Raw genomic sequence first — 52,952 nt, forward strand, 5'->3', positions numbered from 1 at the left:
CGCATCGTGCTGCCCGGTGACGGGGCGTTCCCGGCCTGCGCCGCTGCCCTAGCCGCCTCTGGCGTTCAGGACGCGCTGATCGAGGCAGTCGAGGTCAGGGGCCGCCCCTTCCTCGGCATCTGCGTCGGCATGCAATTGATGGCGTCCCGGGGCCGCGAATATGCCGACACGCCCGGCCTCGGCTGGGTGGATGGCGAGGTGGTGCAGATCACGCCGTCCGATGCGACGCTGAAAGTCCCGCATATGGGCTGGAACGACCTGGTGCTGAATGCGGCGCATCCCGTCTTTGACGGCGTGGCGTCCGGCGATCACACCTATTTCGTGCATTCCTACCACTTCCAGGTGGCCGATCCGGCCCTGCGTCTGGCCCATGTGGACTACGGTGGCGATGTCACCGCCGTCGTGGGCCGCGACACCATGCTGGGGATGCAGTTCCACCCGGAAAAAAGCCAGGATGTGGGTCTGCGCATGATCCGCAATTTCCTGACCTGGGCGCCCTGACGGACAGGGCAAGGGGGCCCCGTCGCCGCGTGGCGGCAAGGCGCATTTCAAAGCGCCGCCTGCCGTTGTCGGGCAGTGTGCCATTCGCGTGGTTAAAATTGCCGAAACGCAGCGTGCGCCGCGCAAGCCCCTGACGACGCTTGCAAATCACAGATGCACTAAGAAACGGTTGGCCCATCGAACAGGCTGTCCCCGCGGGGACAAACCCCTGTCCCCACGGGGACAGCTACGTCCGCGCCGCCTTTTCAGCGATGCCGGAGGTGCCCTGACGGCGCGCCAGTTCCGCCATCACGTCCGACAGATCCACGTCCCGAGCAGCCAGCATCACCAGCAGGTGATACAGCACATCCGCCGCCTCTGATGTCAGCGCATCCTTGTCGTTCTTCACTGCCTCGATGATGGCCTCCACGGCCTCTTCCCCGAACTTCTCGGCGCATTTCTCCGGCCCCTTGGCCAGCAACTTGGCCGTCCATGAACTGTCGGGGTCCGCACCCTTGCGCGCCTCGATCGTGGCAAAAAGATCATCCAGGGTCATGTCAGCCTCATCGGGATACCTGCCGCAGCCATATGGGCCTTGGCCTGGGCAATGGTGAAATCCCCAAAGTGGAAGATCGACGCCGCAAGCACGGCGGATGCCCCCCCTTCGGTCACGCCGTCGACCAGGTGATCCAGCGTGCCGACGCCCCCGCTTGCGATGACGGGAACCGAGACAGCATCCGAAATGGCGCGCGTCAGCGGCAGGTTGAACCCGGCCCGCGTGCCGTCGCGGTCCATGGAGGTCAGCAGGATCTCTCCCGCCCCTTTCGCCGCCGCCGTCCGGGCAAACTCCACCGCGTCGATGCCCGTGGGCTTGCGCCCGCCATGGGTGAAGATGTCCCAGCGCCCCGGCGCGACCGTCTTGGCGTCGATGGCGCAGACGATGCACTGGCTGCCGAACTGATCCGCCGCGCGGGCCAGCACATCCGGGTCCGCGACCGCCGCCGAGTTGAACGACACCTTGTCGGCGCCTGCCAGCAGCAACGCGCGCACATCCGCAACCGTTCGCACACCCCCACCCACTGTCAGCGGGATAAAGCACTGCTCGGCCGTGCGCCGCACCAGATCGAACATGGTGCCCCGGTTTTCGTGGGTCGCGTGGATGTCCAGAAAACACAGCTCGTCCGCGCCGGCCGCATCATAGGCGCGCGCCGCCTCGACCGGGTCGCCGGCGTCAATCAGGTCGACGAAATTCACGCCCTTGACCACACGGCCATCAGCGACATCGAGACAGGGGATGATGCGCGTTTTCAACATGCGGCTCTGGTAGCGTGGATTGAGGGACGGGGAAAGGGGCTCCGCCCTTGGACCGGAGGTCGAGTTCATTATTATCAGGGGGCTCTGCCCTTCGACCAGAGGTCGAGTTCATTATCAGGGGGCTCCGCCCTTCGACCAGAGGTCGAGTTCATTATCAGGGGGCTCCGCCCTTCGACCAGAGGTCGGGTTCATTATTGGGGGGCTCTGCCCTTCGACCAGAGGTCGAGTTCATTATTATTGGGGGGCTCTGCCCCCAGGGCCTGCGGCCCCTCCCCCGGCATATTGTCTTGAACAATGAAGGGGAAGTTTGCCTATCACGGAAAGGTGCATGGCGTATGGTCGCCTGTGTGTCAGGTTTGGACTATTGCAAAACGGGAGACGCAAGATGCGGATTTTGATGGCTCTGATGACGAGCGTATTTTTGGCGGGAACAGCAATGGCAGGTGACAACGGGATCATCCGCAAGGAGGCCGCGGGCAGCGTGGTTGAGACGATGGACAAGTTGCAGGCCGCCCTTGAGGGCGCGGGCCTGACCATCTTTGCGCGCGTCGATCATGGCGCGGGCGCTCAGGGCGTGGGCGAAGATATCGGGGCGTCGCAGCTCTTGATCTTCGGCAACCCGAAACTGGGTACCCAGGCCATGCTGGACGACCGGACGGCGGCCCTGTTCCTGCCGATGAAGGTGGCCGTCTACGAGAACGAGAGCGGCGCGACCGTGATCGCCTACGAGGCGCCTGCCGAGATGCTGGGCCAGCTGGGCGGGATCGCGACGGATGCGGCCTATGTCCAGACCATGACCGGCGCGCTTGGCAAGTTTACGGACGGGGCCGCGCAATAGCGCCTAGCCGCGCCGCCATGCGATCAGGTCGCGCAGCGCGCACAGTGCCAGCGCCAAAAGGATCACGGCCCCAGCGGGGACCGTGATCAGCAAGAGCCAACCCATGACCCCCATGGCGTAGAGCGTGCCGCCCCAATCGACGCCGCCGATCACGCAAGGGGTCACGAACCCTTCGTGCAGGGTGCAATCGTAGGCATGTGCCACGGTTCCGGCGATGGCTGCGCTGACAAGGGGGGCGGCGCAGATCAGCAGGGCTGCGACCAGGCCTGCGTATTGCGCCCGGCGCGTCATGCCAGCGCGCGCAACGCCGCCTGAAGGTCGATGGCCCCGTCATAAAGCGCGCGGCCCGAGATGGCGCCCGAAATGACCTGGGTGTCCTTCAGCGCCTTGAGGTCTTCGAGAGACGATACGCCGCCGCTTGCGATGACGGGGATGCGGACCGCTTGCGCCAGCGCCCGGGTGGCGGGAATATTTGGCCCGCCCATGGCCCCGTCGCGGTTGATGTCGGTGTAGATGATCGCGGCCACGCCTGCGTCCTCGAACGACTTGGCAAGGTCGGTCGCGTCCACATCCGTTTCCGTGGCCCATCCCTTGGTCGCCACCTTGCCGCCGCGCGCATCGATGCCCACGGCCACGCAGCCGGGAAAGGCGCGCGCCGCGTCGCGCACGAGGTCGGGATTTTCCACCGCGACGGTGCCCAGGATGACCCGCGCGAGGCCCTTGGACAGCCACATCTCGATCGTGGCCATGTCGCGGATGCCGCCGCCCAACTGGGCCGGGACGTCGCATTGGGACAGGATCGCCTCGACCGGGGCGGCGTTGACCGGCGTGCCCGCAAAGGCGCCGTTGAGGTCCACCAGGTGCAACCAGGTGCAGCCGGCATCCACGAAGGCGCGGGCCTGTGCCGCTGGGTCTTCATTAAAGACCGTGACCTTCTCCATATCCCCGTGGACCAGCCGCACGGCTTGCCCGTCTTTGAGGTCGATGGCGGGATAAAGGATCATGGTACCGGACCTTTCACTGTCAGATCGCGTCGTCGCACGGTCCCGTGAGATTCGCAACGCGACCCAAGGTCATTCTTGCCAGAAGGCGCCCCGATGGCTCACAGTCCGGCCCATTACGGAGGAGACCACTCATGAAACATCTTATCGCGGCCGCATGCCTGACTGTCGTTGGCGCAGGAATGGCGCTGGCCGAACCCGTGGCCGGCACGTGGAAAACCGAAACCGGCGATGGCGGCGGGTACCTGCATGTCACCATCGCGCCCTGCGGATCGAATATCTGCGGCACAATCGCCAAGGTTTTCAACAGCGACGACACATCGTCCGAAGGCAAGCCGATCATCTGGGACATGAAGGCCAAGGGCAACGGCACCTATTCCGGCGGCAAGATCTGGGCCCCCGATGTCGACAAGACCTACCGGTCCAAGATGTCGCTGAACGGCAATGCGCTAAAAGTGTCGGGCTGTGTCGGCCCGATCTGCCGCGGGCAGACCTGGACGCGCGTGAACTGACCTGCCGATCAGGGCGGGATGAACACAGGCCCTGCGGCACTGCAGGGCCTGTTTTCGTTTTGGCGCGCGTACCGATCACGCAAACGCGATGCAACTGTCGGCCGCGTCCGTGCGTTTGTCCTGCATGACCTACTGCATCAAAACACCGCTTTCCGTCCTGACCGTCGCCATTTCCCTGATCGGGGCAAGTACGGCCATGGCCAACCCAACGGGTCTGTGGATGACAGAACCGGACCGCAAGGGCCAGACCGCCCATGTGCGTGCCCAACCCTGTGACAACGGGTTTTGCGGCACGATTGTCGACGTTTTCGGCCCGAACGGCCAGGCCGTCGATGCACCGACCATCGGCACCCGCGTGTTCTGGAACATGACGCCCGAGGGGGGCGGCACCTATGAAGGCCAGGCCTATGTCCCGGCGCATGATCGCAGCTATCGCGCGGAGATGGAATTGACGGGCAACCGCATGGAAGTGTCCGGGTGCCTGGGCCCGATCTGCCAATCGCAGACCTGGACGCGTGTTCAATAGCGCCCGCTACAGTTTGGACGAGATGATGCCGGTGTTGAACCCGCCCATCCGCAGCTCTCCGAACAGGCGCTGATATTCGATCTTGGGGCAGCGGTTCTGGATCACGGTCAGCCCGGCGGCGCGCGCCATTTGCGCGGCACCGTCATGTTCGACGCCGATTTGCATCCAGATGGTCCTGAGCGTGGGGATCTGCGCCATGGCCGTCTCCACGATCTCGGGTACGGCATCGGAGCGGCGGAAAATGTCGACCATGTCGACCGGGGCATCGATATCGTCGAACCCCGCGACGATCCGGCGCCCGAACAACATGTCCCCCGCATAGACCGGGTTGACCGGGATCACCGTATACCCCTTGAGCGACAGGTACCGCGCCACATAGTAGCTGGGCCGCACCGGATTGGTGGACACGCCCACAACCGCGATGGTCTTGGCGTTGGTCAGCACCTGTTTGAGGTGCGCATCTGTGTAGGATTCCGTCATACGCACCAGCTAGACAAAAAATCGCCCCGATCGCAAAGCGAAAGGGGCGAAAAGGTGCGGAACGAGGGACAGTGAATTAACCTGCAGGAGTTCCAAGCCTGCGGTTCACTTCTACAGATATGGTGGTCTGCTCACTGAAAAAGACCCTCTCGCAAACCTGTGAACGAACCCTTAATCGCGGCATTTGATCGGGTTGGGCGCACGCCTGTGTCAGTCAAAGATATCCTCAATGATATCAAAGGCGTCCTCGAACATGTCCTTCCAGCGCGACGTGCGTTTCTGGAATTTTTTCCGGGCGGATTTTGGCTGGCGCGGGCTTTGGATGGCCGATGGGCGCACCAGGTCGCGGTCGCCGGCCTGTTTTTTCTTCGGCAGCATCTTGAGGTCGTGCAGGGGCGCGCCGCACGTGGAACAGGCCAGTTCATGCCGGTCGCGCCCGCGCAGCACAAGCGCGGCGCGCGTGCCGCAATAGCAGCATGTGGCGATTTTCGTGGGGTGGGCGATGATCGCCTCCTATCCGTGGTCCTTGGAGGCATATAAGGCGATTGCCGCTGCATTTGAGACGTTGAGCGAGCCAAACCCGCCCGCCGCGTCGATTTTGACCAACGCATCGCAGGTTTCACGGGTTTTCTGGCGCAGACCGGGTCCTTCGGCCCCCAGCACCAGCGCGACGGCGCGGTCCTTTTGACCGTGCAGCGTGCTTTCGATCGTGTGCTCTGCCGCGCCGTCCAGCCCCAGCACGATGTACCCCATGCCCTGCAAGTCCACGATCGCATCCGCGAGGTTGCGGACGCGGATGTAGGGTTGCCGTTCCAGCGCGCCCGAGGCGGTCTTTGCAAGCGCGCCCGTTTCGGGGGCGGCATGGTGGCGCGTGCCAATGACGGCGGACGCGCCCAGCACTTCGGCAGAGCGCAGGATCGCGCCCACATTGTGCGGGTCGGTGACGCGGTCCAGAAGGATCAGCCGGGGCGCATCCGCCCCGATCGCGACATCCGCAAGGCTGCCCCAATCGAGCGGCTTGACCTCGAGCGCGGCGCCCTGGTGGACCGAACCGGGATCAATGGGCGGGTTGAACCTGCGCGGGTCGATCACATCAGCGGCGATGCCCGCGGTTTCGATCGCGTCCGCCAGTTTGTTCCGGGCGTTCAGCGTCACCATCAGCTGCAATTTCTCGCGGGCCGGGTTCAACAGCGCATCGCGCACCGCGTGCAGGCCAAAGAGCCAGACGGTTGTGGCGGCATCGGCCTTTTTCGCCTGCTCTTTCGCGACGACCCATTTGGGCTTTTTCATCTTGCGTCCCTTTGGTGGTGCGGGGGGATTTTGTGCCTTGACCCCTGATATGCGTCCCGGTAATCACGCGCTCACGCCACCCGGGCCTGAAGGTCCTAATGGCGTAGTGGGCGACAGGCCGCAAGGTGTGGCAGGGGACTGTAACTCCCTCGCGGAGACGCACGCCTGGTTCGATTCCAGGGTCGCCCACCATTTCTCTTTTCCGCGCATCCGCAAGATCGAACGGATTGGTCCGTCGCGTCGCACGGGGCTGAAAGACGCGCGCAGGGCGGCCCCTCTCGCGCATCGGCGGTGCCGATACGCTGCCGGAACTACGCGCGCCGCCGAAGGCGGCACGCTGGTACGGATGGGCTTGATTGACGTTACAACTTGCATCCGCACTCGCGCATCGGCATTTGCCGATACGCTGCCGGGGCGACGCGCGCCGCCCAAGGCGGCACGCTAGAAGGGGTTGTACAGCATCCGTTTGCCGCCCGAGATCACCGATGTGCCCGACTTGCGCGACTTCAGCAGCGGGAAAGGCAATATTTTTTGCGACATGAATGTCGTGCCGGACCAGGCCGAATTGCGCGGCTTCGGGTCCGACAGCAGCTTCCAGTGCAGCGCGCGCGATACCAGGTCGCGGTTGGCATTGGCGCGTGGGTTCATGTCGCTGGACAGGAACCGCGGGTGATGCGTCATCACGCTGAGGCCGATGAACAGGTCGCGGTCCATCTGTTCCGAGATGTGGCGGTTTTCCTCTGTCCCCGGCACGCGGGTCGAGGTGACGCTGTCTGCGGCCGTCATGGCGGCGCGGGCGGCACCGAACGGAGTGACCGGGGCGCGGACAACCATGAGGGCCATGTCACCTGACAATGCCCCGGCAAAGGCGTTGGCCGATGCCTCGTCCACGCGCGCCTCCATCAAGGTCTCGGCGCTGGTGCCTGCGGGAAACACATCCATCGTGTCCTCTGGAAATCCCTTCGATTGAAGGGTTGAGGTGATGCGCTTGGCGGTTGCGTCATCGGCGTAGAGCCGGGTGATTACGGTGGTCATTGTGCTGGTCGTCCTTCCGGTCGCTTGGGTTCGCGCCGGAGATGTCCGGCCGTTGGGTGCGCACTGTGGAACAACAGGCCCTCCGATGTCCCTTGGGACACAGGATAGCGTGAAGCGTCTGAATTTCGAGCCCGCGCGACGATGACCGGCAAGATGACGGCCAGCGCGGCGCAGAGGATAAGAATTTCCGATGAGAAAACAGCGAGATAGGGCGTAGCGCTGTCTGCGTCCTGCAGGGAGCGGACCAGGTCACGCACCACACCGCCAAAGGCGACCCCTGCCCCGGCCGCGGTGGCCTGTACCGCCCCCCACGCGCCAAGGGCCAGCCCCGTGCGGGACCGGGGCGCGGTCGACAATGTCGCCGTCAGCGTGCCGTGACCGAAAAGCCCCGCGCCCAGCCCCGTCAGGAAGACGCCGGTCACGAACAGGACCTGCGCATCGGACCATGCGGCCAGAATGATGGCGCCAAAGCCCGGAATGCCGGCGGCGAGCCCCAGACCCGCCACCGGCCACGGCCCTGTGCCGCGCGACATGGTGCGCGCGGCATAGCCGAAGCCAAGCAATGTGCCCAAGGCAAGCGTGGCTGTCAGCCGCGTCGTGTCGGCCACGGACAGGTGCAGGATCTGCCCGCCATAGGGTTCAAGCACGACATCGGCCATGCCGAATGCAAAAGTGCCCAAGGCGATGAGAACCAGCAGCCGCATGACCTGTGCCTGGGCGATGAAGTCGCGCCACGCGTCCGAGAAGCTGGGGCTTGGGGCAGGCACGTGCCCTTCGGGCGTGCGCACCCGCGCCTCTTGCTTCCACAGCGCGATGCCGTTCAGCAGGACCGTCAGGACGGCAACGCCCTGGATGCACTGGATCAGGCGGCCCGGCGTGTAGTTTTCCAGGATCAGGCCAAAGACCAGCGCCGACAGGACCATGCCAAACAGCAACATGACATACATCAGGCCCACGACCTTGGGGTGGTCCTGTTCCGGGACCAGATCGGTGGCCAGCGCCAGCCCCACGGTCTGCACGATATGCAGGCCCGCCCCCACCAGCAAAAAGGCCAGCCCGGCAGATGCAAGGCCAACCCAGCGCGGCGCATCCGCCGCCTCCTGGTAGCCGGAGAGGACCAGCAGCGCGAAGGGCATGATGGCAAAGCCGCCAAATTGCAGCAGCGTGCCACGATAGATGTAGGGAAAGCGTTTGAGGCCCAGCGCCGAGTGATGGGTATCGGACTTGTACCCCACCAGCGCGCGCAGCGGTGCAAAGAGCACCGGCAGCGAAATCATCAGGGCCACCAGGCTGGCCGGGACATTCAATTCGACGATCATGACGCGGTTGAGGGTGCCCACCAGCAGCACCAATGCCATGCCCACCGTGACCTGAAACAGGGACAGGCGCAGCAGCCGTGACAGCGGCACCGTTTCGGTCGCAACATCTGCAAAGGGCAGATATCGCGGCGCGAGGCGCGACAGCTTGTTCAAGGCAAAGGCGTGGTATTTGAACATCGCGTCAGGGGGCCGTCGCATGGACGGCATCCAAAAAGGAAGGGATCAGCCGATGCGGGAAACCGCACCGGCCCAAGAGCGCACTGTATATAGCCCCGTTACTTTTCGGGGAGGAGGTGCGTTGCCCGCGCCTCTTGATCGGGTTTGAGCGTGGCCAGGGCCGTGCTGCCATCCGGCATTTCGACCATGATGACTTGGGCGCCATCATCGGTCGTTCCGGTCAGGTACGACGCCTTCTGGATCGCCTTGTCGGTCGATGCGTCAAGCGCCGCAGTCGCGCCCGAGCCCAGCTCTTGTCCCGACAGGAAGTCGGACACCCAGGTCGTGTTGCTTAGAACCGCAACATGTACCGCGAAAGAACCGACCGCGACGGCGCTGAGAAACAGCGGAACGCCAACGGTTGGCTTCACGACAAGCCACATTTTCGAGTTGTTCATGACGTGTCCCCCTTACCCGAGCCAGGGCGTTGTGATCGCCACCAGGATGTGAGCAAGAAGGGCAATCACGCCGAAAACGCGCGTGCCGTCAATGAGATAGCTGTGGACTTCCTCAGCTTCTCTCAGGGTCAGGCCGGTTGGCCATACCTTATCAGGATCATCAGACATCAAGTGCCTCCATGTCGATGGCCGTTACTTCCAATTCAACGCCAAAGATCATGAATTCATGTGTTCGAGCGCTCTTGCTGGCGGGGTCCCAACGGCCAAGGAGGAACCCAGCCAGTGTCAATGTGTCACACTAAACTGACACAATCAATGTACTGATTGCGTTACACCTCGCGCAATCGACCCCGGATTTGCCCCCAAGACCATGGGCAACACCACCAGTGCTATCCGTATGTTTGCAGAAAATTGCGCCTTTTTCGGCGGTTAGCCTTCGGCAGCATGTGCCCGGGCCGATGCGGGCGACAGGTGACATTTGTGTGGAAGATCGGCAGGTTCACGCGAAATTTGATCGCCCAGCCGCGACATCCGCTGCCGCATGGCACGCCCGCCGGGCCGGACGCAGCCCCGATCACGACTTGTCCTGCGTCAAGATTCGGCAGTTTTGTGCATATGGCGCGCGGTGCCGCTAGGACCTGCGCCCGGACGCGACCCGGGGCACAAGCGCCCGCACCAGATCGGCCATGTGCAACTGCCCGACCACGGTATCACCTTCGCACACGCGGTAGGTGTGGTTGGTGTCCCCGTCCGACAGCGCGATCACGTCTTCCAGCGTCGCGGTGGCGGCCACGTCGCCCTGGCAGGTCTGACCGTCATGGGCGGTCATCACCGACCGGACCCGCAGCACGCGGGCGCGGTTGATGTCGCTGACAAAGTCTTCGATATAGGGGTCGGCGGGGCGCAGCAGGATGCCCTGCGGCTCGCCCTGTTGCACCACGGCGCCATCCTTGAGGATCACGAGGTGGTCGGCCAGTTTCAGCGCCTCGTCCAGATCATGGGTGATAAAGACGATGGTCTTGTGCAGTTCCTTTTGCAGTTCCAGCAGCAGGTTCTGCATGTCGGTCCGGATCAGCGGGTCGAGGGCCGAGAACGCCTCGTCCATCAGCATGATGTCGGTGTTGGCGGTCAGCGCGCGGGCGATGCCGACGCGCTGCTGCATCCCGCCCGACAGTTGCGAGGGATAGCGATCCTCGAACCCTTCAAGCCCCACGCGCGCCAGCCATTTGCGCCCCTCGCTGTCGCAGGTGGCCTTGTCCGCGCCCTGCACGCTCAGCGGCAGCTGCGCGTTTTCCAGCACCGTCTTGTGCGGCAACAGGGCGAATTTCTGGAACACCATCGACATCTGTTTCTGGCGCAAGCTGCGCAGCGCGCCCTGCCCCAGCGTCATCACGTCCTGCCCATCGACAAGGATTTCGCCCGCCGACGGGTCGATCAGGCGGTTCAGGTGCCGGATCAGCGTCGACTTGCCCGATCCCGACAGGCCCATGATCACCGTGATCTCGCCCGGCTGCATGTCGACGTTGATGTCGCGCAGGCCCAGCACGTGTTTGTGGCGTTCCAGCAGCGTGCCCTTGTCCATGCCTGCCTTCACATGGCGGACCATGGCCGCATCGTCGGGACCAAATATCTTGTAGAGCCCGCGCAGGGACACCTTGGCGGTCATCGTCAATGCTCCTTCCGGCCGGTGTCGACACGGGCCAGGGCCGCCTTGGACACCCGGTCAAGGATCACGGCCAGCAGCACGATCCCCAGACCCGCGACAATCCCCACGCCCAGTTCCAGGTTGCGGATGCCGCGCAGGACCAGCACGCCAAGGCCGGGGGCGGACACGAGGGACGCGATCACCACCATCGCAAGGCTCATCATGATGGTCTGGTTCACGCCCGCCATGATGTTGGGCAGGGCCAGCGGCAACTCCACGCGGCTGAGTTTTTGCCATGCGGTCAGGCCAAAGGCGTTGGCCGCCTCGATCACGTCGCGGTCCACGAGGCGGATGCCCAGATCGGTCAACCGGATCACCGGCACGATGGCGTAAAGGATGATGGCAATGCCATAAAGCTTTGATTCCGTGACGGAAAACAGAAAGATCAGCGGGATGAGATAGACGAAGGTCGGCAGGGTCTGCAACAGGTCGAGGATGGGCACTATGGTGCGTTGGGCGGTGTCGGATTTCGACATGCCGATGCCGATGGGCACGCCCAGCAGGACCGACAGCCCGGTGCAGACAAAGACGATGGCCAGCGTCTGCATCGCGACCTCGTAATGGTCGATGAACCCGAAGAACAGCAGCACGGCGGCCACGAACCCGGTCACGGATTTCGACCGGCTCACCCAGTAACTCAGCAGCAACAACGCGGGGATCATGACCCACCACGGCGCGCTCTCGAACACCCAGAGCGTGCCGTCCAGCATCCACGACAGCGGTTGCGTGATGGGATCTAGGGCGAATTTCAGCTCGGACCGGATCGACAGGAACCCCTGTTCAATCCCGGCGGTCAGATCGCGGGTCTGGCCGATGCGCCCGCAGGCCTCGTGCAGCACGTCCAGCGATGGGAAGGGCAAGCCGCCCGTCTCTGCCGCCGCGTCGTCGCCGCCCGCCTGGGCCAGAAGTTGCGCCATGGACAGGGGCGCGTCTTCCTTGCCCACATCGCACCAGTCGCGCAGGCCAAGGCCGTCAATCACCCCGTCATAGGCTGCCATGTCGTCCCCTCACGTTTCTTGATCTTGCGCCCGGCGGGGCGAGGTGCGCCGGGGTCAGCCCCCGGCGCGCGCCTTATTGCAGCAGGGCCGACAGGTTGCCGCGCGCGTCGTCGTTCAGCCAGCTGCCCCAGACATCCTTGTAGGTCGTCAGGAAATAGACAGCCGCCTCTTCGTTGGACGCCTCGTTGGCCTCCTGCCAGGCCAGAACCTCGCCCATCTGGGCGTTGGTGAAGGTCAGGTTCTGCATCAGGGCGGCCGCTTCGGGTTCGCGGTCGACAAAGGTCTGGGTCGCCGCCGTCACCACGTTCGACACCGGATAGGACGACAGGCCGGGTGTGGCGCAGTCTTCCAGACCGTTGCAGGTGTGGGTGTCGGCGTCATAGGCGGGCATGTCGACCTGCACCATCGGGTACTTGCCCAGAACGGATGTGGGCGCCCAGTAGTAGCCGAACCACGGCTCCTTCGCCTCGTAGGCGGCGGCAATCGCGGTGGCGAGGGTTTCGCCCGACCCGTGCTGGAAGCGTTCGACGCCCGCATCGGCCAGCCCTGCGGCCTTGAAGTTGTTGTGGTTGGTGATGTCACAGCCCCAGCCCGACGGGCAATCGTGGAACCGGCCCCCGACCAGCTGCGGGTTGGCCTTGATCCCTTCAAGCGTTTTCAGCTCGGGGTGTGCTTCGGCCAGGTAATCGGGGATCCACCAGGCCTCGACCCCGCCATCGGACAGGACCTTGGACATCTCGACCAGCTTGCCCTCGTCGCGCAACTCTTCGTAGACCTCGGTATAGCTGGTCCACAGTTCGGTCAGGATGTCAGGTTCGCCCGTTTCGGCCACGGACGCCATGGCGGGCACGGTGGTGGTGGGCACGACGGTGACGGAACAGCCATAGCCCTGCTCCAGCAGGAACTTGGCGACGTTGGTCACGACGGCGGCGGACGCCCAGTCCATTTCGGTGATCGACACCTCGCCACAGTCGGCGGCGGCGATGGACGCAACGGACGTGCCCATCATCAAAGTGGCGGCAAATGCGAGTTTTTTCATGTGTTTGCTCCCTGTTCTGGCGGCATTTTCGCAGAATATGGCCCAAGTGATAGACCCAAACGGGCCGGAACTTACAGTCCAATTTCGATCCGGGCCGCAGGATATCGGCGGGACGACGCGCGGGGCCGATCACAATTTCGCACTGTCACGCACAATGGACAGTTTTGACTTGGGTCTGACGCGGTCGGCTTGTTAGGATCATCCCGGAACGACCGAAGCCGCAAGGAAGACACGACATGGACGTGGCACAGGCCCTCGTGATGGCACTGCAAACATGGGGGATGATCGGCGCGCTTGTGGCCGCCGTTTTCCTGACGATCGGAATTGACCGCATCGACGAAGACGCGCGCGGCGCTTATATCTTTCGCCCGCTGCTGATCCCCGGCGTGTTGCTGATCTGGCCCCTTGTGCTGTGGCGCTGGTGGCAGATCGAAACAGAACGCGCCGCCTGGGCCGCCCGCTATCGTCCGGTCCGCGCCTCTTATGGTCTGGCCGTCGCGCTGATGAGCATCGGCATCGTCGTCATCGTGATCACCGGCCTGAGCGTGCGCCAGACCTGGCCCGCCGACGCAGCCCCTGTGCAATTGTCCGAAGGGGCCAGCCAATGAGCGTCAAGTACATCCCCGTTCAGTGGAACCCGAACAAATGGATCTATGATGCCGTGATGCTGGCGGGTGTGGCCGCGTTCCTGTGGGTGTTCCTGTACCTGACCCCCGGTGTGCTCAGCCACGAGCGCCCGATCAACCCGCAAATCCACAATGCCCGCGCCTTTGGCGCCTGTGCCTTTGTCATGCTGACCGTGATCCTGTGCATCGGCCCCGCCGCGCGGCTGGACCCGCGGTTCCTGCCCCTGCTCTACAATCGGCGCCATTTCGGTGTGATGACGGCCTTTGTCGCGCTGACCCATGCGGGCTACATCCTGAACTGGTACTTCAATTTCTCCAGTTCCGACAAATATGTTGGCCTGCTCTATGCCAATTCCAGCTTTGGGCAGATCGCCGGATTTCCTTTTGAACTGTTTGGCATCTTTGCGTTGGTTTGCCTGCTGATCCTGGCGGCGACATCCCATGACTTCTGGCTGAAATTCCTGACACCGCCGGTGTGGAAGCGGCTGCATTACCTGATCTATGCCGCCTATTTCTCGGTCGCGGCGCATGTGTCGCTGGGCATCCTGCAGGACCAGCAGAACCACGTGTTCACCGCGCTGTTCATCGCGGGTGCGGGTGTCGTGATCGTTCTGCACCTGGCCGCATGGTGGCAAGAACGGGCCGAGGCCGCCGCCAAGGATGGCGCCTGGGCCGAGGTGGCCCGTGTGGGCGATTTCCGCGAAGGCTTTGCCAAGATCGCCAAGCTGGCCAGCGGCGACCGCGTGGCCGTCTACCTGATGGAGGGCAAGCTGAGCGCCATTTCCAATGCCTGCGCCCACCAGAACGGGCCGTTGGGCGAGGGCAGGATCATCGACTGTCTTGTGACCTGTCCGTGGCACGGGTTCCAGTATGATGTGCGCACGGGCCGCTCGCCTGCGCCCTTCACCGAAAAGGTGCCCACCTACCGCGTCCGCATCGTGGACGGCATGGTCGAAGTGCATCCCGACGCCAACCCGCCCGGCACCTATGTCGAGCCTGTGCCCCTGCCAGCCCCGGCCCCCGAGCCGCCCGAGGAAGGAGCCCCGGCATGAGCGAGAAACCGTTTTTCGTCGGCTACGCCCCCGCGCCCGGTCCGCTGCGGACTTTTCTGATCACCGCCTGTGCGCTGCTGATCGCGGGCCTTGGGGCTGCGGGCTTTCTGATGGGTGCCACCCAGGACGACCCCGGCCCGGGCGCCTTCCGCTTTGACTATGGCCGCCAGACGGTGACGGGCGTAGTCGAGATGACCCCGTATCCCGTCATCCACGTGGTCGAGGGCAATGACCGGATCAAACCGGGCGACAGTTTCATGATGACGGCGGGTGGCAAATCCGGCGTCGATGGCCGTGCCATGCCGCTTGACGGGCAACTGGCGCAGGTGTCGGGTATCGTGCTGGAGCGCGGCGACCTTTACATGATGCAGCTGCGCGGGGGCCGGAACGGCATTCAGGCCGCCGAGGGAGACGCGCCCGAGATCGTGCCGGAACCGAAAGGGCGCTGGCAACTGACGGGCGAGATTTGCGACGGCAAATGCCTGGCCGGGGCCATGCGCCCGGGCCGTGGCCTTGCCCACAAGGCCTGCGCCAACCTGTGCCTGCTGGGCGACGTGCCGCCCATCTTCGTGTCGACCCAGCCTGTCATGGGCGAGGAATTCCTGCTGGTCATCGGCCCGGACGGCACGCGCCTGCCGCGCGAGGCCTATGATTACGTGGCCCAGTTCATCACCGCCGAGGGCGAGATCACCAAACATGGCGACCTGCTGATCTGGGAGATTGACGTGGACAGCATCGAGGTGACGGAATGAAACGCATCCTCTGGCTGGTCATTGCCGCCCTTGCCGCCGCGATCCTCTTCTATGTCTCGCGGTTCTGGTATCTGCGGCTCTGGCCGCGCGACGGCCTTTTCGGCATCGACGCGCTGCGGCCCCAGGGCGGTCTTGTGGGCCAATGGCTGCGCGGCACGGATTTCGCCCCGTTCGAACTGCTGATCTGGGCCATCGGCGCGTTCTTGATCCTGACGGTCCTGCAAAAACTGTACGATCTGCTGAACCCACCGCCAGAATGACCGATCTTCGGTCTTTTGCGATACACGCCTGCCGCGTATAGTGCCGCAAAACCGCGAAAACGCAGACCTACAGGCACCCATGGCACGCAAGACCAAGAAAACGGCCCCCAAGACGTTCAACATCGCCCTTGTCGGGCAAGCGGGGCGATTGGGGTACGAGGCCCTGTTGTTCATGGCGTCGCTGCGCGCCAAAAGCCCCGGGTTCAAGGGTCGCATCCTGATTGCCGAACCGCAGCCCGGCCCGCTCTGGCCCAAGGACCCGCGCATGTCGGGTGATGTACGGGACGCGCTGACTGCCCTTGGCGCTGAAATCGTGCCGTTCCACAACCGGCATTTCGGCGACGCCTATCCCTATGGCAACAAGATCGAGATGCTGACGGCCCTGCCCAAGGGCGCACCGTTTGTGTTCTTCGACAGTGACACGCTGGTGCTGGGCGATCTGGCCAAGGTGCCGTTTGACTTTGACTATCCCTCTGCGTCGCTGCGGCGCGAAGGCACCTGGCCGCAGATCGAGCTGTATGGCCCGGGCTATACCGAAATCTGGAAGTCGCTGTATGACCGTTTCGATCTGGATTTCGAAAGCAGCCTGGACCTGTCCGAACCCGACGAATACTGGCAGCGCTACCTGTACTTCAACGCGGGTTTCTTCTTTGGCGCCTGCCCGCATGCCTTTGGTGAACGGTTTCTCCACTACGCCCTGTCCATCCGCGACGACGCCCCGGGCCCGTTGGTGTGCCAATCGCTGGACCCCTGGCTGGACCAGGTGGCGCTGCCCCTGGTGATCCATGGACTGGGCGGCGGGCGCGACAGTGCCGTCCATGGCCATCTGGATGGGGATGTGACCTGCCACTACCGCTTCTTCCCGCTGCTTTACGCCCGCGAAAGCGAGGCGGTCATCGCCACGCTGGAAGAGGTTACCGCCCCCAACAAGATCAAGAAGGTGCTCAAGGGCTATGACCCGATCAAGCGCATGGTGTTCCAGGGGCGCGGGGCCAAGGTGCGGGCGCTGTTTGACCAGGACGACATGCCGCGCCGCGAACAGGCCATCCGCAACCGGATCAAGTCCAACGGGTTCTGGATGCGCTGACGCCCCCCGTGACGCTGCGTCATCGGGACGCGATGACCATTTTGAGACGTTTGAGGTCGTTTTTCCCCTTACGCTAGGGCACGCCGGTTATTATTTGACCAGTCAATAAAACTTCAACCCCAACATTCGAAAGACTGAGATGCCACAGTCCATGGAACGTTTTTTGACGCAACTTTCGCACGCCTTCTGCAACGACGCGCTTTTGCAGTTGGCGCAGAATTTCACCTATCCCCTGCCGCTTTACACGGAAGGCGAATTGTTGGTCTTTGGCGCGCCCAGCGCGCTGGTCGAGGCGCTGTCGCATTATCGCGACGCCGCCCGCAAGGCCGACATCACCCGCATCACGCCGCGGGTCATCGCATCGGGGCTACCGCACAAGGGGTACTCGAACCTGTGGGTGGAATGGGACCATTTCGACAGCGCCGACCGCCTGATCTGCAGCAGTCAGGTCCGCTATGCGGTGTTTCAGGACAAGATGGCGCTGTCGCCCAGGATCGAAATGATCGACTACAAGGCACTTGGGTTCCCGGAAGTGTCCGACGCCCTGCCCCTGATGAAGTCCGCGTGAGGGCGCACCCTGCCCTTGCCCCCCTCGGCGCCATTGCCTAACCATGCAGGCAATGACAGTGACCCGGCGCATCCCGCGCGCCGCAGGTGGGAGAGACAGACATGACCGACGGCCCCAAATACGGCTTTGACACCCTTCAAATTCACGCGGGCGCCCGGCCCGACCCGGCCACGGGCGCGCGCCAGACGCCGATCTACCAGTCGACCGCCTTTGTCTTTCGCGATGCCGAACACGCCGCCGCGCTCTTCAACCTGCAAGAGGTTGGCTACATCTACTCGCGCCTGACCAACCCGACGGTGGCAGTGTTGCAGGAACGTGTCGCCACGCTCGAAGGGGGCGTCGGTGCCGTCTGTTGTTCGTCGGGCCATGCGGCCCAGATCATGGCGCTGTTTCCCCTGATGGCGCCGGGCCTGAACGTGGTGGTGTCCACCCGTCTTTATGGCGGCACGGTCACGCAGTTCAGCCAGACCATCAAACGCTTCGGCTGGGAGGCGACCTTTGTCGATTTCGACGATCTGGACGCGGTGAAAGCGGCGATTGATGACAACACCCGCGCCGTGTTCTGCGAGGCCATCGCGAATCCCGGCGGCTACATCACCGATCTCGACGCGATTTCGGCGATCGCGGATGCTGCCGAAATCCCGCTGATCGTCGACAACACGTCCGCCACGCCGTACCTGTGCCGCCCCATTGAACACGGGGCCACGCTGGTGGTGCATTCGACCACCAAGTACCTGACCGGCAACGGCACTGTCACCGGCGGCGTGGTCGTGGACAGCGGCACCTTCGACTGGTCCGCCAATGACAAGTTCCCGTCGCTCAGCGCACCCGAGCCCGCCTATCACGGCCTCAAGTTTCACGAGGCATTCGGTCCGCTGGCCTTCACCTTCCACGGCATCGCCATCGGTCTGCGCGATCTGGGCATGACGATGAACCCGCAAGCGGCGCATTACACGCTGATGGGCACCGAAACCCTGTCGCTGCGCATGGACCGGCATGTGGAAAACGCGGTCAGGATCGCCGAATGGCTGGAGAAGGATGACCGCGTTGACTACGTCACCTATGCGGGCCTCAAATCCTCGCCCTACTATGACCGGGTGGCCAAGATCTGCCCCCGTGGCGCGGGTGGGCTGTTCACCTTCGCGGTCAAGGGCGGCTATGACGCCTGCGTCAAGCTGGTGAACGCGCTCGAGATCTTCAGCCACGTGGCGAACCTGGGCGACGCACGGTCCCTGATCATCCACTCGGCGTCCACAACGCACCGGCAATTGACGGTGGACCAGCAACGCGCCGCAGGGGCCGCGCCAGAGGTGGTCCGGGTGTCCATCGGGATCGAGGACGCCGACGACCTGATCGCCGACCTTGACCAGGCGCTGTCCAAAGCGGTGAGCTGAGCCGTTTCAGACCGGGCGCAGGGTCAGACACCTGCGCCCGCAATGGGGCAAAGCCCCTCCAATCTGTCGTCGCGCAGCGGCCTTTGCATCACGGCTCCAGCGCGAACTCCATCGACACCGTGGCGCGGATCGTCACCTCACCCGCTGCAATCGGCACATCCGCCGCACGCGCGGCAAACAGCTCGGGACGCGGGCCACCCGCGCCCCCTTCGCTCAACCTCAGCACCGGACCCAGGGTCAGGCCCGCCGCCGCACTCAACTGTTGCGCCTTCTCCAGCGCCTCCCGCACTGCCGCCGCACGCGCCTCCGCCTCGGCCGCGCTCGGGTCCTGCACCTGAAAGGACAGACCGTTGAACGTGTTGGCGCCCGCGTCCAGCACCTTGTCCAGCACCGCGCCCAACCCGTCCAGATCGCGCACCCGCACCGTCACCATGGTGCGCGCCTCAAACCCCGTGATCGTGCGCGGCCCGCTCGCGCGCGTGTCCCAGACCGGCCCGACACTCAGTTGCGACGTCTGGATATCCCGCGCCGCAACGCCTTCGCCCCCCAGCACGTCAATCAACGCCCTAGCATCCGCACCGACCTTGGCCATCGCCGCCCCGGCGGTCTTGTCCACATGCACAACACCCAAAGAGATCACGGCCATGTCCGGCACAACCGCCACCTGCCCTGCGCCCGACACCGACAGGACAGGCGGGGCGGTCTCGGCCCAGGCCCACCCAACCAGCAAAGTCCACGCAATTGCACTGAATACGATCCGCCTCATGGCACGCTCCCTGTCCAAGATGCCCCCACAGTGCCTTTGGCTGCGACGACGGTACACCCCCATCACACGGCTTTTTCTTTGCATGGGCAAAGACCTGCTTTATTCTTTGCCTAACCACTCTTTGTGTTCCGTTTGGGGCATCCACTTGCTATGGGCCGATCATGAAGCCTGAATTCGCGCTTTCCTTGTCATTCGACGGGATCCGTCTGCTGCACCGCGCGGCAGGGGGCTGGCACGCGGTTGGATCGGTGGATGTCGGGACGGCCAACCTGAACAAGGACCTCGGTGCCCTGCGCAAAAAGGCGCACGCGGTGAAGACCAAGCGGGTGCGGACCAAGCTGATCATTCCCGATGACCAGATCAAGTACCTGACCATCGACACCGGCGACGTGGACGACGACGCCCGCCGCGACGCGGCGCGGATCGCCCTGGATGGCGCAACGCCCTATCCCGTGGACGCGCTGGCCTTCGACATCTCGACCGAAGGGGCCAGGACGCATATCGCCGCCGTCGCCCGCGAAACCCTGACCGAGGCCGAAGCCTTTGCCGTGGAACATAAATTCCATCCGGTCAGTTTCGTGGCGGCGCCGGAGGGTGACGGGTTCCTGGGCGAGCCGTTCTTTGGCCAGACGGCATATGCCGTCAATGTTCTGCCTGACGGCGCCAAGGTCGAACCCGATGGCATCCGCGTCGTGGTCGTCGCGCCACCAGACCCGGATCCCGAACCGGCCGAGACAGCGGAGACATCCGAAAGCGAACCGCAAAAGGACGCGGCCCCGGCACCGGACCCCGCCCAGGACGCGACACCGGCGGCACAGCCGGACGCCGCACCACGTCCGAAGCCGCAACTCCTTGAGAACCCGGTTGAGCCCGATCTCGCGGCCAAACCGGACGCAACGCCGGACGCGGCCCCCAAGGACGACGAACAGCCCGACAGTGGCCCCGCCGCCCCGGACCAGGACCCGGACACCGACCCGGACCCGGCAGAGGATGTGGACGGTTCGGCCCTGATGGGCTTTGCCACGCGGCGGCGCGCCAATGGGGGCACGGCCGCGCCCTTGGGCGGCGTCACACGCGATCCACCCGCCAGGAAACCTGCCGCGCGTCTGACAGTCGGCGATGCGCCGGCGGATGCCGACACGCCCACGCCCGTCCTCAATCCGCAACAGGCCGCCGCCGAAAGCCTGCGCGCGGCCCCGCCGATTGCCGCACTTCCCGACGATCCGGTCCCGCCCCCGGTGGACAAGCCGGCGGACAAGGGGGGCTTCCTGTCGCGGCGCAAACCCAAACGGGTGCCGCCAGCGCCGCCCGCAGCCTCGGGCGCCCGCGCCGCGCGCACCGCGCAACCGGCCCCTGCCACCGGCGCCACGGCTGCCGAAGCGCAGCGGATGACCGTGTTCGGTGCACGCGCCGATGTGCAGGTCGGTGGCAAACCGCGCTTTCTGGGCCTGATCCTGACGGCCATCCTGCTGGTCTTTCTGGCCGGTGTGGCCGCCTGGGCGTCCGTCTTCCTGGATGACGGGCTGGCCAAGCTGTTTCCAAAGCGCGAACGCACGCTGGCCTCGACCCTGCCTGCGGATGCCGTGGACGCGCTGGCCGAAGACGTGGGCGCGACAATCGACCTTGAACCGACCGGCGACAGCGGAGACGAATTGATCGTCGCCTCGCTGAATGAAGGGCTGAGCGACGGGCTGACGGCCGAAGACGCCGCCGTTCTGGACGCGCTGCGCGACCCGCAACCGGACCCCGCCGCCCAACAGGAACTGGACAAGGCCGCGCTCGAAGCACGCTATGCCGTCACCGGCATCTGGCCCCGCGCGCCACAGACACCGCCGCCGCCCACGGACCTGATCCAGCTGGAAGACCTCTATATCACCGGCATCGATCCGATCAGCCCCGCGCTGGATGCCATCGCCCTGCCGGGCGCGGACAGCTTTCTGACCGATGTCGCCCTGCCCGACGTGACCTCGCCCCCGGCGGCGGGCACGAATTTCGCCTTTGACGAAAACGGGCGCATCGTGCCCACCGAGGACGGCGCGCTCAGCCCCGATGGGTTCACCGTGTTCCTGGGCCGCCCGCCCGTGGAACCACCCGCAGATGCACGCCAGCAGGCCGAAGAGACCCCGGACACGCAAACGGTCCCCGATGCGGCAACCCGGCAATTGGCGGCACAGCGCCCGCGCGCGCGGCCTGCGGACCTTGTTGAACAGAATGAACGCGCCACCCTGGGCGGTCTGTCCCGATCGGAACTGGCACTGTTGCGGCCGCGCCTGCGCCCCGCCGCCCCGCAAGAGGCCGAAGTGCCGCAGGACGTGGACGAACCTGACCTGGCAGAGGCCGAAGCCGCCGCCACGATCAGCCCGCTGGCGGCCGCGCAATCCTACCGGCCCCAGACCCGGCCCGGCAACTTCGACCGGATTGTCGCCCGCGCCAGCCGCGCAGAGCCCACGCCTGCGCGTGTGGCAGCCGTTGCGCCGCGCACGGTAACGCCGTCAATCCCGTCATCGGCGTCCGTCGCGCGCGAAGCCACCGTGCGCAACGCCATCAACCTCAGCCGCGTGAACCTGATCGGGGTCTACGGCACGCCGTCCAACCGCCGCGCGCTGGTGCGGTTGAAGAACGGACGCTACCAAAAGGTGAAGGTGGGTGACCGGTTTGATGGCGGACGGGTGTCGGCCATCGGCGACAGCGAATTGCGCTATCAAAAGGGCAACCGGAACGTCGTACTCAAGATGCCCAGCGGGTGACACCTGCACGCCCCCCGGCGCGCATCACACCGTCGGGTGCGCATCCCCTGCGCGCCATGCGCGGGACGGTCTGCAAAATCGGTGCGCAATAAATGCGCACCCTACGCCCCCCCGCGCATCACTCCGTAGGGTGCGCATTCACTGCGCACCACCACGCCCATCTCACCACGCCCATCTCACCACGCCCATCTCACCACGACGACAAAATCACTCCGCCGCCAATTCCCCACTGTTGATCTGCTCCTGTTCGATGCTCTCGAACAGCGCCTTGAAATTCCCCTCGCCAAACCCGTCATCGCCCTTGCGCTGTATGAACTCGAAGAAAATCGGCCCGATCACGGTTTTCGAGAAGATCTGCAACAGGATCTTGGTCTCGCCCCCATCCACAACGCCTTCGCCATCAATCAGGATGCCGTGGCGCTTCATCCGGTCAATGGGCTCGTCATGGCCCGCAACCCGCTCTTTCGACAGGTCATAATAGGTGTCCGGCGGGCCCGGCATGAATTTCAGCCCATTGTCCGCAATCGCATCCGTACTGTCATAGAGGTCATCAGACCCCACCGCGATGTGCTGGATGCCCTCGCCATTGTACTTCTTCAGATACGCCACGATCTGCCCCGTCTCGCCCCGGTCCTCGTTGATCGGAATGCGGATACGGCCACAGGGCGACGTCAACGCGCGGCTGAACAGCCCCGTAAACTTGCCCGCGATGTCAAAGAACCGGATTTCGCGAAAGTTGAACAGATCGCCATAGAACCGGAACCACGTGTCCATGTTCCCCTTGTGCACATTATGCGTCAGGTGATCGAGGTAGAAGAACCCGACGCCGCGCGGCTTTGACTGGGCCAGCCAGTCGTATTCATCGTTATAGGGCGAGGTGTCGTAATACTGATCCACAAAGTAGATCAGGCTGCCCCCGATCCCGTAGATCGCGGGCACATCCAGCACCTTGCCATCGCCCTCATAGGGCTTGGCCCCCAACTGCACCGCCCGCTCGAACGCGTGGTCCGCATCCACGACGCGCCATCCCATGGACGGCGCACAGGGCCCGTGTGCATCGGCGAACCGCGCCCCGAAACTGCCCGCCTCGGCATTCAGGACATAGGTGACGTCCCCCTGCTGCCACAGCTCGATATCCTTGGTCTTGTGCCGCGCCACCTTCTGATAGCCCATGCGCGCAAAGAGCGCGCGCAATTCCTCCGGCTCGGGATGCGCGAACTCGACGAATTCAAACCCGTCCGTGCCTGCCGGATTGTCGGCGGTGATGACAGATTTCGGTGCGCTGTGCGGGAACGGGCCCATGGGACATCCTCCTTGAGACGGGGTTGCACCTGATATGGGGCCTGATCCGCGCGGTGACTGCGCAAAATTCAGCACATACCTTCCAATTCATGCGGACTTCCCGCACAGTTTCGCAAAATTCCAGGAAACCGCCGCACATGCTCGATTCCCTCGACATCCGCCTCCTCTCTGCGCTGCAAAAGAACGCCCACCTGACAGCGCAGGACCTCAGCGATATGCTGCACCTGTCGCCCAGCCAGGTGGGGCGCCGCCGTCAACGGCTCGAGGCCGACGGATACATCGAAAGCTACATCGCCCGGCTGGATGCCAAAAAGCTGGGGCTGACGGTGCAGGGGTTCGTGCAGGTGCACCTGTCCGTGCATGGCCCCGAACACGCCAACAGCTTTGCTCGGCTGATCCACTCGCAACCCGAAGTGACCAGCGCCTGGACCATGACAGGGGATGCCGATTACCTGCTGCGGGTCTACTGCGCCGACCTGTCGGCCCTCAACACACTGATCCACGAGGTGCTGCTGCCCCACCCCGCCGTGGCGCGGGTCCAAAGCCAGATCGTCATGGATCAGCTGAAACGCGACGGGCCCTTGCCGACATGAACGGCAATCGCGCACATCGCTGACATCATTCCGGTTTATCCCACGCTGCGGGGCCACGTCGCCTTGTAATTCCTCCGGGCTCAGGCATCCTGAGGCCCAAGACCACTCCCGCAAAAGGTCCCCCCATGGAAAGCTTCCTGTACCAAGCCTCGATCTACCTCGCCGCCGCTGTCATCGCGGTGCCGCTGGCGGCACGGCTCGGGCTGGGATCGGTCCTGGGCTACCTTGCTGCGGGCATTGCCATCGGTCCCGTGCTGGGCCTTGTCGGGGCCGAAACCGAGGATCTGCAACACTTTGCCGAGTTTGGGGTGGTGATGATGCTGTTCCTGATCGGTCTTGAACTCGAACCCAGGGCGCTCTGGGACATGCGGCACAAGCTGCTTGGGCTGGGCGGCATGCAGGTGCTGCTGTCGGCGCTGGCGCTGATGGGCGTGGCGATGGCCTATGATCAACCCTGGGGCGTGGCCCTTGCCATCGGCCTGACGCTGGCGCTGTCCTCGACCGCGATCGTCCTGCAAACCCTGTCTGAAAAGGGGTTGATGCAGACCAGCGGCGGGCGATCCGTGTTCTCGGTCCTGCTGACGCAGGACATCGCCGTGATCCCGATCCTCGCCTTCCTGCCCTTGCTGGTTGTGACGCTGCCCATGCAGATCGGCGCCGACGGATCCATCATCCGCGCCCATGGGGGCGATCATGGCGGCGATCACGGCCACCACGGCGCCGCGATGAGCCTGGTTGACGGCCTGCCCGCATGGGGCGTCACGCTTGTGACCATCGGCGCAGTCGGTGCGGTCATTCTGGCAGGCGTGTTCCTGACGCGCCCCGTCTTCCGCTTCATCCATGCCGCCCACCTGCGCGAGATGTATACCGCGCTTGCCCTGCTGATCGTGGTGTCGATCAGCTTTCTGATGATGCTGGTGGGCCTGTCGCCGGCCCTTGGCGCGTTCCTTGCGGGCGTGGTGCTGGCCAGCTCCGAATTCCGGCACGAACTGGAATCGGACCTCGAACCGTTCAAGGGCCTGCTGCTTGGCCTTTTCTTCATCACGGTGGGCGCGGGGATCAACTTTGATCTGCTGTTCGAAGACTGGCCCGCCCTCGTGTCGATGGCGTTGCTGGTGATCGGGATCAAGGGCATCGTGCTCTACTGTCTTGCCGTGACGTTCAAGATCAAGGGCCGCGACAGCTGGCTCTTTACGCTCGGCCTTGCCCAGGCGGGCGAGTTCGGCTTTGTCCTTGTCGCCTTCTCGGTCGGTCAGGGTGTCATCCCGCAGGACGTGGCGGAAACCCTGCTGCTGGTGGTTGCGCTCACGATGCTGATTACCCCGCTTCTCTTCATCCTCTACGAATTGCAGTCGCGCCGCATGGGCGATGCCGGGATCGAGGTCGAAGCAGATGAAATCGACGAAGACGGCCCTGTCATCATCGCCGGGATCGGACGGTTCGGGCAGATCGTGAACCGGCTCTTGCAGGGCTCCGGCTTCAACACCGTGGTGCTGGACCATGACATGGAAACGATCGCGCTGATGCGCCGCTTCGGGTTCAAGGGGTTCCTGGGCGATCCCAGCCGCCCCGACATCCTGCACGCCGCAGGCCTCGACACGGCGCGGGTTCTGGTGGTGGCGCTGGACAACAAGGATGCCGCCACGCGCCTTGTCGCCTATGCGCGCAAGACCCGGCCCGACATTCACATCATCGCCCGCGCCTATGACCGGGTGCACACCTACAGGCTCTACCAGGCGGGGGCCGACGATATCGTCCGCGAGATGTTCGACAGCTCCCTGCGCGCCGGGCGCTATGCGCTGGAACGGCTGGGCCTCACGGATTACGAAGCGGCCGAGGCCGAACGGGTGTTCTACGCCCATGACCGCGACGCGGTGCGGCAACTGGCCGAAGTCTGGGATCCCAATATCCCGGCCTCGAAGAACGACGCCTATGTGGAACGTGCCAAGACACTGGAAAAGTCGTTGGAGGCGGCGCTGTCCGAACGACAGGACGAACCCAAACGGGCCTGAACTTGCGCCGTCGGCGTGTGTGCCGTGGCAGGATCACGCCCGGATGCTCCACGGTGTGGCTGACAGCTTTTGCATGCAAAAGCAGTCCTTGCCACCGATTGCGCCCGCCTGCGCGGTCGTGCACGGCTTGCGCCCGGATGCTCCACGGTGTGGCCGACAGCTTTTGCACGCAAAAGCAGTCCTTGCCACCGATTGCGCCCGCCTGCGCGGTCGTGCCTGGCCTGCGCCCAGATGCTCCACGGTGTGGCTGACAGCTTTTGCAGGCAAAAGCAGTCCTTGCCACCGATTGCGCCCGCCTGCGCGGTCGCAATCTCTTTGCCTCGGAGCCGCCTTCGCTTGATCTTCAAGAGACAGGGGCAATGGCTTTGCCTGGGTGAGCCCGAAGCGAAAACCGTCTCGGGGTCGGTGGGTGGGCGCCTTTTGCGCGCATGCGCAAAACAGGGCACCTGCCGCCCCTCACCCGTCCGACACGCCCGCCTCGGCAAAGGTCGCCATGCCCGAATGGCACGCGATCGCGCCTTTGAGGACACCAATCGCCAACGCCGCACCCGAGCCCTCGCCCAGCCGCAGTCCCAGCGACAGGAGCGGTTCCTTGCCAAGCGCGTCGAGCATCCGCCCATGCGCACCTTCGGCACTTTGATGTCCGGCCACCACGTGGTCCAGCGCACCGTCCTGCGTGCGCGCCAGACAGGCCGCAGCGGCCGTGCAAATGAACCCGTCCATGATCACGGGGATCCGCAGGCTGCGCGCCCGGGCGATGGCGCCGGCCATCCCCGCCAACTCGCGCCCCCCCAGACGCATCAGGACGTCCAGCCCGTCCGTCGCCACCCCATGCAGCGCCACCGCGTCGGCCACCACCTGCGTTTTCAGGGCCAGCGCCGCGGCCCCGACCCCGGTGCCGCGCCCGGTCCAGTCCGCCGCATCGCCCCCAAAAAGGCGCGCGGCAATCGCGGCGGCAGACGTGGTGTTGCCAATCCCCATCTCGCCCACGACCAACAGGTCCGCGCCGGGGTCAACGGCATCCCAGCCGGCGCGCAGGGCCGCGACGACCTCACCTTCCGTCATGGCCGGGCCCTTGGTGAAATCCGCGGTCGGCTGATCCAGGTCCAACGGCACCACATCCATGCGGGCGCCAAAGGTCCTGGCCAACTGGTTGATCGCCGCCCCACCCTGTTCGAAATTCGCCACCATCTGCACCGTCACTTCGGGCGGAAAGGCGGACACGCCCCGCGCCGCGACACCGTGGTTGCCCGCAAACACAATGACTTGCGGCGCGTCCAGGTCGGGCCGCGGCGTGCCACGCCAGCCCGCATACCATTGCGCCAGGTCTTCGAGCCGCCCCAGGGCGCCGGGCGGTTTGGTCAACTGCCCGTTCCGCGCGGCAGCGCCCTCAAGGGCGGCCTGATCGGGGTCCGGCATCCCTGCCAGACGGGCGCGCAGCGCATCCAAACTGTCGAAGCTCATGGGTCTTGTCCTTGCCTGTTGGTGCATCGGTCTTTACCCAATCGTGACGCACCCGCAAGTCAGGACCGGACATGGCGCAGAAAGATAACGACATCAGCCCACCGGGGCGGCTCTGGGACATTCCGGCCGCATGTGTGCTGCTGACGCGCCTGCCCCTGCCCGCGCTGCCCGATCATGCCTTTGCCAACGGGGCCCGCGCGGTCTGGGCCTATCCGATTGTCGGTGCGGTGCTGGGGATTATCCTGTCGTGCCTTGATTTCCTCTTCAGCGGCGCGGGCCTGCCGGACATCGCCGTCGCGGGCCTGCTTCTGGGCGCGCTCTTGCTGCTGACCGGGGCCCTGCATGAGGACGGGCTGGCCGACAGCGCGGATGGGCTTTGGGGCGGCCACGACCGCAACCAGCGGCTGGAGATCATGAAGGACAGTCGCATCGGCGCCTATGGCGTGCTCGCGCTGATCGTCGTGATGGGCCTGCGCTGGGTGGGCCTTGCCGAGGTGCACTGGACGGGCATCATCGCCGCGCTGATGCTGAGCCGCGCGGCCATGCCGCCGCTGATGCTGGCCCTGCCACATGCGCGCAGCGGTGGCCTGTCCCATGGCGTGGGCGCGCCGGGATTGGGTGAGGTGATCATGGCGGTGCTGATCGGGGGGATCGGGGCCGTGGTCCTGGCAGGCGCGGCGGGGCTGGTCGCGGCGCTTGTCGCAGGTGGTGTGGCGCTGCTGATCGGAGCGGTCGCACGGGCCAGGATCGGCGGGCAGACCGGGGATATTCTGGGCGCGACCTGCGTGCTGAGCGAAGTGGCCGTGCTGCTGACGCTGACCACCTGGGGCTGAAAAAAGAAACGTGTCCCCGCGGGGACACGTTTGGTTTCAACGACTTGCGATTTTCGTTAACCGGATTTTAAGCAGCAATCCGGCTGCTGAGCACGTCGTCCACCTCTTTGGCGGCGGCAATCTCGTCCCCGCCGGACACGGCGGCCACTTCACGGGTCAGGCGTTCCAGGGCCGCTTCATAAAGCTGACGCTCGGAATAGCTTTGTTCGCGCTGATCATCGGTGCGGTGCAGGTCGCGGACGACCTCTGCAATCGCGATCAGGTCGCCCGAATTGATCTTTTGCTCGTATTCCTGCGCCCGGCGGGACCACATCGCCTTCTTGACCTTGGCCTTGCCCTTGAGGGTCTTCATCGCCTGGCTGATGACATCGGGGCTGGAGAGTGCCCGCATCCCGATCTCGGTCGCCTTATTGGTGGGCACACGCAGGGTCATCTTGTCCTTTTCAAACGTGATGACGAACAGTTCCAGCTCAATGCCGGCCACTTCCTGCTTTTCCACCGACGTGATCTGGCCCACGCCATGGGCGGGATAGACCACATATTCGTTGGGGCGGAAGTCGAGTTTCTTAGATTTTGTCATTCCTGATCCTCATAACGACGCAGGGCGCGCCCATTTTTGACAGTCAAAACCGCATCAGGCGGGGCAGGTGATGCCACGTCTTGGTGCGGTTCAGGTCAAGATTTCATTCAGACCGGTCAGTGGTGCGACGGGTCCGGGCAGCGTCCATCTGTCTGTTGTTACATAAATATAGCACAAAAATCAGGGATTCGGAAGTTTACCTAAAGGAAAGTTCCGGAAACCCCTGTTTTTCCAAGCCAAATCGTCTCGATTATGCGTACAGGAACGGGTGCGGACCCGATTCGACCTTACCCGCCCTCGCCCGCATTTTCCGAGAACAGCTCCATCTTGCCCGGCTTGCCGTCCATCTCCTCGGCGGTGGGCAGCGGATCCTTCTTGGTGATGATGACCGGCCACATCTCGGAATATTTCCGATTGAACTCGACCCATTTTTCCATGTCCGGTTCCGTGTCCGGGCGGATGGCATCCGCGGGGCATTCGGGTTCACACACGCCGCAATCGATGCATTCGTCCGGGTGGATCACCAGCATGTTCTCGCCTTCGTAAAAGCAGTCCACAGGGCAGACTTCGACGCAGTCGGTGTATTTGCAGGCAATGCAGGCATCGTTGACGATATAGGTCATGCGGGCTGTCTCATCTTTGCGGTCGGGGCCTGAGTAAATGACGGGCCGCGATCATTCAAGATGTCGTGCGCGTGACAGATCGCCCTGACGGCGGTCCTTTTTGCTGGGGCGGCCTTTTCCCTCGAACCGGGGGTTTTCCGGAACGGGCGTTTCCCTGGGCGGTGGTGGCGGGGACATATCCGTATAAAGCGCCTGCGCTTCGGGAGCCGGTCCCCGGCGATGCCCGATGGCCACGACCTCGATGATGCGGACCACACGACCTTGTGAAAAGGTCAGGACGTCGCCCGCCGTGATCGTGGTGGCACGTTTCGTGACCCGGTCGCCGTTCACGCGCACATCGCCTGCCGCAACGCGCGCTGCCGCGAGCGAGCGCGTCTTGAAGAAACGGGCGAACCACAGCCACTTGTCGAGCCGTAGTTTGCCTGCGTCTTCCGCCACTTACTTGTCGTCCTTCAACCCCATGAGGGCTGCGGCAAATGGATTGTCGGGGTCGATCGCCTTTTCCTTCTTCGGCGGGCGGGCCGAGAAGTTCTGCGGCTTGGTGCCGCCATCGCGGCGTGGACCGCCCTTGCCCTTGGGTTTGCCTTTGGGTCCGCCCTTGCCACGCGGCTTGCCGCCCTGGTTGGGCCGCCGGTTGCCACCGGCACTGCGCCCCCAGGTGAAGGTATAGAACACTTCCATCTCGGTCTCGGCCGTGCCCGCGTCGGGGGCTGTGCCGGGGTCAATCTCCGTTTCGGAATTCAGGGGCACCTCAGGCGCCACTTCGGGCGTTTCCGCCGCTTCCTCGATGAGGGGCGCTTGGCCCACATCCGCGATGTCTTCGGTGCCTGCGGGCACATCGGCGGGCGCTGCGGCGTCCCCTTCGGGCGTGACCGGCGCCGTGTCGCCTGCATCCATGACCGGCGTGTCCGCCTCGGGCTTGGCGTCGAGGGCCGCATCCACGGCCTTGACCTTTTCGCGCTCGCCCTTCTCGGCCTTGTAGCCCAGACCCTGCATCAGGGTGGCGAACTGTTCCAGCGTCATGCCGGTGATCGACAGCATGTCGGCCTTGGCCTCGAACCCGCCACGCGAATCTTCGGCCCGCAGCATGTCGGCCAGCCGTTCCAGCATGTCGATGCGGATCGCCCGGTCGCCTGCGTTGCGGTAGCCGGACATGGTGTCGGTGCCCTGCGGCGCATTTGTCATGGCGGGCACGGTCACCAGCCCGGGGGGCGGGGATTCGGGGAATTCCGACAGGCCATTGGCCAGCGACCACAGCACCAGCCGCAGCCGCGTGGGCGCGGGTTTCAGCAGCAGCGGCATGAAGATCGTGAACTGGCCAAACCGGATGCCGTGCTTGCGCAGAAGCCCGCGCGCGTCCTGATCCAGCGCCTTGACGTCATCCGCGACGGTTGCGCGGGGCAGCACGCCCATCGCTTCGACCATCTGGAAGGCGAACCCCTTGGCAAGGCCCGACAGCGCGTCGTCCCGTTGCATCGCCATCAGCGGTTCGAACAGGGCGGCGACCTTGCGATCGATGAAGTGTTGCAGGCGGCGTTGCACCTTTTGCGCAACCTCGGGCCCTGCGACATCGTCCACGAACACCTCGACCTGCGGTTTCAGCGCATCCTGCCCCCCCACCAGCTTGCCCACCGCCGAGCTGCCCCACATGAGGCCGCCCTGTTCGGTGAAATCCAGTTCGGTGTCGGGCGCGTTATAGAAGCGGTCAGCCCGAAGGTGGAAATGCGGGGCAAGCGCCTGCAATGCGGCGGTCTTGATCGTCTTGGCCTCGGCCGCGCCCGTCCCCTTGTCCTGGGAAAACCGGAACCCGTCCAACTTGCCGACGAACTCGCCTTCGACAGTCACTTCACCATTGTCATTTACTTCGGCCACCATGGCCTCCTTCTGGCCTAGCCGGCGCAACAAGACAGAGGTGCGCCGGTCTACAAATCTTTGCGTCAGTTTCGCGTGCAACGCGTCTGACAAGCGGTCTTCTACATGGCGTGTCTCGTTCCGCCAATGGTCTATCTCGTCCACCCACCCCTTACGCTGTGCGACGTAAGTCCATGTGCGGATAAACGCCAGCCGTTTCGAGATGGCGTCGATGTCCCCGTCCGACCGGTCGATGCGCTTGATCTGGCGCGCCATCCAGTCGTTCGGGATGCTGCCCCGTTCGTGCAGGTAGCGGAAGATAACGTCCAGCAGGTTCGAATGTTCCTGATGGCTGATGCCGCGGAAGTCGGGCACGCGGCACACATCCCAGAGCAGGCGGACCGAGGGCGCGTCGGTGCAGCGGGCCGTGACCTCGGCGCTTTGGGCCAGCGACTTGAGCGCCTGCAGGTCATCGGCCTCGCGCGCCTTGACCAGAACATCGCTGTTCGGGGCGGCCTCGAGGCTGCGGATCAGGGCGTCGATGGTGCCAAACTGCAGCGCGTGGTTGCGCCATTTCAGTTTCTGGATGGGCGTGAACCGGTGGTCCATGATGGCCTGCGCCGTGCCCTCGTCCAGCGGGCGCACGTCGCCGGTCACGCCAAACGTGCCGTCCTTTTGCCCCCGGCCCGCGCGGCCTGCGATCTGGGCCAGTTCGTTGGGCGCCAGCGGGCGCATGCGCCGTCCGTCGAACTTGGAGAGCGAGGAGAACGCCACGTGGTCGATGTCGAGGTTCAGCCCCATGCCGATGGCGTCGGTGGCGACAAGGAAGTCCACCTCGCCATTCTGGTACATGTCCACCTGCGCGTTGCGCGTGCGGGGCGACAGCGCGCCCATGACCACGGCCGCCCCGCCCTTTTGGCGGCGGATCAGTTCGGCGATGGCATAGACGTTGTCGACCGAAAAGCCCACGATGGCCGACCGGGGGCGCATGCGGCTGATTTTCTTCTGGCCGGAGTAGACCAGCTGGCTCATCCGGTCGCGACGCATGTACTGCACGCCCGGCACAAGGGCCGAGATCGGGCCGCGCATCGTGTCGGCGCCCAGAAACAGGGTTTCATGCAGGCCGCGCGCCCGCAGCAGGCGGTCGGTAAAGACGTGGCCGCGTTCGGGATCGGCGCAGAGCTGGATTTCGTCGATGGCCAGGAAATCACAGCCCATGCCTTCGGGCATCGCCTCGACCGTGCAGACCCAGTATTGCGTGCGGGGCGGGACAATCCGTTCCTCGCCCGTGACCAGCGCCACCACGGACGGGCCGCGCAGCGCGACGATGCGGTCATAGACCTCGCGCGCAAGCAGGCGCAGCGGCAGGCCGATCACGCCTGTGCGGTGGCCCAGCATCCGGTCGATGGCATAGGTGGTCTTGCCTGTGTTGGTGGGGCCGAGAACGGCCACCACCCGCGCGTCGCCCGACATGGGCTGTCCCCCGATAATCAGAGCGTACGGCCGATGCCCTGGGCTTTCAGCTGCTCTAGCGCCTTGGTGGCGTTTTCGTGGTTGGGATGCAAGTCGAGAACCTTTTGAAAGGCCTGTTCCGCGCGGACGGTGTCGCCAAATTCCTGGAACATGATGCCCAGGCCGAAGATGGCGTTGTAATTGTCGGGGTTCAGCGCCAGCGCACGCTCAAGATCGCTGAGCGCGGGGCCATAGAGGTCCTTCATGTAGAAGGCGGTGGCACGGGCGTGCCAGCCTTCGGCAAACTCCGGCGCATGGTCGATCAGGGCGCTGAAATGCTCGATCGCGATGTCCGGCTGCTCTTCCTCCAGCGCCTTGCGGCCCCTGCGCAACAGCATGTCCAGCGCGGTCGAGCCCGATTGCGCCCACTCCCGCTCGATCTCGCGCGTGAGGCGTGTGGCTTCGGCCGGTTCGGCGCCGCGCAGCGCGTCGAGCATCTCGTCAAGCGAGGATTGCGCGACTGCGGGTAAGGAATTCCCTACTGTCAGAAAAAGTGCCGTGACGACAGGGTAGAGTTTACGCGTGTGAGTGCCCATAAGTGTCAATGTAACAGGGCGGGCCGTGAAATCCAGACAGCGCACCCAACCACTGACCAAAAAGGGCATCAAAGATGAGTGACACAGTGACCGAAGCCGTGGCCGTGCTGAACCAGAAGCTGGCAAGCGCGGATTTCGACGGAACCGCCAAGTTCGACATCGAAGGGGAAGGCGCGATCATGATGGACGCCTCGGGCGCACGTGCCGGGGATGAACCTGCCGATGTGACCCTGTCGGCGGATGCCGACACGTTCCGGTCGATCCTCGAGGGGGACACCAATCCCACCGCCGCGTTCATGACCGGCAAGCTCAAGGTCGATGGCGACATGGGCATGGCGATGAAACTGGCCTCTGTCCTGGCCTGATGACCCTGTCGGCTGCCCCTCTTTTCACGGATGTGTACCCCGCGCCGCTGGACGGTGCCGCCTATTGGGCGACCACGGCGGACGCTGTGCGCATTCGGCTGGGTGTGTGGCAGCCTGACGGCGCCAGGGGGACGGTTCTGCTGTTTCCCGGGCGCACCGAATACATCGAAAAATACGCGTCTGCCGCCGGTGATCTGGCGGCGCGCGGCTTTGCCACGCTGGCCGTCGACTGGCGGGGCCAGGGCCTAGCCGACCGGTTGCTTGACGATCCGCGCATGGGACATGTCGCGCAGTTCATGGACTACCAGCTGGATGTGCAGGCCGCGCTTGAGGCGGCCCGCGCGCTTGCCCTGCCCGAGCCCTATTTCCTGCTGGGCCATTCCATGGGCGGCTGTATCGGGTTGCGGGCCCTGTACGAGGGGCTGCCGGTGTCGGCGGCCGCCTTTACCGGGCCGATGTGGGGTATCCGCATTTCCGCCCATCTGCGCCCCGTGGCATGGGCGCTGGGACGGATGATGCCGGCCCTGGGACAGGGCCACCGCCTGCCCCCCGGCACGATGATCGACAGCTATGTGCTGACCGCCCCGTTCGAGGACAATCTGCTGACCACGGATGCCGAGATGTATGACATGATGCGCGACCAGTTGACCGCGCATTCCGATCTGGCGCTTGGCGGTCCCAGCTTTGTCTGGTTGCGCGAGGCGCTGGACGAAACCCTGGCCCTGTCGCGGATGCCTGCCCCCAACCTGCCCTGCGACACCTTCCTGGGCACCAATGAACGCATTGTGCATGTGGGCCGCATCCAGGCGCGCATGGACAGCTGGGAAGACGGGCACCTGCACCTGATCCAGCACGGCGAACACGAGGTGCTGATGGAAGATGCACGCACCCGTGCCGGTATTTTCGACAGCATGGCCGCGCGGTTTGCCGACGCGGCCTGAGACTGGTCCGCCATCCGCGACATGCTAGGTTACGGCGCATGAGCGCGCTGACCTTCACCCCTGCCGGCATCTATTGCGCGGCGGGCGATTTCTACATCGACCCCTGGAAACCGGTGGACCGGGCCCTGATCACCCATGGGCATGCCGATCATGCGCGGTGGGGGATGGGATCGTATCTGGCCACCGACATCGCCGCCCCGGTGATGCGCCACCGGCTGGGCGACGTGTCCATCGACACGGTGGGATACGGCGAACGGCTGTCCATCGGCGGTGCGACGGTGTCCTTTCACCCCGCGGGCCACGTGCCGGGATCGGCCCAGATCCGGGTCGAGGTCGCGGGCGAGGTCTGGGTCGCGTCGGGCGACTACAAGGTTGTGGATGACGGGCTGTCGACCCCGTTCGAGCCGGTCAAGTGCCACCATTTCATCACCGAAAGCACCTTTGGCCTGCCCGTGTTTCGCTGGCAGGATCAGGCGACGATCGCCCGTCAGATCAATGACTGGTGGGCCGGGTGCAAGGCGGCGGGCAAGACCGCGTTCCTGGGCTGCTACGCGCTGGGTAAGGCGCAGCGGCTGATGTCGATGCTGAACCCCGAAATCGGGCCCGTCCTGACGCATACGGCCATCGAAAACACCAACGCGGTGGTGCGCGCGCAGGGCATCATCCTGCCCGACACGGTGCAGGCAGGGCCTGATCTGGTGCCCAAAGAGCATCCGGGCGCAATTGTGCTGGCCCCGCCATCCGCCCTGGGATCTGCCTGGGCCCGCAAGTTCGGTGCGCAGGAGACCGCCTTTGCGTCCGGATGGATGGCGGTGCGCGGCATTCGCCGCCGGCGCGCGGGCGACCGGGGCTTTGTCATCTCGGACCATGCGGATTGGACGGGCCTGTTGTCCGCCATCTCGGAGACGGGTGCCGAAAATGTATATGTCACGCATGGATACACGGATATCTTTACACGCTACCTGAACGACCAGGGCTGGAACGCCCAGGTGTTGCAGACCGAATTCGGCGGCGAGGATGCCGAGGACGAAGCGGCATGAAACGCTTTGCCGCGTTGTTCAACGCCATCGACCAGTCGACCAAGACCACGGTCAAGGTCGCGGCGCTGACGGCCTATTTCCAGGACGCCCCCGAACAGGATCGCATCTGGACCATCGCCATCTTTTCCGGGCGCCGTCCGAAGCGGGCCGTGAACACCACGCGCCTGCGGGAATGGGGGGCCGAAGTGGCCGGCATCCCCCTGTGGCTGTTCGAAGAAGCGTACCCGATCGTGGGCGATCTGGCCGAGACCATCGCGTTGGTCCTGCCGCCGCCGACAACGGAAACCGACCATGGCTTGTCCCATTGGATCAATGCCTTACGGGGCATTGCCCATGGGCAAGACGACGACCGCAAGGCCTTTGTCCTGGACGCGTGGGCGTCACTGGATACCACACAGCGCTTTCTGTTCAACAAGCTGCTGACGGGTGGGTTCCGCATCGGGGTCAGTCAAAAGCTGATGACCCGCGCCCTGGCCCGCGCCACCGGCAAGGACGAGGCCGAGATGGCGCATCGCCTGATGGGCGACTGGGACCCGGCCACGACCACATGGGCACAGCTGATCGAGGCGGATGATCCCGCCGCCAACGCCTCGCGCCCCTATCCGTTCTACCTGGCCTATGCGTTGGATGACGCGCCGGAAAACCTCGGCAACCCAGGGGATTGGCAGGCGGACTGGAAGTGGGACGGCATCCGCGGCCAGCTGATCCTGCGCGGTGGCGCGCATTATGTCTGGTCGCGTGGCGAAGAGTTGATGACCGACCGGTTCCCGGAACTGGCCCGTGCCCGCGACTTTATCCCCGACGGCACGGTTCTGGATGGCGAGGTGCTGGCCTGGGGGGACGGCGCCCCGCAGAATTTCAACGCGCTGCAAAGGCGGATCGGTCGCAAGACGGTGCCGAAAAAGCTGCTGATCGAGGCGCCGGTGATCCTGTATGCCTATGATCTGCTGGAATGGGGCGGTGTTGATGTGCGACAAGAGCCGCTTTCCAAGCGCCGCGCAACGCTTGAGGAGCTTTGCAAGGCCTTGCCCACGGATGCGCCCGTGAAACTGTCTCCGACCGTGCCGTTCGACAGTTGGGACGCGCTGGCCGATATCCGCACCACCGCCCGCGACGCGCAGGCCGAAGGGCTGATGCTGAAGCGCAGGGGCAGCCCCTATCTGACCGGGCGCAAGAAAGGCGACTGGTGGAAATGGAAGCTGGACCCGCTGACCATCGACGCCGTGATGATCTATGCGCAATCCGGCCATGGTCGGCGGGCCAACCTGTTCACCGACTTCACCTTTGCCGTCTGGAAAGGCAATGAACTGGTCCCCTTCACCAAGGCCTATTCCGGCCTCACCGACGAAGAGTTCCGCAAGATCACGGCCTGGGTCAAAAAGAACACGCAACAACGCTTTGGCCCCGTGCGGCAGGTCACGCCGCACCATGTGTTCGAGATCGCCTTCGAAGGGATACAGGCCTCATCCCGCCATAAATCGGGGGTGGCGCTGCGCTTTCCGCGCATGGCACGGTGGCGCCACGACAAACCCATCGCCGAGGCCAACAGCCTGGATGATCTGAACGAGATGCTCGAAATCTATGGATAGTGCCCCGCCGCCGCCCGCCCCGACCTTTGTCACGACACCGCTGCCCGCCGGGGCCTGGGACGCCCACGTGCACCTGCTGGGCGGCCCCGAACATGCGCTGTCCCCAACCCGGGCCCAGGATCCGCCCTCGGGCATCACCTTCGAGGGCTGGCTGGGCCGCTACCGGGCACACCTACAGGCCCTGGGCTGCACCCGCAGCCTGATCGTGCATTCGATCCTGTATGGCACCGACAATACCGTCACGCTCGAAGCGGTGCGCGCCATGGGCGACGGGTTCAAGGGCGTGGGCCTGCTGCCCGACGGCGCGGCCAGAGCGGACATCAGGCAGTTCGCAGAGAACAACATGGTCGCCGTGCGCCTGAACTATGTTCACGGCGGCGTGCTGACATGGGACGGGGCCAGGGCCATGGCACCCGCGCTGGCCGACCACGGCATGCATATCCAGATGCTGTTGCACGCCGACCAGCATATCGAACAGCTCGCGGACGACATCCGCGCCCTGCCCGTTCCGCTGGTCATCGACCATTGCGGCTGGCCCACGGACCTGAACCCGCACGCCCCCGGCGTCGACACGCTCTGCGCGCTGCTGGCCGAGGGGCACGTGCACGTCAAGCTGTCCGCCCCCTACCGGCTGACCGATGACATCACCGAAACACACCCGCTGATGCGCCGCCTGATCGACGCGAACCCCGAGGGGTGCCTCTGGGGGTCCGACTGGCCGCACATCATGCTGAACGGCGCGGAAATGCCGCAGGCGGCGACCCTGGCCGACGCCCTGTCGCAGATCACCACGCCCGATGAACGACACAAGATCCTTGTCGATACGCCCGCGCGCCTCTTCTTGCCCTGATCCCTCGTCATCTTGCCGGATAAACTCCGGGGGGTCTGGGGGGCTGGCCCCCCAGCCGGTCGCCGCAGCGCACGCGCGGCGAAACCCTTGCCCCGACCCTCATGCCCCCATACCTATGGCGCAACACGTAACAAAAGGTGCTCAACGATGTTCCAACTCCCCTTCCCCGTTCGCGACGCAAATGCCTCTGCCGGGGATCAGCCCTTGGGCAACCTGCCGGAATGGAACCTCGACGATCTGTACACCGGCGAGGACGCCGCAGAACTGAAACGCGACCTCGATTGGCTGGAGGACGCCTGCAAGTCGTTCGCGTCAGATTACGAAACCAAGCTGGATCAACTGGATGCAAAGGGCCTGCTGGACTGCATCCAGCGCCAGGAACGGATCAACCAGGTGGCGGGACGGATCATGTCCTATGCGGGCCTGCGCTATTACCAGCTGACAACGGATGCCGGCCGGGCCAAGTTCATGTCCGACGTTCAGGAAAAGATCACAAACTTCACCACGCCGCTTGTCTTCTTCACGCTTGAACTGAACCGGCTCGAAGACGCCCACCTGGCCGGTCTGCTGGACCAGAACGCGGACCTGGCCCGCTACAAGCCGATCTTTGACAAGATCCGCGCGACGAAACCCTATCAGCTGTCGGACGAGATGGAGAAGTTCCTGCATGATCTTGGCGTCGTGGGCGACGCGTGGGAGCGTCTGTTTGACGAGACCATCGCCGGGCTGACCTTCGACATTGACGGCGATGCGTTGAACATCGAGGGCACGCTGAACTTCCTGACCGACCCGGACCGCAAGAAACGCGAGACAGCCGCGCGCGAATTGGCAGAGGTGTTTTCAAGCAATATCAAGATCTTTGCACGCGTGCACAACACCCAGGCCAAGGAAAAGGAAATCCTCGACCGCTGGCGCGGCATGCCCACGGCGCAGACCGGGCGGCACTTGTCGAACCAGGTGGAACCCGAAGTGGTCGAGGCGCTGCGCAATGCCGTGGTTGCCGCCTATCCCAAGCTGAGCCACCGGTATTACGAGCTGAAGCGCAAGTGGCTGGGTCTGGAAACCATGCAGGTCTGGGACCGCAACGCCCCCCTGCCCATGGAAGACCCCCGCATCGTGACCTGGGACGAGGCGGAAAAAACCGTCATGGACGCCTATAACGCGTTTGATCCACGCATGGGCGACCTTGCCCAACCGTTCTTCAAGAAGGGGTGGATCGATGCGGGCGTGAAACCCGGCAAGGCGCCGGGCGCCTTCGCCCATCCCACCGTCACGGATGTGCACCCTTACGTGATGCTCAACTATCTGGGCAAACCGCGCGACGTGATGACGCTCGCCCACGAACTGGGCCACGGCGTGCACCAGGTTCTGGCGGCGGGTCAGGGCGAAATGCTGTCTTCCACCCCCCTCACGCTGGCTGAAACGGCGTCGGTCTTTGGCGAAATGCTGACCTTCCGCAAGATGCTGGACGGGGCCAGGGATGACGCCCAGCGCAAGGTCATGCTGGCGGGCAAGGTCGAGGACATGATCAACACCGTCGTGCGCCAGATCGCCTTCTATGATTTCGAATGCAAATTGCACGAGGCGCGGCGCGGCGGCGAATTGACGCCCGAAGACATCAACGCGCTCTGGATGTCGGTGCAGGCGGAATCGCTGGGGCCCGCCTTTGAATTCATGGACGGGTACGAAACCTTCTGGGCCTACATTCCCCACTTCGTTCATTCGCCGTTCTACGTCTATGCCTATGCGTTCGGGGACGGTCTGGTGAACGCCCTGTACTCGGTCTACGCCGAAGGGGCCGAGGGCTTTGAAGACAAGTATTTCGACATGCTCAAGGCGGGCGGGTCCAAGCACCACAAGGCGTTGCTGGCCCCCTTCGGGCTGGACGCCTCCGACCCCACATTCTGGGACAAGGGGCTGAGCATGATCTCGGGCTTCATCGACGAGTTGGAGGCCATGGAAGACTGACCATGCAGCAGACGTGCACGCATGGGGGATGCGTGCACGCGGCGGTGTGGTCTATTGGGACACGGGCTGCGCCACCTTGTCCTCGATCGGGGTCGCGTCCGGGCGCGGGACTGCCGCCTTGGGCGCGCACAGCTTCATAAAGCCGCAGAACATCCCGTCTTCGGGATAGGTAGAGGGCACCTCGGCAGGCATGGTTTGCGCCTGGGCCTGGCCAAAGCTGGCCACAACAATTGCAAGGGTCAAGGCAAGTTCACGCATGGGACATCTCCTTTGGCTGCTATGTCTGCCCCAGGAGATGTCCCCGGCCCGCCGCAGATGCGCGCCGGGTTTGAAAATCAGTGCAGATTTGCCGGGATCGGCGATGATCCTTCGGAATCGGTGCAGCCCTCCGACAGCGCGTCGCGGCGAAATTCCGTCGGGCTGCATTCCATTTCGGCCCGAAAGGCCCGGTTGAACGGGCCCATCGACGCAAAGCCGACCTCGTAGGCAATCTCGAGCATGGTCGTATGCATGTGCGCCGGGTCCCGCAGCATGTCACAGGCCGCATCGATGCGCGCGCGGTTGATGAAGCTGGAAAAGTTGCGGTGTCCCAGCCCGCGGTTGATCGCGCGGCGCAACCGGTGCTCGGGCACCGCCAGCCGGGCCGCCAATGCGCCGATGGTCAGCCCCTCTTCCCGCCAGATGCCCGCCGACATCGCAGCCGTGATCCGCCCGATCAGCGCGGTATCCGGCCCCTCGCCCCCGGACATGGCCGGTGCGGGCGTCTCCCCCGTCTCGCCCGGCCACAGGCTTGCATCCGGGCGCAGCAACCAGATGGCGAAGGCCACGCACACGACAAAGGCGCCCGAGGATTGCAGCAGCGCCAGCACCAGGGAACCTTGCTGCAACAGCCCGACGGCCTGCGCGCCGGTCAACACAAAGGCCAGACCGGCAATTGCCACGGCAAAGGCCGGGCGCGCGCGGCATCTGCATTCCACCAGATCATCCCGCGCCGTCCACAGCGACAGGACCACAAGCGCGCCATACAGCGCCACGGCGACGGTGCTGCACACGGGCAGCGTGCCCGGCGACATCAGCTCGACGTAAAACAGGCCCGACGCCACCAGGCCCGCCCCGATCCACGGCCACCGCCACGTGGGTCCGTCCAGAAAGATGCTGACGATAAACCAGGTCATCGCCACCGGCGTCAGCGCGGTCAGCAACAACAGGTTGTTCAAGACAAGTGTCGGCACCCCCAGTGGCAACGCGGTCTGCGTGACCAGCAGCGACGCCTTGGTCACCGCGATGGCCATCGCGGACAACCGCCCCTCCAGCCCGATGGGCGCGCGCCACAGCAACAGCGCCAGTAGAAACAGCAGCGTAATCGCCCCGCCGCGCAATGCCAGGTCCAGATACATCATGGCCGGTCCCTCCTGATCCGAAAACAGCCCTACGCAATCCTAGCGCCGCCAGACCGGTGCAGCGCACCGATTTCTGAAAAAGGCGCGTCGATTCCTGAAATCAGGCGGTCACTTCAACTGGCTGTCCTTCGATCCCCGCCGGTTGATGCCGCCCCGCGCCTTGTACGCGGCGTCCCGCTCGGCCACGCATTCAACGCACAGTTTCACCCCCGGCACGGCCCTGCGGCGCGCCTCGGGAATCGGCTCTTCGCATTCGGCGCAATGGGTCAGGCTCTCGCCCACGAGGGCCTTGCGGGCCCGCATCCGCGCCAGCTTATCCGAGATCGACGCCTCGATCTGTTCGGACACCGCGCCATCCTTTGCCCAACCTCCAGCCATGTTCATGCTCCTTCATCTTGCAAGGAAAACTCTTCCCGAAGGGCCGATCAGCCTGCCGCCGCACCGCCCGCCCTGGCAAAGACGGCATCGATCACCGCCTGCGTGCCGCGCGCGTCCTCAAGCTGCCAGGGATAGGACCCGCCCGACCTCAGATGCTGCGAAAACGCCTCGACCTGTAACACATAATGGTTTGCACCGGGAAACCGTTCCTCGATCACGCGCATGCCCTTGTGGATCTCCAACCGGGCTGTGGCGAAGACGCCCGGGTTGAACGGCGCGGTCAACGTCATCACCCCCGCATCGCCGACAAACGTCATCTTCTGACATGGATGCATCCGCATCGCATTGACCCAATGGGCCGAGAAGCCGGGAAACCGGGCCGACACACGTGCCACGACATCAACCCCGTTTTCGAAGTCGACATCCGCATGGGTGATCGCGTCCGGCTCTTGACCGGTGAGCCACCGTGTGGCGCCGTAGGTATAGACCCCGATATCGGGAATGCCGCCGCCGCCCGTTTCCGGCCGGTTGCGCACGTTGCCGGGATCGGCGGCGTTGTCATAGGCGAACAAGCCATCCACATGACGCAATGTGCCAATCGCCCCGTCCTGGTACAGCGCCCTGGCCCTTTGCCATTGGGGGTGGTGCACGATCATGTAGGCTTCGGTCGCGAACAGGCCGCTGCTGTCGCGCGCGTCGATCAGCGCCTCATATTCCGCAGCGGCCATAGCCATCGGTTTTTCGCACAGGACATGCTTGCCCGCCGCCAGCGCCCTCAGCGACCACTCGACATGCAGATGGTTCGGCAGCGGGATATAGACCGCCTCAATCGCCGGATCGGCCAACAGCGCATCATAATCGTCATAGACAGTCAGGTCCGGGCAGACGGCCTGAAACTGGGCGGCCTTGTCGGCGCTGGACGTGGCAAGCCCCGCCAGCCGCGCCCCTGCCGCCGCGTGGATGGCCGGGCCCATATGTTCGCGCGCGAACTTGCCCGCGCCCAGAATACCCCAATTGACCGGATCAGCCATCAAACATCCCCCCGTTTCGGTTGCGTGTTGGCGCCACCTTATCGGCCCCGCATGTGGTGGCAAGTTCCGGCCTGCCGTACCGTCATGCTGGCCTGATGACATCTGGCCCGCTTACGATCAGGGCAACGCATGGGCGGGAGGGCAAGATGAGAGCGATCAAACGGGGACTTCTGGGGCTGTTGGCCCTGCTGGTGGTGGCGGTTGGCCTTTTTCTGACCTTCGCGCCCGGCTTTGTCGAACGCGGGCGCAATGCGGTCGTGCCACATGCGCCCTACCCCGTCTCGGACACCGCGCAGGCGCTGCATGACACGTTGATCGTCGGGGATTGGCATGCCGACAGCCTGTTGTGGAAGCGGGACATCAGCACCCGCGCCGACCGGGGGCATGTGGACGTGCCCCGCCTGATCGAAGGCGGTGTGGCCCTGCAGGTCTTTGCCGCAGTGACAAAATCGCCGGCGGGCCAGAATTATGAAACCAACTCGGCCGAGGCGTTTGACAACATCACACCCTTGGCCATCGGGCAGCTGTGGCCGCCGCGCACCTGGGGGTCACTGGCAGAGCGGGCCATTTATCAGGCCGAACGCCTGCACAGGGTGGCCGCGCGTGTGCCGGACCGGTTGACGGTGATCACATCGCGGGCCGAACTGGATGCCCATCTGGCGGCACGCGCCAATGGCAGTGGTGCCGTTGGCGGACTTCTGGGGATCGAAGGGGCGCATGCGCTGGAAGGCGACATGGCCAACCTGGACCGGCTGCAGGCCGCAGGGCATCGCATCATTGGCCTGCAACATTTTTTCGACAACGAACTGGGCGGATCGCTGCACGGCACCCGCGACATGGGGCTGACGCCGTTCGGGCGCGAGGTTGTGGCAGAGATTGACGCCCGCGGCATGGTGCTGGACCTGGCACATTCGAGCCCCGCCGTGGCGCGCGACGTGCTTGAGGTGACCGACATGCCCGTTATCGTCAGCCATACCGGCCTGCACGGGTTTTGCCCCGTAACGCGCAATTTCGAGGACGACATCATGACGGCCGTCGCCAGCACCGGCGGCGTTATCGGGCTGGGCTATTGGGGCGACATCCTGTGCCGCGACGCCACGCCCGAAGCGATTGCAGCCATGATCGTGCAAGCCATCGACACGGTTGGCGTGGATCACGTGTCGCTGGGATCCGACTTTGACGGGTCCGTGACAACCGCGTTCGATACATCCAAACTGGCCAGCCTGACACAGGCGCTGCTGGACGCGGGGCTGGACGAGGCGGCGATTTCCAAGGTCATGGGCGGCAACATGGTCCGGGTGCTGCGCGCGCGGCTGAATTGACGGGCCGTGCCTCCGTCCCTGTTTCGAGACAATCCCCGTCCCAAGGCTCTTTGAACCCGGCGTCGTGACCGCCGGGGACCGGGAACCGAAAAAAGGGCGCCCATCACGGACGCCCTTGATCATCTTGCACGCCGCATTTCAAGGCGCCCCGCCGGTCAGGCGGTTGCCATCAGCCCCTTGGCCTTGGCGATTTCGCGCATCTTTTTTTGCAGCTTCTCGAATGCCCGCACCTCGATCTGGCGGATGCGTTCGCGGCTGACACCGTACTCTGTCGACAGGTCCTCAAGGGTGACCGGCGCATCGGCCAGACGGCGCTGGGTCAGGATGTCCTTTTCGCGATCATTCAGCACGCCCAGCGCTTCGGCCAGCATCTCGCGGCGCACTTCCAATTCGTCCTTTGCCTCGTAGTCGGCGGCCTGATCGGCATCTTCGTCCTCGAGCCAGTCCTGCCATTGCATGGCCCCTTCACCTTCGGACCCGACGGTGGCGTTCAGCGACGCGTCGCCGCCCGACAGCCGACGGTTCATCGAAATCACTTCGGTTTCGGTCACGCCCAGATCGGTGGCAATCTGTTTGACATTTTCAGGACGCAGATCGCCTTCTTCCAGTGCGCCGATCTTGGCCTTGGCCTTGCGCAGGTTGAAAAACAGCTTTTTCTGGGCCGACGTGGTGCCCAGTTTCACCAGGCTCCAGGATCGCAGGATGTATTCCTGGATCGAGGCGCGGATCCACCACATCGCATAGGTCGCGAGGCGAAAGCCCTTTTCGGGATCAAAGCGCTTGACGGCTTGCATCAGGCCCACATTGGCCTCGGAGATGACTTCGGCCTGGGGCAGGCCATACCCGCGATAGCCCATGGCGATCTTGGCCGCGAGCCGCAGGTGGCTGGTGACCATCTTGTGCGCTGCACCTGTGTCTTCCTTTTCGACCCAGGCTTTGGCAAGCATGTATTCCTCTTCCGGCTCGAGCAGCGGAAACTTGCGGATTTCCTGCATGTACCGGTTCAGACCGCCTTCGGGTGTCGGTGCGGGAAGATTTGCATAATTGGCCATGTGTCCCTCCTTTGCCCCGCTCATGTTTAGGGGCTTAACATTACATATGGGACGGCGATCGCCCACGTTCAAGATGCGGGTGTCGTCGCTGGTTCAGTATGGCACGCGGGGGCACGGCAGGGCAGACCCAAGCCCGCGCTCTCACGCGCATGTGCTGTTCGTTTCAGTGATGTGTGAATAATGCGTAAATGAGGTACGCGGTTCCGGCCTAATCGCCCAAAAGCGAAAGAAGGTGCGCGAAATCGGCGGGAAGCGGTGCTTCGAACCGTAACATTTCGCCCGACAGCGGGTGCTCGAACCCCAAGATCGCGGCGTGCAGCGCCTGTCGGCCAAACGTGGCAACGGCCTGTGCGGCCGTCTCGTTCAAGGCGCCGCGCGCCAGCTTACGCTTGCCGCCATAGGTCGGATCGCCCACCAGCCCGTGCCCCGCATGCGCCATGTGTACCCGGATCTGATGTGTGCGCCCCGTCTCGAGCCAGCATTCGACCTGGCTCAGCACCGGCGGTGCGCCATACCGCGCCACACGCCGCGCGCGGGTCACCGCGTGCCGTCCGCCCTGAAACAACACCGCCTGGCGCTGCCGGTCGGTCCTGTGCCGCGCAAGCTGTGTGGTCAGTTTCAGCACGTTGCCCGGTTCGAACGACGCGCCCCGCACGCCGCGCAGGCGCGGATCATTGGCATCGGGCACGCCGTAAACCAGCGCGCGGTAGTACCGTTCGACACTGTGCCGGGCGAATTGCGCCGCCAGCCCGTGATGGGCCGCGTCGGACTTGGCCACAACCAGAAGGCCGCTGGTGTCCTTGTCGATCCGGTGCACGATGCCCGGGCGTTTCATGCCCCCCACACCGGACAGATCGTCGCCACAGTGATGCATGAGCGCATTGACCAGCGTGCCCGAGGGGGAGCCGGGTGCCGGGTGTACCACCATGCCCGCGGGCTTGTTGACCACGACCAGGTCGGTGTCTTCGAAGACGATGTCCAGCGGGATGTCTTCGGCCCCGATATGGCTGTCCTCTGCCGCCTCGACGGTGACTTCGACAACCGCACCTTCGGTGACGCGGGCCTTGGGATCGGTCGCGGCCACACCGTCCACGGTCACAGCCCCGTCCGCCAGCAGCCGTGCCAACCGGGTACGCGACAGGGCCGCCCCCTCTGGCACGTCGCGCGCGATGGCCTTATCAAGGCGCGCAGGCGGATCGGCTGCGATGACAAAGGACACGGTTGTGGACGACATGGACACCCCAGAGCTTCCCGCGAACCTGGCCTTCTTGCGGCGGCTGGTGACGGTGTTGACGATCATCATGATCGGGGGCGTTGTAACGGTGGTCGCGCTGCTTGTCATCCGGCTGAACGCCGACCCGGCCCCGTTGCCCCTGCCCGACCGGATCACCCTGCCGGACGGGACAACCGCCACGGCCTTTACGGTCGGGTCCGACTGGTATGGGGTCGTGACCCTGGATGACCGCATTCTGATCTATGATCAGGTGACAGGCACCCTGCGCCAGACGGTGATATTGGATTAGGCGCGCGGGCCAGCGGGTCAGCGACTGGCCAACCGCACACTGCCGCCACGTGCCATTTCAGCAGCTGTGCGCCGCCTGGCGGCGCGCCAGTTCGGTCTGGTCAAGCGAACGGGTGAAGGGAACACGGGGCGGTTCCAACGCCCGCACATAGCCCGAGATGCCCGCATAGCACTGGCAGTCGAGACCGCCGCCCAATGCCTCGCAATGTTCCATTTCCGCCGCAACCGCCGCATCGAATTCCGCCTGGCTGACGCCCGATGCCACGGCGCTGTTGCCCGAGGTCAGCGGCGGCACAAGCGACACCAGGAAGATCAATGACGCGCCGATGGCGATCATGACCAGGTATATGCGGGCGTCATTTGGCATCTGTCTGTCTCACCGCTGCTACAGTGCGAGACAGATATTAACGTTTGGTGTCGAGAGGCGCGATCCTTGCCCGCGGGGGTTCGCCGGACGCAGGTGCCCCGGGACACGGGCGCATGCAGTGGGGGGGGGGACGTGTCCGCCAACATGGCCCGTCACGCAGCGCCATGGGCGCGCGCCTAAGCATGGATATCGTTGAAGTGGTACCACCTCCCCGGCTCGAACGGGGGACCTCCTGATCCACAATCAGGCGCTCTAACCTACTGAGCTAAGGCGGCACTGATGCTCAAATACCCATGGCGCGCGCCGAATGCAAGACCGTCAAAAGCGATAAACCCAGGTCTGTTCCACCAGATCCTGACCGAAGGAATGGACCGGCTTGGACGCCACCATATCCCAGCCCGTGCGGGCATAGAGGGCACAGGCCGCGCGGTGACTTTCATGGGTCCACAAGGTCATGCCGGCAAATCCCGACGCGCGGGCAAAGCCCATGCATTCGGCCAGCAGCAACCGCCCGATACCCTTGCCGCGCGCCTCTGGCGTCAACAGGAACAGGCGCAGCTTGGCGGTGTCGTGAGTGTGGCGTACGCAAAAGATGGACCCAAGCCGCTGACCGTCCTGTTCGGCAATCCAGCCCTGTTCGCAGGACGGATCATGCGCGGCGTTGAACGCCTCGAGGATCGAGCGCACAAGCGGACCAAAGGTGTCATCGAACCCTTCGGCCTGCGCGTACAGCACGCCGTGCGCCTCGACCAGCCAATCGGTGTCGGACGGAACAAAGGGGCGCAGCGTGACATTTGACATGCGCCAACCCTGCCCTGTGGCGGCTTGCCTTTCAATCCTGATCAGGCTAGCACGCGCGCCTACACCGCGCCGGAGATGACCATGAGCATCAACAAAGAAAGCGACATCGAAGCCAACCTGCAAATCGGTCCGACCGACAAGGGGATGGTGCGCATTTATGTCGAAGCGAAAGGTGTTGAAATTCCGATGGATTTCGACCCGGACGAAGCCGAGGAAATCGCGGATGAAATCAGGGCGGCAGCCAAAGCCGCGGCAGCCCTGAAACGCTGAAACAGGCCACCCCCGAAGGGATGACCTGCATCAGGTCGCGCACCGCTCGAAATCACCGGGTGGGGGCCCAACGACCGGCGCGCGCCCTGTCTCTCGTCAGAACGCGATCCGAGCGCCCACATTGATGGAAAAGGCGCTGAAGTCACCACTTACCACACCTGAGGATGCGCCCGACGGGAGAAACCGGTTGGATTCGATGTCAAAGAAACGGCGGTACCGGGCATCGGCCGTAATCGTGACCGTTTCCGTTGCCTCGAATGCGACACCCGCGATCAGTTGCGCGCCAAAGGCCGTGTCGCTGTCCGTCACCTGCACGCCGCCGCCGTAAAACAGATCCTGCGAGAACCGCCCGATCCCGACGCCCGCGCCGACATAGGGGGTAACCGCACCGCCCGTTTCGAAATCGGCAAGGATGTTGGCAAACAGCGTCGTGGACTGGATACCTCCGGCCACGTTGATTTCATTGGCCGGACCATTGCCGGAAAACGCGATCGTGTCTGCGTCCGCATCGGCATAGGACAGCTCGATCTCGCCGCGCAAACCGACGCCATCGGCCAGAGAGCCAAAGCTGCGCCCGACACCAAGCCCGAACTGGAAGCCGGTGTCATAGTCGGTGTCGACCGACGAATTCTGTCCGGGCGGTGTTGCAGGTGCAGGCGAGATCAGGCCGCTCGCGCCCTGGTCGCCGTTCAGAACAGCGCCACCGAATGCAAAGAAATAGCTGTCCTGCGCACTGGCAAGACCGGGGGCGCAGGCAAGCAGCGCGGCAGAACAGATCGCGGCGCGGCGCATGTGTCGAATGGAAGTCATCAGAGTGTCCCTTGTGAGCGTGTGACACAGGACAAAACCGCGACGGCGCCATCTTATGCGTTCACGGTGAATGACGGCTGCGTTACCGGTGCGTGGGACGGGTCAGACCATCGCCAGGTTCAGCCGGTCGCGCGCCTTGTTGCTTTGACGCATCGCTTCGGACGGATCGCGGGACAGCACGAATTGCGGCTCGATCCAGTGCAGCACACCGTCATCCAGGATCACCCAATTCATGGAATGCACCAGATCCTGACCGAATCCGGGAAACAGGCCCCAGCAGATGCCCACCGCCAGCGGATAGTCATGCGGCCGGTTCTCTTGATACCATTTCGACAGCAGGCCCTTGAATATGTAGGAGAAGTCATCGCAGTCGAAATGATCGATCCCGGCATAGGTCTCCTCGTGCGGGATGCTGGCCTTGACGAAGGCATAGGCCTTGTCGAAGAGCGCGCGACTGGGCAGTTCAAACGCCATGTCCGACGCAAGCACGATGGGGCGCGTTTGCGCCTGCGGGTCGGTCGTGGCGAATTGCGACCGGAACCCCTGTTCCAGGTCGGGTTTGTCAATGCGACGCGTCATTTTGGGTCGCCTCGAAGACGCATCCGCCCAAGGGGGTGCATGTCATTTTGAGCGCCTGCTCCGGCGCGGTTGTGGTGGCGTTTGCCGCTGCCGCTCCACCCGGCGCAGCGGTGCCATTGAAGGTGGCCGGCGCATCCGTTGCATTTGCATCCGCCGCCTGCCCTGCGGGTGGCGGCACAAAGGTCGCAGGCGCGTTTGCAAGGCCCAAGGCACCCGCGTCCACCCCCCGCGCCGCAACGGCCGTGACCGTGGCCTGATAGTCGGCCAGCGCGGTCAAATAGGCCGCCTGCGCGTTCAACAGGTCAACGGATCCCTGCACTTCGTTTCGCCGCACCCCCAGCAGCCCGCTGATGGCGTTGCCGGTTCCGGTGAATATCGCCTCGATGATACGGACGGGCAGCAGTGCCGCGGCGGCCAGTTCGCTGGGCTTGGTCATGTCGATTTTCTGCAATGTGCCACCTGCGAACACCAACGTGGTTTCCCGGTCGACAAAGGCAGAGCGTTCGAGGTCAACGCCCGCAATCTGGTGCGGGTCGGGCACCTGCACGACGAAATCCGTCGAATTTCCGGAATGCGGTTCTTCGAAACTGATCACGACCGTCGTCAAGGGCCGGTAACACACGGAATGGTCGCAGGATGGATAGGCGGCGACGGGACGGGGCGGCGGTTGGATGCGCAGGTTCATCATGCGCCCCAGCCGATGCTGGGCGCGTTTCACGCTGGCCACATCAGTAGGATCAAAGCTGAGCTGGGCGACGACCTGATCAACCTTGTCCGCACCGCCCTGCCCGCCCCCCGGTGGGCCAAGGCCGCGCGGAGTGGTTGCCAATCCTGCCGACAGGCGGGCAATCTCTGCCGCCGCCTGCGCGAAGTTCACCAACACGTCGTCCAGTTCATCCTGCGTTGCAACGGTGATCGACGACAGCATCTGATTTTCCATCTCGATATCGACCTGATCGCGGCTGAACCGGGAGGGGGTGTAGTTCACATCGTACCGGAAAAGCGCACTGGGATCAGGCGCAAGCACCGATGCCCCTGTCCCCTCCTGCACCACGGAAAAGTGGCTGGCCGAGGTGAAGTGGCGATCATTGGCGAGGATTTTGAAGGTCAGGTAGCGCCGCGGCAAGGAATAGCTGCCTTGGTAGAAAGTCCGCTTTTGGGCGCCGCCGGCCGCCAGGAACGGAGAACCGGCGCGATTGCTGTCCAGAACCGTACAGGCGCCCAATCCCAGCGCGAGGCACAAGGCCAAGAGACATTTCATTCCGTGTCCTCCGCAGATTTGGATTGAAACACCGCCGGATTTTCATCCGGGGCACCATCGACCGGGCGCCGGGCCGTCCCCATCAGCATGGTGGACATGTCTGGTGGCCGGTGTAGGTCGTCGTGCCGCGCGCCCGGCGCTTCGACACCTTCGGGATACCCGGTGCCGCGATTTCCGAACCAGAACCCGGCAATGCCGGCCGACAGGGTGGACAGGCCCGAAAACACACCCAAGGCCAGTTCGATCTTGCCGATGTAAAGCAGCACAAAAGTCAAAATTGTTGCGGTTGTGCAATACATGAACACCACGAAATAGGTGACCACAATGCGCACATTGCTTTTGCGTATCTTCTGGCGAAGCATTGGTTTCGGGTCTGGCGGGTGTCCCATATCCATTTCATTTCCAAGGTTTTTTTGGCGGCAAATCGCCGAAATGGTCAGTCGTACTGAAAATACGGGAAAAGGGTCGTCAAAAAATCGAATTGCGTCAAGCGTGGACAATTCGGCGCCGCACGGACGTCCCGACCCTGCCAAACCTGCGGAAAACAACAAAATGCGCCTGCGTATGGCGTTACGGCCAGCCCAGACCGGCGCCGGGATCACGCATTGCGTGCAGGCGGCGCGCGGCATGTGTCGCGAATTTCTGCACCATCACCTTGCGCCGGGCCGGGGCCAGTTTGTGTTCGGGCGCCATGCGAATGATTTCGCCGTCATAGGCATCAGCAATCAACAGCCCCGTGCCCTCGGGCAACAGATCCACCGGGAATGCCTCATCTACGGCCCAGAAAAACCGGTCGCACCATTCAATATAGCCTTGCCACTTCTGGTCCGACATAAAATCGGCGCGGCTGGACTTGCATTCGATCACCCAGATTTCACCCTTGGGGCCCAGTGCCATCACATCGACACGCAACCCGCGGGTCGGCACCAGTTCTTCGACCGTGACAAGGCCAAGGCTGGCCAAATGGCGGCAAACACCACGGGCCAGCATTTGGCCGGGCATCAGGTCGGTTGGATGGGCGGCGATGTCCATGGCGCCGAAGTATGAACAAAACCTGAACAAACGCAAGCCGCGTCATGGGCCTTGGCGGCGGCGTCTGCTGTGCATACCTTTCACGGGTGGTAGGGAGAGGACGTTCACATGCCCGAAGACACGAAGCTGAGCCAGACACAGGCGCGCGGCGTCAGGTACGCGCGCGAGCTGGAGGGGCATCTGGGATGGCTCGATACCTTTTCCGGCACGGCGCTGGGTGTGCTGGCGGTGGCGTCCGGTATCTATACCTATCTGGGCGTGTCGTCCCTGCTGGATGAAAACGGAGCCATGTCGGTCTTTGCGGCCATTGCCTATTCGATTGCGGTATCCGTGGGCATCTTTGTGTTCTGGTCCTACATGATGCGTCTGTTTCCCGCGGTTCGGTCGGCGCAGGCGCGGGTTGGGTTGATCGTCGCGATGGGTGTCGGGTCGCTTGCGATTGTGGCCATGTCCTCATGGCTGAACGCGGCCGCCCTTGCCGGATCGGCGGCCGTTGAACAGCATTTGGCCAAGACCGTGCAGGATTACCAAAGCAGCCTGGAGCGCGCGCATGAAGTCGCCCTGACCGGGCAATCGCTGGAGCGTGACGTGGCGCGTGTGCGCCAATCCTTCGAAGACCTGTCGGAACAGGAGGCGGCCGGGGCGCTGTCTGGCCTTGCGGGACG

60 protein-coding genes and 2 tRNA genes (2 of these 62 running past the window's edge) are annotated in these 52,952 nt (G+C 64.2%); 26 read left to right on the forward strand and 36 right to left on the reverse strand.

The features are described from left to right. On the forward strand, positions 1–501 hold the 3' portion of the coding sequence (hisH, locus tag Q0844_RS05160; RefSeq protein ID WP_299042785.1) for an imidazole glycerol phosphate synthase subunit HisH. Its footprint begins 138 nt before the window's first position; 501 of the gene's 639 nt are visible here — the last part of the coding sequence; its start codon lies off the left edge, out of view; it ends in the stop codon at positions 499–501. A gap of 226 nt (positions 502–727) precedes the next feature. Here the strand turns inward: hisH and Q0844_RS05165 are convergent, their stop codons facing one another. Both Q0844_RS05165 and hisF read right to left on the reverse strand, forming a co-directional pair. Next, a complete protein-coding gene (locus tag Q0844_RS05165; protein WP_299042787.1) occupies positions 728–1,036 on the reverse strand; it encodes a phosphoribosyl-ATP diphosphatase in 309 nt (102 codons plus the stop codon). Further along, positions 1,033–1,794 (reverse strand): imidazole glycerol phosphate synthase subunit HisF, encoded by a 762-nt coding sequence (gene hisF, locus Q0844_RS05170; RefSeq protein ID WP_299042789.1) that lies wholly within the window; start codon positions 1,792–1,794, stop codon positions 1,033–1,035. The genes Q0844_RS05165 and hisF overlap by 4 nt, the downstream gene beginning before the upstream one ends. A gap of 397 nt (positions 1,795–2,191) precedes the next feature. Between hisF and Q0844_RS05175 the strand changes: the two genes are divergently transcribed. After that, positions 2,192–2,632 (forward strand): DUF302 domain-containing protein, encoded by a 441-nt coding sequence (locus Q0844_RS05175; RefSeq protein WP_299042790.1) that lies wholly within the window; start codon positions 2,192–2,194, stop codon positions 2,630–2,632. A 3-nt stretch (positions 2,633–2,635) separates the two neighbouring features. On the opposite strand, the gene Q0844_RS05180 is transcribed toward Q0844_RS05175, so the two are convergent. Further along, a complete protein-coding gene (locus Q0844_RS05180; RefSeq protein WP_299042792.1) occupies positions 2,636–2,923 on the reverse strand; it encodes a hypothetical protein in 288 nt (95 codons plus the stop codon). Beyond that, positions 2,920–3,636: a 1-(5-phosphoribosyl)-5-[(5-phosphoribosylamino)methylideneamino]imidazole-4-carboxamide isomerase gene (gene hisA / locus Q0844_RS05185; protein WP_299042794.1), complete on the reverse strand. Its 717-nt coding sequence runs from the start codon at positions 3,634–3,636 to the stop codon at positions 2,920–2,922. Before hisA ends, Q0844_RS05180 begins: the two co-directional genes overlap by 4 nt. A gap of 131 nt (positions 3,637–3,767) precedes the next feature. Here hisA and Q0844_RS05190 point away from each other — a divergent pair, with 131 nt between their 5' ends. Both Q0844_RS05190 and Q0844_RS05195 read left to right on the forward strand, forming a co-directional pair. Beyond that, positions 3,768–4,145: a DUF2147 domain-containing protein gene (locus tag Q0844_RS05190; RefSeq protein ID WP_299042796.1), complete on the forward strand. Its 378-nt coding sequence runs from the start codon at positions 3,768–3,770 to the stop codon at positions 4,143–4,145. A gap of 124 nt (positions 4,146–4,269) precedes the next feature. Next, the gene (locus tag Q0844_RS05195) at positions 4,270–4,671 is read left to right on the forward strand and encodes a DUF2147 domain-containing protein (protein ID WP_299042797.1); all 402 of its coding nucleotides are present in this window, start codon (positions 4,270–4,272) and stop codon (positions 4,669–4,671) included. A 6-nt stretch (positions 4,672–4,677) separates the two neighbouring features. Here Q0844_RS05195 and Q0844_RS05200 read toward each other — a convergent pair whose 3' ends face one another. The 3 genes from Q0844_RS05200 to rlmB form a co-directional block, all read right to left on the reverse strand. After that, complete coding sequence (locus Q0844_RS05200) at positions 4,678–5,151, reverse strand: CoA-binding protein (protein ID WP_299042799.1); 474 nt, start codon at positions 5,149–5,151, stop codon at positions 4,678–4,680. Positions 5,152–5,361: 210 nt separating this feature from the next. After that, positions 5,362–5,598, reverse strand: a complete 237-nt coding sequence (locus Q0844_RS05205; RefSeq protein ID WP_366522977.1) for a hypothetical protein — start codon at positions 5,596–5,598, stop codon at positions 5,362–5,364. 66 nt (positions 5,599–5,664) lie between these two features. After that, a complete protein-coding gene (gene rlmB / locus Q0844_RS05210) occupies positions 5,665–6,441 on the reverse strand; it encodes a 23S rRNA (guanosine(2251)-2'-O)-methyltransferase RlmB (protein WP_299042801.1) in 777 nt (258 codons plus the stop codon). Between the two features lie 108 nt (positions 6,442–6,549). Between rlmB and Q0844_RS05215 the strand changes: the two genes are divergently transcribed. Further along, positions 6,550–6,633: transfer RNA gene (locus tag Q0844_RS05215), tRNA-Tyr, on the forward strand. A gap of 249 nt (positions 6,634–6,882) precedes the next feature. Here Q0844_RS05215 and Q0844_RS05220 read toward each other — a convergent pair. The 7 genes from Q0844_RS05220 to Q0844_RS05250 form a co-directional block, all read right to left on the reverse strand. Beyond that, positions 6,883–7,476: a hypothetical protein gene (locus Q0844_RS05220; protein WP_299042803.1), complete on the reverse strand. Its 594-nt coding sequence runs from the start codon at positions 7,474–7,476 to the stop codon at positions 6,883–6,885. Next, complete coding sequence (locus Q0844_RS05225; RefSeq protein ID WP_299042805.1) at positions 7,473–8,993, reverse strand: PucC family protein; 1,521 nt, start codon at positions 8,991–8,993, stop codon at positions 7,473–7,475. The genes Q0844_RS05220 and Q0844_RS05225 overlap by 4 nt, the downstream gene beginning before the upstream one ends. 77 nt (positions 8,994–9,070) lie before the next feature. Beyond that, the gene (locus Q0844_RS05230; RefSeq protein WP_299042806.1) at positions 9,071–9,409 is read right to left on the reverse strand and encodes a light-harvesting protein; all 339 of its coding nucleotides are present in this window, start codon (positions 9,407–9,409) and stop codon (positions 9,071–9,073) included. A gap of 12 nt (positions 9,410–9,421) precedes the next feature. Beyond that, positions 9,422–9,577: a light-harvesting antenna LH1, beta subunit gene (gene pufB, locus Q0844_RS05235; RefSeq protein ID WP_299042808.1), complete on the reverse strand. Its 156-nt coding sequence runs from the start codon at positions 9,575–9,577 to the stop codon at positions 9,422–9,424. Positions 9,578–10,040: 463 nt separating this feature from the next. Next, the gene (locus Q0844_RS05240; RefSeq protein WP_299042810.1) at positions 10,041–11,075 is read right to left on the reverse strand and encodes a betaine/proline/choline family ABC transporter ATP-binding protein; all 1,035 of its coding nucleotides are present in this window, start codon (positions 11,073–11,075) and stop codon (positions 10,041–10,043) included. 2 nt (positions 11,076–11,077) lie between these two features. Next, complete coding sequence (locus tag Q0844_RS05245; RefSeq protein ID WP_299042811.1) at positions 11,078–12,112, reverse strand: ABC transporter permease subunit; 1,035 nt, start codon at positions 12,110–12,112, stop codon at positions 11,078–11,080. 73 nt (positions 12,113–12,185) lie between these two features. After that, complete coding sequence (locus Q0844_RS05250) at positions 12,186–13,151, reverse strand: glycine betaine ABC transporter substrate-binding protein (protein ID WP_299042813.1); 966 nt, start codon at positions 13,149–13,151, stop codon at positions 12,186–12,188. Positions 13,152–13,387: 236 nt separating this feature from the next. On the opposite strand from Q0844_RS05250, the gene Q0844_RS05255 reads away from it, so the two are divergent. The 7 genes from Q0844_RS05255 (at position 13,388) to Q0844_RS05285 (ending at position 18,890) form a co-directional block, all read left to right on the forward strand. Next, positions 13,388–13,759, forward strand: coding sequence for a hypothetical protein (locus Q0844_RS05255; RefSeq protein WP_299042815.1), 372 nt, complete (start codon positions 13,388–13,390; stop codon positions 13,757–13,759). Next, positions 13,756–14,829 carry a Rieske 2Fe-2S domain-containing protein gene (locus tag Q0844_RS05260; RefSeq protein WP_299042817.1) on the forward strand — a complete coding sequence of 358 codons (1,074 nt, stop codon included), beginning with the start codon at positions 13,756–13,758 and terminating at the stop codon, positions 14,827–14,829. Before Q0844_RS05255 ends, Q0844_RS05260 begins: the two co-directional genes overlap by 4 nt. Further along, positions 14,826–15,581 carry a hypothetical protein gene (locus Q0844_RS05265; RefSeq protein ID WP_299042818.1) on the forward strand — a complete coding sequence of 252 codons (756 nt, stop codon included), beginning with the start codon at positions 14,826–14,828 and terminating at the stop codon, positions 15,579–15,581. The genes Q0844_RS05260 and Q0844_RS05265 overlap by 4 nt, the downstream gene beginning before the upstream one ends. Then, positions 15,578–15,841, forward strand: a complete 264-nt coding sequence (locus tag Q0844_RS05270) for a hypothetical protein (protein ID WP_299042819.1) — start codon at positions 15,578–15,580, stop codon at positions 15,839–15,841. Before Q0844_RS05265 ends, Q0844_RS05270 begins: the two co-directional genes overlap by 4 nt. A gap of 79 nt (positions 15,842–15,920) precedes the next feature. Beyond that, positions 15,921–16,928 carry a hypothetical protein gene (locus Q0844_RS05275; protein ID WP_299042820.1) on the forward strand — a complete coding sequence of 336 codons (1,008 nt, stop codon included), beginning with the start codon at positions 15,921–15,923 and terminating at the stop codon, positions 16,926–16,928. Positions 16,929–17,079: 151 nt separating this feature from the next. Next, on the forward strand, positions 17,080–17,496 hold the full coding sequence (locus Q0844_RS05280; RefSeq protein WP_299042822.1) for a hypothetical protein: 417 nt from the start codon (positions 17,080–17,082) through the stop codon (positions 17,494–17,496). A gap of 101 nt (positions 17,497–17,597) precedes the next feature. Then, a complete protein-coding gene (locus Q0844_RS05285; RefSeq protein ID WP_299042824.1) occupies positions 17,598–18,890 on the forward strand; it encodes an O-acetylhomoserine aminocarboxypropyltransferase/cysteine synthase family protein in 1,293 nt (430 codons plus the stop codon). A gap of 88 nt (positions 18,891–18,978) precedes the next feature. On the opposite strand, the gene Q0844_RS05290 is transcribed toward Q0844_RS05285, so the two are convergent. Beyond that, positions 18,979–19,656: an SIMPL domain-containing protein gene (locus Q0844_RS05290; protein ID WP_299042826.1), complete on the reverse strand. Its 678-nt coding sequence runs from the start codon at positions 19,654–19,656 to the stop codon at positions 18,979–18,981. A gap of 161 nt (positions 19,657–19,817) precedes the next feature. Between Q0844_RS05290 and Q0844_RS05295 the strand changes: the two genes are divergently transcribed. Further along, a complete protein-coding gene (locus Q0844_RS05295; RefSeq protein ID WP_299042828.1) occupies positions 19,818–22,403 on the forward strand; it encodes a hypothetical protein in 2,586 nt (861 codons plus the stop codon). A 207-nt stretch (positions 22,404–22,610) separates the two neighbouring features. Here Q0844_RS05295 and hppD read toward each other — a convergent pair whose 3' ends face one another. Next, positions 22,611–23,705: a 4-hydroxyphenylpyruvate dioxygenase gene (hppD, locus tag Q0844_RS05300; protein ID WP_299042829.1), complete on the reverse strand. Its 1,095-nt coding sequence runs from the start codon at positions 23,703–23,705 to the stop codon at positions 22,611–22,613. A 137-nt stretch (positions 23,706–23,842) separates the two neighbouring features. On the opposite strand from hppD, the gene Q0844_RS05305 reads away from it, so the two are divergent. Then, positions 23,843–24,298 carry an Lrp/AsnC family transcriptional regulator gene (locus Q0844_RS05305; protein ID WP_299042831.1) on the forward strand — a complete coding sequence of 152 codons (456 nt, stop codon included), beginning with the start codon at positions 23,843–23,845 and terminating at the stop codon, positions 24,296–24,298. Positions 24,299–24,423: 125 nt separating this feature from the next. Then, on the forward strand, positions 24,424–26,310 hold the full coding sequence (locus tag Q0844_RS05310; RefSeq protein ID WP_299042833.1) for a cation:proton antiporter: 1,887 nt from the start codon (positions 24,424–24,426) through the stop codon (positions 26,308–26,310). A gap of 456 nt (positions 26,311–26,766) precedes the next feature. Here the strand turns inward: Q0844_RS05310 and cobT are convergent, their stop codons facing one another. Then, entirely contained in the window at positions 26,767–27,774 is a 1,008-nt protein-coding gene (gene cobT, locus Q0844_RS05315) for a nicotinate-nucleotide--dimethylbenzimidazole phosphoribosyltransferase (RefSeq protein ID WP_299042835.1), read from the reverse strand. Positions 27,775–27,845: 71 nt separating this feature from the next. Here cobT and cobS point away from each other — a divergent pair, with 71 nt between their 5' ends. Further along, positions 27,846–28,607, forward strand: coding sequence for an adenosylcobinamide-GDP ribazoletransferase (gene cobS, locus Q0844_RS05320; RefSeq protein WP_299042837.1), 762 nt, complete (start codon positions 27,846–27,848; stop codon positions 28,605–28,607). Positions 28,608–28,674: 67 nt separating this feature from the next. Here cobS and Q0844_RS05325 read toward each other — a convergent pair whose 3' ends face one another. From Q0844_RS05325 to Q0844_RS05345, 5 genes are all read right to left on the reverse strand, one after another. After that, the gene (locus Q0844_RS05325; protein WP_299042839.1) at positions 28,675–29,187 is read right to left on the reverse strand and encodes a CarD family transcriptional regulator; all 513 of its coding nucleotides are present in this window, start codon (positions 29,185–29,187) and stop codon (positions 28,675–28,677) included. Between the two features lie 287 nt (positions 29,188–29,474). Further along, positions 29,475–29,810 (reverse strand): ferredoxin FdxA, encoded by a 336-nt coding sequence (gene fdxA / locus Q0844_RS05330; protein ID WP_299042841.1) that lies wholly within the window; start codon positions 29,808–29,810, stop codon positions 29,475–29,477. A gap of 51 nt (positions 29,811–29,861) precedes the next feature. Further along, on the reverse strand, positions 29,862–30,248 hold the full coding sequence (locus Q0844_RS05335; RefSeq protein ID WP_299042843.1) for an RNA-binding S4 domain-containing protein: 387 nt from the start codon (positions 30,246–30,248) through the stop codon (positions 29,862–29,864). After that, positions 30,249–33,134: a helicase-related protein gene (locus Q0844_RS05340; protein ID WP_299042844.1), complete on the reverse strand. Its 2,886-nt coding sequence runs from the start codon at positions 33,132–33,134 to the stop codon at positions 30,249–30,251. Between the two features lie 17 nt (positions 33,135–33,151). Next, positions 33,152–33,709, reverse strand: coding sequence for a tetratricopeptide repeat protein (locus tag Q0844_RS05345; RefSeq protein ID WP_299042845.1), 558 nt, complete (start codon positions 33,707–33,709; stop codon positions 33,152–33,154). A 74-nt stretch (positions 33,710–33,783) separates the two neighbouring features. Between Q0844_RS05345 and Q0844_RS05350 the strand changes: the two genes are divergently transcribed. The 6 genes from Q0844_RS05350 (at position 33,784) to Q0844_RS05375 (ending at position 40,462) form a co-directional block, all read left to right on the forward strand. Next, positions 33,784–34,074 (forward strand): SCP2 sterol-binding domain-containing protein, encoded by a 291-nt coding sequence (locus Q0844_RS05350; RefSeq protein WP_299042846.1) that lies wholly within the window; start codon positions 33,784–33,786, stop codon positions 34,072–34,074. Continuing rightward, a complete protein-coding gene (locus Q0844_RS05355; RefSeq protein WP_299042848.1) occupies positions 34,074–35,015 on the forward strand; it encodes an alpha/beta hydrolase in 942 nt (313 codons plus the stop codon). Before Q0844_RS05350 ends, Q0844_RS05355 begins: the two co-directional genes overlap by 1 nt. Positions 35,016–35,053: 38 nt before the next feature. After that, the gene (locus Q0844_RS05360; protein ID WP_299042849.1) at positions 35,054–36,055 is read left to right on the forward strand and encodes a ligase-associated DNA damage response exonuclease; all 1,002 of its coding nucleotides are present in this window, start codon (positions 35,054–35,056) and stop codon (positions 36,053–36,055) included. After that, the gene (locus Q0844_RS05365) at positions 36,052–37,644 is read left to right on the forward strand and encodes an ATP-dependent DNA ligase (protein WP_299042850.1); all 1,593 of its coding nucleotides are present in this window, start codon (positions 36,052–36,054) and stop codon (positions 37,642–37,644) included. Before Q0844_RS05360 ends, Q0844_RS05365 begins: the two co-directional genes overlap by 4 nt. Then, positions 37,637–38,494, forward strand: a complete 858-nt coding sequence (locus Q0844_RS05370; RefSeq protein WP_299042851.1) for an amidohydrolase family protein — start codon at positions 37,637–37,639, stop codon at positions 38,492–38,494. Before Q0844_RS05365 ends, Q0844_RS05370 begins: the two co-directional genes overlap by 8 nt. 147 nt (positions 38,495–38,641) lie before the next feature. Continuing rightward, positions 38,642–40,462 (forward strand): M3 family oligoendopeptidase, encoded by a 1,821-nt coding sequence (locus Q0844_RS05375; RefSeq protein WP_299042852.1) that lies wholly within the window; start codon positions 38,642–38,644, stop codon positions 40,460–40,462. Between the two features lie 51 nt (positions 40,463–40,513). Here Q0844_RS05375 and Q0844_RS05380 read toward each other — a convergent pair whose 3' ends face one another. The 4 genes from Q0844_RS05380 to Q0844_RS05395 all read right to left on the reverse strand — a co-directional run bounded on the left by Q0844_RS05380 (position 40,514) and on the right by Q0844_RS05395 (position 43,271). Beyond that, complete coding sequence (locus Q0844_RS05380; RefSeq protein WP_299042854.1) at positions 40,514–40,720, reverse strand: hypothetical protein; 207 nt, start codon at positions 40,718–40,720, stop codon at positions 40,514–40,516. Between the two features lie 77 nt (positions 40,721–40,797). After that, complete coding sequence (locus Q0844_RS05385) at positions 40,798–41,862, reverse strand: helix-turn-helix domain-containing protein (RefSeq protein WP_299042856.1); 1,065 nt, start codon at positions 41,860–41,862, stop codon at positions 40,798–40,800. Between the two features lie 108 nt (positions 41,863–41,970). Then, entirely contained in the window at positions 41,971–42,240 is a 270-nt protein-coding gene (locus Q0844_RS05390; protein ID WP_299042858.1) for a DksA/TraR family C4-type zinc finger protein, read from the reverse strand. A 47-nt stretch (positions 42,241–42,287) separates the two neighbouring features. Next, positions 42,288–43,271 carry a Gfo/Idh/MocA family oxidoreductase gene (locus Q0844_RS05395; protein ID WP_299042860.1) on the reverse strand — a complete coding sequence of 328 codons (984 nt, stop codon included), beginning with the start codon at positions 43,269–43,271 and terminating at the stop codon, positions 42,288–42,290. A 146-nt stretch (positions 43,272–43,417) separates the two neighbouring features. On the opposite strand from Q0844_RS05395, the gene Q0844_RS05400 reads away from it, so the two are divergent. After that, on the forward strand, positions 43,418–44,593 hold the full coding sequence (locus tag Q0844_RS05400) for a dipeptidase (protein ID WP_299042861.1): 1,176 nt from the start codon (positions 43,418–43,420) through the stop codon (positions 44,591–44,593). A 155-nt stretch (positions 44,594–44,748) separates the two neighbouring features. On the opposite strand, the gene rpoH is transcribed toward Q0844_RS05400, so the two are convergent. Beyond that, the gene (gene rpoH, locus Q0844_RS05405) at positions 44,749–45,645 is read right to left on the reverse strand and encodes an RNA polymerase sigma factor RpoH (RefSeq protein ID WP_299042863.1); all 897 of its coding nucleotides are present in this window, start codon (positions 45,643–45,645) and stop codon (positions 44,749–44,751) included. A gap of 208 nt (positions 45,646–45,853) precedes the next feature. After that, positions 45,854–46,879, reverse strand: coding sequence for an RluA family pseudouridine synthase (locus Q0844_RS05410; RefSeq protein WP_299042865.1), 1,026 nt, complete (start codon positions 46,877–46,879; stop codon positions 45,854–45,856). On the opposite strand from Q0844_RS05410, the gene Q0844_RS05415 reads away from it, so the two are divergent. After that, positions 46,851–47,168: a DUF6476 family protein gene (locus Q0844_RS05415; RefSeq protein WP_299042867.1), complete on the forward strand. Its 318-nt coding sequence runs from the start codon at positions 46,851–46,853 to the stop codon at positions 47,166–47,168. The genes Q0844_RS05410 and Q0844_RS05415 overlap by 29 nt on opposite strands. 57 nt (positions 47,169–47,225) lie before the next feature. On the opposite strand, the gene Q0844_RS05420 is transcribed toward Q0844_RS05415, so the two are convergent. From Q0844_RS05420 to Q0844_RS05430, 3 genes are all read right to left on the reverse strand, one after another. Then, positions 47,226–47,534 carry a hypothetical protein gene (locus Q0844_RS05420; RefSeq protein WP_299042869.1) on the reverse strand — a complete coding sequence of 103 codons (309 nt, stop codon included), beginning with the start codon at positions 47,532–47,534 and terminating at the stop codon, positions 47,226–47,228. Positions 47,535–47,732: 198 nt separating this feature from the next. Then, positions 47,733–47,809 (reverse strand) — tRNA-His (locus Q0844_RS05425). Between the two features lie 43 nt (positions 47,810–47,852). Further along, a complete protein-coding gene (locus Q0844_RS05430) occupies positions 47,853–48,335 on the reverse strand; it encodes a GNAT family N-acetyltransferase (RefSeq protein WP_299042871.1) in 483 nt (160 codons plus the stop codon). An 81-nt stretch (positions 48,336–48,416) separates the two neighbouring features. Here Q0844_RS05430 and Q0844_RS05435 point away from each other — a divergent pair, with 81 nt between their 5' ends. Continuing rightward, positions 48,417–48,605, forward strand: a complete 189-nt coding sequence (locus tag Q0844_RS05435; RefSeq protein WP_299042873.1) for a DUF6324 family protein — start codon at positions 48,417–48,419, stop codon at positions 48,603–48,605. A gap of 96 nt (positions 48,606–48,701) precedes the next feature. On the opposite strand, the gene Q0844_RS05440 is transcribed toward Q0844_RS05435, so the two are convergent. The 5 genes from Q0844_RS05440 to Q0844_RS05460 all read right to left on the reverse strand — a co-directional run bounded on the left by Q0844_RS05440 (position 48,702) and on the right by Q0844_RS05460 (position 52,287). After that, positions 48,702–49,415: an outer membrane beta-barrel protein gene (locus Q0844_RS05440; RefSeq protein WP_299042875.1), complete on the reverse strand. Its 714-nt coding sequence runs from the start codon at positions 49,413–49,415 to the stop codon at positions 48,702–48,704. 102 nt (positions 49,416–49,517) lie between these two features. Next, entirely contained in the window at positions 49,518–49,994 is a 477-nt protein-coding gene (locus Q0844_RS05445; protein ID WP_299042877.1) for a lectin MOA-related protein, read from the reverse strand. Further along, on the reverse strand, positions 49,978–51,255 hold the full coding sequence (locus Q0844_RS05450) for a hypothetical protein (protein ID WP_299042879.1): 1,278 nt from the start codon (positions 51,253–51,255) through the stop codon (positions 49,978–49,980). Before Q0844_RS05450 ends, Q0844_RS05445 begins: the two co-directional genes overlap by 17 nt. Next, positions 51,252–51,617 carry a hypothetical protein gene (locus Q0844_RS05455; RefSeq protein WP_299042881.1) on the reverse strand — a complete coding sequence of 122 codons (366 nt, stop codon included), beginning with the start codon at positions 51,615–51,617 and terminating at the stop codon, positions 51,252–51,254. Before Q0844_RS05455 ends, Q0844_RS05450 begins: the two co-directional genes overlap by 4 nt. Positions 51,618–51,825: 208 nt before the next feature. Beyond that, positions 51,826–52,287, reverse strand: a complete 462-nt coding sequence (locus tag Q0844_RS05460; protein WP_299042882.1) for an MmcB family DNA repair protein — start codon at positions 52,285–52,287, stop codon at positions 51,826–51,828. Positions 52,288–52,395: 108 nt separating this feature from the next. Between Q0844_RS05460 and Q0844_RS05465 the strand changes: the two genes are divergently transcribed. Beyond that, positions 52,396–52,952, forward strand: the 5' portion of a protein-coding gene (locus tag Q0844_RS05465) for a hypothetical protein (protein WP_299042883.1). Its footprint extends 718 nt past the window's final position; only the first 557 of its 1,275 coding nucleotides appear in the window; the start codon lies at positions 52,396–52,398; the stop codon falls past the right edge of the window.

The sequence above is a fragment of the uncultured Tateyamaria sp. genome (assembly GCF_947503465.1).
Lineage (GTDB): Bacteria > Pseudomonadota > Alphaproteobacteria > Rhodobacterales > Rhodobacteraceae > Tateyamaria.

What these genes read in the sequence shown, in the direction of transcription:
- Q0844_RS05165 (WP_299042787.1), bottom strand. Translation starts at nt 1,036, where the DNA reads ATGACCCTGGATGATCTTTTTGCCACGATCGAGGCGCGCAAGGGTGCG.
- hisF (WP_299042789.1), bottom strand. Translation starts at nt 1,794, where the DNA reads ATGTTGAAAACGCGCATCATCCCCTGTCTCGATGTCGCTGATGGCCGT.
- Q0844_RS05175 (WP_299042790.1), top strand. Translation starts at nt 2,192, where the DNA reads ATGGCTCTGATGACGAGCGTATTTTTGGCGGGAACAGCAATGGCAGGT.
- Q0844_RS05180 (WP_299042792.1), bottom strand. Translation starts at nt 2,923, where the DNA reads ATGACGCGCCGGGCGCAATACGCAGGCCTGGTCGCAGCCCTGCTGATC.
- hisA (WP_299042794.1), bottom strand. Translation starts at nt 3,636, where the DNA reads ATGATCCTTTATCCCGCCATCGACCTCAAAGACGGGCAAGCCGTGCGG.
- Q0844_RS05190 (WP_299042796.1), top strand. Translation starts at nt 3,768, where the DNA reads ATGAAACATCTTATCGCGGCCGCATGCCTGACTGTCGTTGGCGCAGGA.
- Q0844_RS05195 (WP_299042797.1), top strand. Translation starts at nt 4,270, where the DNA reads ATGACCTACTGCATCAAAACACCGCTTTCCGTCCTGACCGTCGCCATT.
- Q0844_RS05200 (WP_299042799.1), bottom strand. Translation starts at nt 5,151, where the DNA reads ATGACGGAATCCTACACAGATGCGCACCTCAAACAGGTGCTGACCAAC.
- rlmB (WP_299042801.1), bottom strand. Translation starts at nt 6,441, where the DNA reads ATGAAAAAGCCCAAATGGGTCGTCGCGAAAGAGCAGGCGAAAAAGGCC.
- Q0844_RS05220 (WP_299042803.1), bottom strand. Translation starts at nt 7,476, where the DNA reads ATGACCACCGTAATCACCCGGCTCTACGCCGATGACGCAACCGCCAAG.
- Q0844_RS05225 (WP_299042805.1), bottom strand. Translation starts at nt 8,993, where the DNA reads ATGCGACGGCCCCCTGACGCGATGTTCAAATACCACGCCTTTGCCTTG.
- Q0844_RS05230 (WP_299042806.1), bottom strand. Translation starts at nt 9,409, where the DNA reads ATGAACAACTCGAAAATGTGGCTTGTCGTGAAGCCAACCGTTGGCGTT.
- pufB (WP_299042808.1), bottom strand. Translation starts at nt 9,577, where the DNA reads ATGTCTGATGATCCTGATAAGGTATGGCCAACCGGCCTGACCCTGAGA.
- Q0844_RS05240 (WP_299042810.1), bottom strand. Translation starts at nt 11,075, where the DNA reads ATGACCGCCAAGGTGTCCCTGCGCGGGCTCTACAAGATATTTGGTCCC.
- Q0844_RS05245 (WP_299042811.1), bottom strand. Translation starts at nt 12,112, where the DNA reads ATGGCAGCCTATGACGGGGTGATTGACGGCCTTGGCCTGCGCGACTGG.
- Q0844_RS05250 (WP_299042813.1), bottom strand. Translation starts at nt 13,151, where the DNA reads ATGAAAAAACTCGCATTTGCCGCCACTTTGATGATGGGCACGTCCGTT.
- Q0844_RS05255 (WP_299042815.1), top strand. Translation starts at nt 13,388, where the DNA reads ATGGACGTGGCACAGGCCCTCGTGATGGCACTGCAAACATGGGGGATG.
- Q0844_RS05260 (WP_299042817.1), top strand. Translation starts at nt 13,756, where the DNA reads ATGAGCGTCAAGTACATCCCCGTTCAGTGGAACCCGAACAAATGGATC.
- Q0844_RS05265 (WP_299042818.1), top strand. Translation starts at nt 14,826, where the DNA reads ATGAGCGAGAAACCGTTTTTCGTCGGCTACGCCCCCGCGCCCGGTCCG.
- Q0844_RS05270 (WP_299042819.1), top strand. Translation starts at nt 15,578, where the DNA reads ATGAAACGCATCCTCTGGCTGGTCATTGCCGCCCTTGCCGCCGCGATC.
- Q0844_RS05275 (WP_299042820.1), top strand. Translation starts at nt 15,921, where the DNA reads ATGGCACGCAAGACCAAGAAAACGGCCCCCAAGACGTTCAACATCGCC.
- Q0844_RS05280 (WP_299042822.1), top strand. Translation starts at nt 17,080, where the DNA reads ATGGAACGTTTTTTGACGCAACTTTCGCACGCCTTCTGCAACGACGCG.
- Q0844_RS05285 (WP_299042824.1), top strand. Translation starts at nt 17,598, where the DNA reads ATGACCGACGGCCCCAAATACGGCTTTGACACCCTTCAAATTCACGCG.
- Q0844_RS05290 (WP_299042826.1), bottom strand. Translation starts at nt 19,656, where the DNA reads ATGAGGCGGATCGTATTCAGTGCAATTGCGTGGACTTTGCTGGTTGGG.
- Q0844_RS05295 (WP_299042828.1), top strand. Translation starts at nt 19,818, where the DNA reads ATGAAGCCTGAATTCGCGCTTTCCTTGTCATTCGACGGGATCCGTCTG.
- hppD (WP_299042829.1), bottom strand. Translation starts at nt 23,705, where the DNA reads ATGGGCCCGTTCCCGCACAGCGCACCGAAATCTGTCATCACCGCCGAC.
- Q0844_RS05305 (WP_299042831.1), top strand. Translation starts at nt 23,843, where the DNA reads ATGCTCGATTCCCTCGACATCCGCCTCCTCTCTGCGCTGCAAAAGAAC.
- Q0844_RS05310 (WP_299042833.1), top strand. Translation starts at nt 24,424, where the DNA reads ATGGAAAGCTTCCTGTACCAAGCCTCGATCTACCTCGCCGCCGCTGTC.
- cobT (WP_299042835.1), bottom strand. Translation starts at nt 27,774, where the DNA reads ATGAGCTTCGACAGTTTGGATGCGCTGCGCGCCCGTCTGGCAGGGATG.
- cobS (WP_299042837.1), top strand. Translation starts at nt 27,846, where the DNA reads ATGGCGCAGAAAGATAACGACATCAGCCCACCGGGGCGGCTCTGGGAC.
- Q0844_RS05325 (WP_299042839.1), bottom strand. Translation starts at nt 29,187, where the DNA reads ATGACAAAATCTAAGAAACTCGACTTCCGCCCCAACGAATATGTGGTC.
- fdxA (WP_299042841.1), bottom strand. Translation starts at nt 29,810, where the DNA reads ATGACCTATATCGTCAACGATGCCTGCATTGCCTGCAAATACACCGAC.
- Q0844_RS05340 (WP_299042844.1), bottom strand. Translation starts at nt 33,134, where the DNA reads ATGTCGGGCGACGCGCGGGTGGTGGCCGTTCTCGGCCCCACCAACACA.
- Q0844_RS05345 (WP_299042845.1), bottom strand. Translation starts at nt 33,709, where the DNA reads ATGGGCACTCACACGCGTAAACTCTACCCTGTCGTCACGGCACTTTTT.
- Q0844_RS05350 (WP_299042846.1), top strand. Translation starts at nt 33,784, where the DNA reads ATGAGTGACACAGTGACCGAAGCCGTGGCCGTGCTGAACCAGAAGCTG.
- Q0844_RS05355 (WP_299042848.1), top strand. Translation starts at nt 34,074, where the DNA reads ATGACCCTGTCGGCTGCCCCTCTTTTCACGGATGTGTACCCCGCGCCG.
- Q0844_RS05360 (WP_299042849.1), top strand. Translation starts at nt 35,054, where the DNA reads ATGAGCGCGCTGACCTTCACCCCTGCCGGCATCTATTGCGCGGCGGGC.
- Q0844_RS05365 (WP_299042850.1), top strand. Translation starts at nt 36,052, where the DNA reads ATGAAACGCTTTGCCGCGTTGTTCAACGCCATCGACCAGTCGACCAAG.
- Q0844_RS05370 (WP_299042851.1), top strand. Translation starts at nt 37,637, where the DNA reads ATGGATAGTGCCCCGCCGCCGCCCGCCCCGACCTTTGTCACGACACCG.
- Q0844_RS05375 (WP_299042852.1), top strand. Translation starts at nt 38,642, where the DNA reads ATGTTCCAACTCCCCTTCCCCGTTCGCGACGCAAATGCCTCTGCCGGG.
- Q0844_RS05380 (WP_299042854.1), bottom strand. Translation starts at nt 40,720, where the DNA reads ATGCGTGAACTTGCCTTGACCCTTGCAATTGTTGTGGCCAGCTTTGGC.
- Q0844_RS05385 (WP_299042856.1), bottom strand. Translation starts at nt 41,862, where the DNA reads ATGATGTATCTGGACCTGGCATTGCGCGGCGGGGCGATTACGCTGCTG.
- Q0844_RS05390 (WP_299042858.1), bottom strand. Translation starts at nt 42,240, where the DNA reads ATGGCTGGAGGTTGGGCAAAGGATGGCGCGGTGTCCGAACAGATCGAG.
- Q0844_RS05395 (WP_299042860.1), bottom strand. Translation starts at nt 43,271, where the DNA reads ATGGCTGATCCGGTCAATTGGGGTATTCTGGGCGCGGGCAAGTTCGCG.
- Q0844_RS05400 (WP_299042861.1), top strand. Translation starts at nt 43,418, where the DNA reads ATGAGAGCGATCAAACGGGGACTTCTGGGGCTGTTGGCCCTGCTGGTG.
- rpoH (WP_299042863.1), bottom strand. Translation starts at nt 45,645, where the DNA reads ATGGCCAATTATGCAAATCTTCCCGCACCGACACCCGAAGGCGGTCTG.
- Q0844_RS05415 (WP_299042867.1), top strand. Translation starts at nt 46,851, where the DNA reads ATGACAAAGGACACGGTTGTGGACGACATGGACACCCCAGAGCTTCCC.
- Q0844_RS05410 (WP_299042865.1), bottom strand. Translation starts at nt 46,879, where the DNA reads ATGTCGTCCACAACCGTGTCCTTTGTCATCGCAGCCGATCCGCCTGCG.
- Q0844_RS05420 (WP_299042869.1), bottom strand. Translation starts at nt 47,534, where the DNA reads ATGCCAAATGACGCCCGCATATACCTGGTCATGATCGCCATCGGCGCG.
- Q0844_RS05430 (WP_299042871.1), bottom strand. Translation starts at nt 48,335, where the DNA reads ATGTCAAATGTCACGCTGCGCCCCTTTGTTCCGTCCGACACCGATTGG.
- Q0844_RS05435 (WP_299042873.1), top strand. Translation starts at nt 48,417, where the DNA reads ATGAGCATCAACAAAGAAAGCGACATCGAAGCCAACCTGCAAATCGGT.
- Q0844_RS05440 (WP_299042875.1), bottom strand. Translation starts at nt 49,415, where the DNA reads ATGACTTCCATTCGACACATGCGCCGCGCCGCGATCTGTTCTGCCGCG.
- Q0844_RS05445 (WP_299042877.1), bottom strand. Translation starts at nt 49,994, where the DNA reads ATGACGCGTCGCATTGACAAACCCGACCTGGAACAGGGGTTCCGGTCG.
- Q0844_RS05450 (WP_299042879.1), bottom strand. Translation starts at nt 51,255, where the DNA reads ATGAAATGTCTCTTGGCCTTGTGCCTCGCGCTGGGATTGGGCGCCTGT.
- Q0844_RS05455 (WP_299042881.1), bottom strand. Translation starts at nt 51,617, where the DNA reads ATGCTTCGCCAGAAGATACGCAAAAGCAATGTGCGCATTGTGGTCACC.
- Q0844_RS05460 (WP_299042882.1), bottom strand. Translation starts at nt 52,287, where the DNA reads ATGGACATCGCCGCCCATCCAACCGACCTGATGCCCGGCCAAATGCTG.